Consider the following 57,671-nt stretch of genomic DNA (forward strand, 5'->3'; position numbering starts at 1 on the left):
ACGTTTGAAAACCGGAGATATCAAGTAACAAAATGTTTTTGATGAAGTAAAATGTTTTACAAGTTAAACCGTAATAACCAATAAATCATGACTTAAACGCTGCTCTTTTTTGGTGAAAAACAAAAAATAAATCCAAAAAAATTAAATCCAAAATTTCAAAATCTTTAGTTAATGAAATATTCACCATCCTGGAATTTGGAATTTTAAACAAAATTGGAATTTAACTTATAGGCACAAAAAAAGCCTTGAATTTCTTCAAGGCTTTAAATTTCTGGGTGGCTGACCGGGTTCGAACCGGCGACCCTCGGCACCACAAACCAATACTCTAACCAGCTGAGCTACAACCACCATTTTTCTTTGCGGTTGCAAATATACAACAAAGGTTTACTTCTCCAAAGAAAAAAATGAAAAATTTACACCAAAATTATATCAAATCTTCTAAGCTATTGACTGCCAAACACCTTTCAACAGTAAAACCTTCTGCAAAATCTTTACCAACTAACCTTCCTAAGTCCTGCGCACGATAATTTAGGCTTTCAAAAAAGTTTTTACTTGTAATAGGTGTTACAGGTTCGGTAGAATTTGGATCATAAAACTGGGTCTTATAAGCCATAACAGCTTCTATTTTTTTGTTTTCGAAACCCGTAATATCAACCACAAAGTCCGGAGTAATATTTTTCCACTGAATATAATGGTATACTACTTTTGGTCTCCAGGCTTCCTGACTTTCGCCATCTACAGCTGTTTCAATTTTCATCAATCCTGATAAAAAGCAAGCATCAGAAACTAATTTGCTTCCTTTTCCATGATCAATATGACGATCATCGATTGCATTGCATAATACAATCTCTGGTTTGTATTTTCGAATCATTTTTATGACTTCAAGCTGATGCTTTTCATCGTTTACAAAAAAACCATCTCGTAAACCTAGATTTTCACGAACCAAAACCCCTAAAATCTTTGCTGCATCTTTTGCTTCCTGATCTCTGGTTTCAGCCGTACCGCGCGTTCCTAATTCACCGCGCGTTAAATCAACAATACCTACTTTTTTTCCAAGGGATATTTCTTTTAAAATTGTTCCTGCACATCCCAGTTCTACATCGTCAGGATGTGCGCCAAAGGCTAATATATCTAATTTCATTGTTTTTGTTTTTAGTCGCAGTTTACAGTCGCAGTATTCAGTCACAGCAAACCTGAAAACTGTGACTGCGACTGTAAACTTGTTTTTTTTAAGCTATTCTCAATACTCTCTTCATCGTCATTGATTTATTCACGCTTTCCTCCCATTCTCTTTCAGGAATACTTTCTTTTGTAATTCCGCAGCCCATGTACAAAATGGCCTTATTTTCCTGAATTTGCATGCTACGTAAATTTACAAATAAATCAGAACTAATCTCGTTATTGGCAAAACTGCTGTTTAACTCACCCAGAAAACCGGTATAAAAAGTTCTGTCGTAATTTTCGTTTTCTATGATAAAGGCTTTTGCTTTTTTCTTTGGCAAACCACAAACTGCCGGAGTTGGATGCAAAGTATCTATCACTTCTTCAAGCGTCGAATTGTCATTCAAAACTCCTGAAATATCCGTTTTAATGTGCCATATAGATCCCGCTCTAAGACTGTAAGGTTCTGTAACGTTAACCGAAGCAGCAACTTCCCGCAATCTTTTTACAATAAAATCAGTTACGTATTGTTGCTCGTCTTTTTCTTTTTGCTGCCAGAGAATTTCAGTTTCAGCGGTTGCTTTTTGAGTTCCTGCCAAAGCCGTAGTTGCAAAAACATTTCCGTTAGCTTTTAGTAATTGTTCCGGGGTTGCTCCCATCCAAAATCCAATTTTAGGATGAAAAAAGCAATACGAAAAAGTAGTAGGATACAATTCGATCAAATGCTGAAAAGTGGCTACAAAATCAAATTGTGCCAAATCTACCTTTTCGCTTCTGGACAAAACCACTTTTTTGAATTCTTCGTTTTTAATCGCTTCTATTCCTTTCGAAACTAAATCTTCGTATTGAATTTTAGCGGCTGCACCAAAACCTGAATCTTCAACTTCAACAACTTCAAAAGAAAGTTCTTCTTGCTCTGTTGTTATAACTTCAGATTCATTCTCCGGAATTAAAACCAATTGTTTTTCATCAAAAGAAGCAAAAACAAAACCTTTTTCTTTATAATTAGAGATCGTATGCAAAGCGTCATTTTGCTGTAAAAGTCCAAAAATAGTTCTGGAATTAGGCTTAGAATACATTACAAAAGGCAAGTGCTTTTCGTAATGTTTTTTTATTTTAGAAAAAAAATCATTCATGTTCTATTCTGTTTTCTTTCTTTCTAAAACCATATTTGTCAACTTGCAAAGCGAAATCAGATTCCCGGCTTCATCAGTAATTTTAATTTCCCAAAGATGAATACTTCTACCTTTATGGATGATTCTCGCTGTCCCGAAAACCCAGCCTTCACGGATGCTTTTTAAGTGATTGGCCGAAATTTCGATTCCGCGTACTTCCTGTTCTTTTGGATTGATGAAAAAAAATGATGCTGCACTGCCTACACTTTCTGCCAAAGCTACAGAAGCTCCTCCGTGCAAAAGTCCCATTGGTTGGTGAACGGAAGGATTTACAGGCATTTTCGCCGTCAAAAAATCCTCGCCAGCATCTATATATTCTATTTTTAGCGTTTCCATTAGCGTGTTTTTAGAAAATTCGTTGCAACGCGCTAAAATCTGCTCTTTTGTATAATTCATTAAAATGGAATTTAAAATCGTAAAATTAAAGAAAAGAAGAGATACAAATTCGAAAATCGAATTCTAAATTAAAAATCAACTTCAAACGTGTAAGTTTTTTGTTATTTTTACAAAAATAATCGATATTAATCTTCGGCTAAAAAAGTAATATTTTTTTGCCACAGATTTCACAGATTATCACAGATTAAAAAAAATATAAAATCCTTTTTTAATCTTTTAAATCAGTGGCAAAAAAAAGAAACCAATGCGTCAATACTTTATACTTTTTATTTTTGGAATCCTTATAACTTTCAGTTCTTGTCGCACTGATTTTGACACCGTTGCCAGTTCCGGAAATTTAAAATTTTCAAAAGACACTGTTTATTTAGATACTGTTTTTAAGAATATTGGCTCAGGCACTTACCAACTTAAGGTTTACAATACAAGTAAAGATGATATTTCGATTCCCACCATTCAGCTTAAAAATGGTTTAAATTCTAAATACAGGATGACCGTTGACGGAATGAGCGGAAACAATGGCAAAATTTTTAAAGACGTAACACTTTTAGCGAAAGACAGTTTGTATATTTTTATAGAAACCACCGCAGATATTACAGATGCAAATCCGACTGATTTTTTGTACACAGATCAAATTTTGTTTGACAGCGGTGCCAACCTTCAACAAGTTGCTTTGGTTACCTTAATTCAGGATGCTGTTTTTTTATATCCAAAACAAAATGCTGACGGAACCAAAGAAAAAATCGTAATAGACGGCAAACCTGTTGATGGTTTTTATTTGGATGAAAATGACGCTGCAAACGGAAACGAATTGCTTTTCACCAATCAGAAACCCTATGTTATTTATGGTTTTGCAGGCGTTCCTCAAAATAAAACCGTGACATTTCAAGCTGGTGCAAGAGTCTTTTTTCATGCTAACTCAGGACTTTATGTTGATAACAAAGCATCATTACAAGTAAATGGAGCGGTATCTACTACCAATAAATTAGAACAAGAGGTTATTTTTGAAGGAGATCGATTAGAATCTCTTTACGATGACATTCCCGGGCAATGGAACTCGGTTATTTTAGCTAGTGGAAGTAAAAATCATTCAATCAATCATCTTACTTTAAAAAATGCTATTACAGGTTTAAATATAAAAAGTCCTGATAATAGCACTACAATTGACATCAAAAATACCCAAATATACAATTGTGCCGAATACGGAATCTTAGCTCAAAACGCATACATTAACGGAGAAAACATCGTCATTAATTATGCTGGCTTAGCGAGTTTATCTTGTGTTTATGGCGGAAATTATGTTTTCACGCATTGTACTTTTAATAACAACTGGCAAAACTCATCACATTTTGCTGTTAACCTCAGCAACAATTTGGCTGGATTAACCCCTGCAGCAAATCCTTTAACGCAGGCGACTTTCAATAATTGTATTATTTACGGATCAAGTACAAACGAATTCAATTTGAATAAAAACACAACTGCAGCATTTATCTACCAACTCAATAATTGCCTGTTGAAGTTCAGCAGCTCAAGTACCAATCCTGATTATCAGTTTAAAACCGACACAGAACACTATAATCAGATTATCATAAATGAAAATCCGAAGTTTTATAATGTTTCTCAGAACAAGTTTAATATTGATACTACTTCTCCCGCTTTCGCGAAAGGGAACCAGGCGTATATAATTCCGTTGGATATTCTGGGGAAAACCAGAACTTCTCCGCCCGATTTAGGCGCATATCAGAGTGCTGTTTTTCCTAAATAAGATTTTGCCGCGAAGACACTAAGTTTTTTTTTTAAAAGGTAACTATTTAAACGTACTGTTTGTCATTTCTCGTTCCTAGAAATGACAAACAGTACGTGAAAAACTTTGCGCCTTAGCGTCTTGGTGGCAAGAAAAAAAAAACAACAGTAAGAAAATTTTTCTAAAATTAAAGATCACTTAACGTAGCGTATTTCAAAAAGTAGTAAATTTGATACAATTAATATATTGAGGATATTCAACATCAATTTATTAGCACCAAATCTTAACCACTTTTTATGAAAAAAAACTACTTTTTATTCTTACTGATGTTTACTGCTGTTGGTTTTTCCCAAATTCCAGCCGGTTATTATGATACCGCAACAGGAACAGGCTACACATTAAAAACGCAATTGTATAATATTATAAAAGGCCATACTGATAATGGCTATGGTGGTTTATATACCACTTATGCAACATCGGACATTGATAACTTTTATGAAAATGACGGAACAGTTTTAGACATGTATTCTGAAAATCCTGCCGGAAATGACCCCTACACTTACAGTATTGCTACAACACAAAGATGTGGCAGCTATACAAACGAAGGTGATTGCTACAATAGAGAACATATTATTCCGCAATCTGTATTTGATGAAAAAGCCCCAATGGTTTCTGATGCGCATTTTATTACACCAACTGATGGAAAAGTAAATGGTGTTCGCTCTAATTATCCTCATTCTGTTGTGGTTGCACCAACTGAAACAAGCCTTAATGGAAGCAAATTAGGCCCAAGTACTACCGCTGGTTATTCAGGCCCCGTTTTTGAACCTATTGATGAATTTAAGGGTGATATTGCCCGAATGTATTTTTATTTTGCAACACGATATGAGAATACAGTAGCAGGATATTCGTATCCTATGTTTAACGGAACGGCTAACAAGGTATTCACTCCGGCATTTTTAAGTCAGTTGATTGCGTGGCACAATCAGGATCCAGTAAACGCAAGAGAAATTGCGAGAAACAATGCTATTTATGCGCGCCAAAACAATCGCAATCCATACATTGACCATCCTGAATATGTAGCAGCCGTCTGGACAACCGAAGCAGATGATACTACTCCGCCAAATCCTGCATCAAATTTAACTGTTACAGCAAGCACTTCAAGTACGGTTAGCTTAAGCTGGTCAGCCGCTACAGATAATGTTGGAATTGCCAGCTATGCTGTTTATATAAACAATGTTTTTAAACAAAATGAAACAGGAACAACCGCCACCATTAGCGGCTTAACAGCATCGACAACGTACTCATTTTATGTGATTGCAAAAGATACTTCAAACAATTTATCACTGGCAACTACTCCTGTTGACGGAACTACGACGGCAGCTACAGGCGGCGGACCAATCGCTAATGAAATTTTCTTTTCAGAATATGTTGAAGGATCAGGAAATAATAAATTTTTAGAAATTTCAAATTTTACAGGAAGCACAGTAGATTTAACGCAGTATACAATTAAAAAACAAATTAATGGTGCAGGCGCATGGACTTCTACCGCCGGACTGGCACTTACAGGTACACTTGCGCAGGGAGCTTCGTATGTAATAGCTTACAGTCAGGGGCTAACAACTTGCTTTAATCCGGCAAATGCAAATCTGTCAAGCGGTGCTACAGAATTGCAATTTAACGGAAATGACCCTATTGGATTATTCAAAAATGATGTTTTAATTGACATTATTGGCACACTCGGCAATACAGCGAATTTTTCTATTGATGAAACTTTAAGAAGAAAACCAACTATTTCGTCTCCAAATACTACCTTCAATAAAACTGCTGAATGGGATGTATATCCAAAAGACAAATGTGATGGATTAGGAAGTCATTCACTTGCAAATCTTAGTGTTGGAGATTTTGATTTTAATGATGTTTCTCTTTATCCAAATCCTTCAAATGGTCATTTTACTATTCAGCTAAAAGAATCTAATGAAGCATCCAATATCGAAATTGTCTCCATCTTAGGACAAAAGGTATTTACAAAACAAAACAGTACTGCTTCGCTTGTAACGATAAATAATATTCCAAAAGGAATTTACATTGTTCATATTACACAAGGTTCAAAAACCAGCAGTAAAAAAATTATAATCAACTAATAACGAGTGCTTACTAAAAAGTAAAAAGCGGCAATATTTGCCGCTTTTTTTATTTTTTTACGACAATGACAGCATGTTTACTCCTGCCAAGAAGACACAAAGGCACAAAATCTATTCTCACTTTTGCTATTGGCACAAACAGTACGATTACTCATTACTTTAACTAATTTTTTGTGCCTTTATGTCTTTGTGGCAAAAAGTTCAAAAGACTTTGTTTTCAAATTTGCGCTTGCTATTTATTTACACTAAATTTGCACCTCAATACAACAAACTACACAAAACAATGATCCATTTCTTTGAAAACCAAAGCAAAACTGTTTTTGCCGTACAAGCGCAAAACGAAATTTCGGCTCAAGACATTTCAAAACTAAACTGGCTTTTTGCCAACTCTAATAAGATCGAAAAATCCGCATTGACGGATTTTTTTGTTGGTCCCCGCGCCACTATGATCACACCCTGGAGTACAAATGCTGTAGAAATTACTCAAAACATGGGTATTCCGGGCATCATCAGAATTGAAGAATTTTTTCCTGCAACGGAAGATTTTACTGATTTTGATCCGATGCTTTTTCAAAAATTCAATCAATTAGATCAGGAAATTTTCACTATCAATGTTCAGCCAGAACCGATTTTGGAAATCGATGATATTGCAACTTACAATAAAGTTGAAGGTTTGGCTTTAAGCCAGGAAGAAGTAGATTACTTAGACAATCTTGCTCTAAAATTAGAAAGAAAGCTGACTGATTCTGAGATTTTTGCTTTCTCTCAGGCGAATTCAGAACACTGTCGTCACAAAATTTTCAACGGAACTTTTATAATTGACGGAGAAGAAAAAGAAACTTCTCTTTTTAAATTAATCAAAAAAACATCACAAGAAAATCCTAACGATATTGTGTCTGCTTACAAAGACAACGTTGCTTTTGTAAAAGGACCAAAAGTGCAGCAGTTTGCACCAAAAACAGCTGACAAACCCGATTATTATGAGATAAAAGAATTTGATTCGGTTTTATCTTTAAAAGCAGAAACACACAATTTCCCAACAACAGTCGAGCCTTTTAATGGAGCGGCAACAGGTTCTGGAGGAGAAATTCGTGACCGTTTAGCAGGTGGTCAAGGTTCTTTGCCATTGGCAGGAACTGCGGTTTACATGACTTCATACTCTCGTCTGAAATCCTCCGACTCCGCTCAGGATGACAGGACTTGGGAAAACGCAATGGAAGAAAGAAAATGGCTTTACCAAACGCCAATGGATATTTTAATCAAAGCTTCAAACGGAGCTTCTGATTTCGGAAATAAATTTGGTCAACCGCTTATTACAGGTTCCGTTTTAACTTTCGAACATTCAGAAAACGACCGTAAAATTGGTTACGATAAAGTAATCATGCAAGCGGGTGGAATTGGTTACGGAAAACTAGATCAGGCAATTAAAAAGAAACCACAAGAAGGCGATAAAATTGTAATTCTTGGTGGAGAAAATTATAGAATCGGAATGGGTGGTGCAGCGGTATCCTCTGCAGATACCGGAGCTTTCGGTTCAGGAATCGAATTAAATGCCATTCAGCGTTCAAACCCTGAAATGCAAAAACGTGCTGCTAATGCGATTCGTGGTTTGGTAGAAAGTGATCATAATCCGATCGTTTCTATTCACGATCACGGTGCTGGAGGACACTTAAACTGTCTTTCTGAATTGGTTGAAGAAACTGGTGGTTTAATCGATTTGGATAAATTACCAGTTGGAGATCCAACACTTTCTGCAAAAGAAATTATTGGTAACGAGTCTCAGGAAAGAATGGGATTGGTTATTGGTCAAAAAGATATTGATATTTTGCAACGAATCGCTGACAGAGAGCGTTCGCCAATGTATCAGGTTGGGGATGTAACGGGAGATCACCGTTTTACTTTCGAATCAAAATCAAATGGTTCAAAACCGATGGATTATGCTTTAGAAGATTTCTTCGGAAGTTCTCCAAAAACGGTTATGACAGATAAAACTATCGATAGAAAATATGCTGCTGTTTCTTATGACAACGCAAATTTTGAATCATATTTAAAAGACGTTTTACGTTTAGAAGCTGTTGCATCAAAAGACTGGTTAACAAATAAAGTGGACCGTTGTGTTGGTGGAAAAGTTGCCAAACAACAATGTGCAGGACCTTTGCAATTGCCTTTGAACAATGTTGGTGTTATGGCACTGGATTATTTAGGAAAAGAAGGAATTGCAACTTCTATTGGCCACGCCCCTATCGCTGCTTTGATTGATCCGGTTGCTGGTAGTAGAAATGCTATTGCGGAATCGTTATCAAACATTATTTGGGCTCCAATTAAAGATGGATTGAAAGGAATTTCATTATCTGCAAACTGGATGTGGGCTTGTAAAAACGAAGGTGAAGACGCTCGTTTGTACGCTGCTGTTGAAGGTTGTTCAGAATTTGCAATTGAATTGGGAATCAATATTCCAACAGGAAAAGATTCACTTTCGATGAAACAAAAATATCCAAATGACGAAGTTATTGCACCGGGAACGGTTATTATTTCGGCTGGAGGAAACTGTACAGATATTAGAAAAGTAGTTGAACCTGTTTTACAAAAAGACGGAGATTCAATTTATTATATCAATTTGTCTCAGGATGATTTCAAATTAGGAGGTTCTTCTTTTGCACAAATTAGAAATACAATCGGAAACGAAACGTCTACAATTAAAGATGCTTCTTTCTTCAAAAATGTTTTTAATACGATTCAGGAATTAATCGGCGAAAGCCAAATTTTAGCAGGTCACGATATCGGAAGCGGTGGATTGATTACTACTTTATTAGAATTGTGTTTTGCTGATGTAAACTTGGGAGCTAAAATTGATTTCTCAGCTTTCGCAGAAAAAGATTTATTGAAAATCCTTTTCGCAGAAAATATCGGAATTGTTTTCCAGGCAAAAGAAGATGCAGCTGTTGAAGCTAAATTAAAAGCGAACAATATCGAATTCTTCAAAATTGGTTCAGTTCAAGAAACTGCAGTTTTGGAATTTGGAATTTATAAATTGGATATTCCAACTTACAGAGATGTTTGGTTTGAAACTTCTTATTTATTAGATCAAAAACAATCTAAAAAAGGAACGGCTAAAGCACGTTTTGAAAACTATAAAAATCAAGCTTTAAATTATACTTTCCCAGCGCACTTTACTGGTAAAGCGCCTGTAATTGATGCTTCAAAACCAAGACCAAAAGCGGCTATTATTCGTGAGAAAGGAAGTAATTCTGAACGTGAAATGGCAAATGCAATGTATTTGGCAGGTTTCGATGTAAAAGATGTTCACATGACCGATTTAATTTCTGGCCGTGAAACTTTAGAAGATATTCAGTTTATTGGAGCTGTTGGAGGATTCTCTAACTCTGACGTTTTAGGTTCTGCAAAAGGTTGGGCCGGAGCTTTCTTATACAACGAAAAAGCAAAAACAGCTTTAGATAATTTCTTTAAAAGAGAAGATACATTATCTGTTGGAATCTGTAACGGATGTCAATTGTTTATGGAATTAGAAGTTATTAATCCGGAGCATGAAGTGCACGGAAAAATGCTTCATAATGATAGTAACAAACACGAAAGTATTTTTACTTCTGTAAAAGTTCAGGAAAATAACTCAGTAATGTTATCGACATTGGCTGGGACTACTTTAGGAGTTTGGGTTTCTCACGGAGAAGGTAAATTCAATTTACCAATGGGTGAAGAAAATTATAACATTGTTTCTAAATATGCTTACGAAGGCTATCCTGCAAACCCAAATGGTTCTCATTATGACGTAGCCATGATGTGTGATAAAACAGGAAGACATTTGGTTACTATGCCTCATATTGAGCGTTCGACTTTCCAATGGAACTGGGCACATTATCCAAAAGACAGAAATGACGAGTTTACACCTTGGCATGAAGCTTTTATCAATGCGAGAAAATGGATTGAGAAAAACTAAAATATTTTTTTTACTAAAAACGCTCGAAATTTATCGAGCGTTTTTTTTTCTTTCGCCACAAATTACACAAATTTTCGCAAATTATTAATTTCTAATCTTAAAAAATAGCCACGGATTAAATGATCAAAATGATTTTAAAGTTCTTCATTTGTTTGCCATTAGTACAAAACAATTAAAAAATAATTCGCGGAAATTCGTGAAATTCGTGGTAAAAAAAATGATTAACAAATTCGCGGCAACTGTTCTCCAACCAAAGGATTGACCACTCTTTTACCTCCAAAAGTACTTTCGATAATTATTTTTGATGGGTGTTCATTTGTAACAAAACCAATAGCTGATGCATTTGAATTTACTTTTTGCAAAACAGCAATTACCTCATCTTTAATTTCAGGAGCTGCAACGCAAACAAAGATTCCTTCATTAGCCACATACAAAGGATCTAAACCTAATAATTCGCAGGCACTTTTTACCTGATTTTCTACTTGTATATCTTCCTGAAAAAGTGAAATCCCTAAATTGATCTCAGTTGCTATTTCATGCAAAACAGATGCTAATCCGCCACGGGTTGCGTCTCTCAAAAAATGAATTTTATCTCCAAATTTTTCTATTAAATCTAAAACTATGTAATTGAGATTGGTGGTATCACTCAAAATATCACTTTCAAACTCTAATCCTTCACGTTCAGACATAATCGCCATTCCGTGTGACGCTATTGGTCCGTTGATGATGATAACATCATTTTCCTGAATATTTTGAGTTTTAATGTTGGCCTTTTCATGAACAACACCAATTCCCGAAGTATTGATATAAATTTGATCACCTTTCCCTCTTTCGACAACTTTAGTATCTCCGGTAACAATTTGAACATTAGCTTTATCAGCCGCTTCCCTAATCGACTTGATAATTTGAGTAAACTCCTCTAAACCAAAACCCTCTTCTATAATTAGGGCTAATGAAAGATATTTAGGAATTGCTCCACACATCGAAAGATCATTTACAGTTCCGTTTACTGCAAGTTCACCAATATTACCTCCTTTAAAGAACACTGGAGAAACCACATAACTATCTGTGGAGAAAGCCAAATTTCCCTTCATATTTAAAAACGCACCGTCATGACGTACTTCTAAAATATCATTTTTCAAGATTTTAAAAATTACTTCATTAAGCAATTGAGTCATATGTTCACCACCACTACCGTGATGTAAATGAATCACTTCAGTCTTTTTATTCATGTTTTAAAATTAAATCTCCTCGCCCATTTGTTTTAAAACCTCCATAGTCTTTTTGGCTTCAGCCTCATCAATAATGCCGATGGCTGCACCTACATGAACCAAAAGATAGTCGCCCACTTTGGCTTCAGGAACGAGAGCCAAATTGACTTCTTTTATTATACCTTCAAAAGAAACATTTCCAATTCTGAAAGTTTCATCCAATTCTATTGTCACTTTTTCAAGTCGTCCCGGAATTGCTAAGCACATAAGTTATTGTTTTATAGAGTTTGCCAAATAATCGTACCAGGCTTGTAAACCTTCGCCCGAAGTTGCAGAAACTTCAAAAAAGGTCAAATGCGGATTTACTTTTTTTGCGTATTCTTTTAATTTTTGTAAATCAAACTTTAAATAGGGAAGCAAGTCAATTTTGTTGATAATACAAATTTGCGAACCTGAAAACATATCAGGATATTTGAGCGGTTTGTCTTCACCTTCTGTAACGGATATAATTACAATTCGTTTTAATTCGCCTAAATCAAACATGGCCGGGCAAACCAAATTTCCAACATTTTCAATCATTAAAATCGAATCCGCAACAGGTTTTAGTTCTTTGACAGCACGTGAAATCATTTCGCTGTCCAGATGACATCCTTTTCCGGTATTGATCTGGATTACGGGAACATTTAATTTATGGATTCTGTCGGCATCATTAGTTGTTTGCTGATCTCCTTCGATTACAGAAAAAGCCATCTTATCTTTCAAATCTGCTATTGTTCGTTCTAGTAAAGAGGTTTTTCCAGACCCCGGTGAACTTACTAAATTGACAGAGAAAATATTGAGAGCTTCAAAAAAACCTCTGTTTCTTTCTGCTGTTAATTGATTTTTATACAATATATCTTTCTCTAGCTGTACAATATTTATTTCGTGCGAGTGACTGTGCGAATGATCATTACTATGGTGATGATCGTGGTCATCATGGTCGTGATCGTGATCGTAATGGTGTTCGTGGTGATGATCTTCATGACTATGTTGATCATGATAATGGTAATGACCTGAATGAGAATGAAATTGTTTGTCTCCTATTTTAGTAAATCTTATTTCGTTTTCATCAGAACTACAGCCGCAAGTGGTACACATAACTATCCTTAATTAATGATTATTTTTTTGATTTTTAATTCTTTCCCTGCAATAATTTCTTTAAAAGGACTATCGCAATTGGGGCAGCTGTCAAAACTTTTATCAATATGAAATTCCGTTTCGCATTCTGCACATCTGGCTTTTCCCATAGGTTCTTCAATAAATAATTTAGTATCACTTAGAACGCTTCCCTCAATACATTGTGGCCAGACGAAATAAAAAGAATCCATTTCTACACCGGCTAATTTTCCGATTTCTAAGTAAAGTTCAAGTGCCTTTTTACCATTTATTTTATTTACTTCTTGTTGAACGATCTTCACAATTGAAGTAACTACAGAAAGTTCGTGCATCTTTTTTTTATTTCTAAAAGATTTTTAATCCAGCAAATTACATTTAAATAAACCACGTAAAAACTGACAATTATCACATTTAAATCCTAAACGTTTGAATAGTTTTGTAATCCACGAAATCAAAATTTTGATATACATAATACATTCTTTTTCAAAATAACTTACAGCATTCTTAAAATACAATGAGTATGGAGGATAAAAACAAAGTCTATGAAACCTACTATAACAGTATCGAAAGACAAGGTTATAGCAGAAGGGATTTTTTAAAATTTGTTGCTTACATAGGAGCTTATATGGGGGTTCAAAGTTCGGCAATTGGTCAAATTACTAAAGCTCTCGAAAACACTCCCCGACTGCCCGTTATTTGGGAACACTTTCAGGAATGTACTTGTTGTAGTGAATCATTTATCCGTTCTGACCATCCTATTGTTGCAGATATCATTTTAGACAAGATTTCATTAGATTATACTTTGACACTTATGGCAGCTTCCGGTCATCAGGCCGAAGCGGCTAAAAAAGCCACTATGGAGAAATACAAAGGAGAATATATTCTTTGTGTTGAAGGTTCAATCCCAATGGGCGCTGACGGAAATTATTGTTGTATTGGAGGAAGAAGTGCCATAGATATCCTTAAAGAATCTGCTGCAGGTGCAAAAGCTATAATTGCCTGGGGAAGCTGTGCCACATCTGGTTGCATACAAGCAGCGAAGCCAAATCCTACAGGTGCTGTGCCAATTCATAAAATAATTACAGATAAACCTATTATAAATGTTCCGGGGTGCCCGCCAATAGGCGAAGTTATGGCCGGAATTATTGTGCATATCGTCGCATTCGGAAAATTCCCTGAATTAGATAGTGCAGGTCGTCCAAAAGCCTTTTATTCTAAAAGAGTTCATGACAGCTGTTACAGAAGACCCTATTTTGATGCAGGATTATTTGCAGACAATTTTGATGACGAAAATGCTAAAAAAGGATATTGTTTGTATAAAGTAGGCTGTAAAGGGCCAAGCACATACAATGCCTGTGGCAACATGAAATGGAATGGCGGTGTAAGTTATCCTATTCAGTCCGGACATGGCTGTATTGGCTGTAGTGCCAATGATTTTTGGGACGCAGGAAGTTTTTATTCCAGAGATTCCTCTATAACTCCGGGTAATATCGAAGCAAATGCAGATACGCTGGGTAAAATTGCTCTTGGAGGCGTTGCTGCGGGTATCGGAGTTCATGCCGTTCTATCGAATATCTCTAAAAAAGAAGAACTCAATCACAGAATAAATCAGGGAACTGAAAACGAGAAACATCTGGAAGATTTATAATCCATAAAAAAATAAAATGGCAGAGAGAATAGTTGTTGACCCAATTACCAGAATAGAAGGACATTTAAGAGCCGAAGTAGAAATCTCAGATGGCACTATACAGGAGGCTTTTTTATCTTCTACAATGGTAAGAGGTCTGGAAAATATTGTAAAAGACAGAAATCCTAAAGATGTTTGGGCTTTTGTGCAAAGAACTTGCGGTGTATGTACTTCGACTCACGCTACAGCATCTATCAGAGCTGTAGAAGATGCACTTGGGATTGTTGTGCCACCCAATGCCGAGATTGTTAGAAACATTATGCTTGGTGCTTTATACCTGCACGATCATGTTGTTCATTTTTATCACTTACACGCTTTTGACTGGGTTGATGTTATTAGCGGCTTAAATGCTGATCCGGTAAAAACTTCTCAATTGGCACAATCAATCTCAAATTGGCCAAAAAGTTCACCTGGTTACTTCTCTGATCTTCAAACAAGATTGAAAAAATTTGTTGCCAGTGGGCAATTAGGAATTTTTGCCAATGGTTATTGGGGACATCCACAAATGAAATTGCCGCCTGAAGCGAACTTAATGGCTACAGCTCATTATCTGGAAGCGCTTGAATGGCAAAAAGAAATCGTGAAAGTTCATGCCATTTTTGGAGGCAAAAATCCACATCCTAACTTTTTGGTTGGCGGAATGGCATGCTCTATAAACCTGGACGATGCAAGCGGATTAAATGCAGAAAGACTGGCTTTTGTAAGACAGCTTCTTGAAGATGGAAAAAAATTCGTAGAACAAGTTTATCTTCCGGATGTACTTACAATTGCAGGTTATTACAAAGATTGGGGCGCGATTGGTGGCTTTCATAATTTTATGACTTTTGGGGATTTTCCAACACAGGGATATAATAATACCAACATGAATACCTTCAAATTTCCGTCAGGGGTAATTTTGAATAAAGATTTAACAAAAGTTCATGATCTAGATCTAAGAGATTTAAAAACCGTAGAAGAATATGTTAACAATTCATGGTATGATTATGAAGGAGATGGAAATGCCGGAAAACATCCTTGGAGCGGAGAAACTAAAATAAACTATACAGGACCAAAACCGCCTTATACGCATTTGAATGTTGATGAAAAATACAGTTTCATAAAAACACCAAGATGGAAAGGTCATGCTATGGAAGTTGGCCCGTTGGCAAGAATGCTGGTAGGATATGCATCCGGAAGAGAAGAATTTAAAGAAATCGTTGATGCTGCCTTATCAAAATTACAAGTTCCTGTCGGGGCTTTATTTTCAACCTTAGGCAGAACAGCGGCCAGAGCTCTGGAATCTCAATTGGTTGCCAATTGGAATCTGGAATTTTTCGATAACCTAATTGAAAATATTAAAAAGGGGGATACCAAAATGGCCAATACAGAAAAATGGGAAACCTCAACATGGCCAAAAGAATCTCAGGGAGTTGGTCTTGTTGAAGCACCACGAGGAGCTTTAAGCCACTGGATTGTAATAAAAGATGCCAAAGTAGCGAACTATCAACAAGTCGTTCCTTCGACATGGAATGCTTCTCCAAGAGATCCTAAAGGACAAAGATCGCCTTATGAGAGCAGTTTACTGAATACACCAATCGCGAATCCGGAATTACCATTAGAAATTATCAGAACCATACATTCATTTGATCCTTGTATTGCTTGTGCTGTGCATTTATACGATGAAAAAGGCGATATCATTAAAGAAGTAAACGACATTTCTATTTGCACTATTTAAATTCTCCAGCATGTCTACAAAAACTAATGACTATAAAAGAGCTTATATCTGGCAATTACCCATAAGAATATTTCATTGGGTAAATGCATGGGCGATAACAGGATTGGTTATAACAGGATTTATTATTGGCAATCCGCCGGGAATTATTTCTACGAAGGAAGCAACAGGTCAATTTTGGTTTGGTTACATCCGTGAAATTCATTTTATGTGTGCTTATTTGTTAGTCGCAGTTATGATTTTGAGGGTTTATTTTGCTTTTAAAGGTAATAAATATGCCAATTGGCGTGTATTCTTTCCCTTCAAAAAAGAAGGTTTCAAAAGGATGTGGCACGTCATCAAGTTTGATATTTTTTTACAAAACGAGCATTATAATGGTTCTCCTTCAGGTGCTGTAGGCCATAATAGCGTAGCGGCAGCCTCTTATTTGGCAATGTTCGTTATGGGACTTATTATGATCGGGACAGGATTTGCTATGTACGCTCCTACTTCGACCTGGTTTTTTCCTAAAATGTTTGGTTGGGTGACCAATTTAGCCGGAGGGGATTTTAATGTTAGAACCATTCATCATTTTACAACATGGACTTTTATTTTATTTGCCATAATACATATTTATCTAGTATTCTTTCATGACTGGCTGGAAGGTTTGGGGGAAACATCTGCCATGGTAAGCGGTTATAAATTTGTGAGAACAGAAAGAATTAAAAAAGATGCAGATGCAACAAAAGAACCTGTTACAACAGAAATAGTAAATAAAGATTCAGTTTAAAATAAAAATACAGAGATAAATGCAAGAAGAAATTATGACAAGAAAACTAGATGCTTTTCATTCTGATGGAAATGAAGTTTTAGTACTTGGAATTGGTAATTATTTGATGGGTGATGAAGGTGTTGGCGTACATTTTTTAAACAGAATCGATAAAACCTTATTTCCGGAAGACACCTCTTTTATTGATGGCGGAACAGGCGGTTTCACATTAATCCCCTACATCGAAAATCATAAAAAAGTAATTATTGTTGATGCAACGATGGACAATAAGGAAGAAGGAACCATTACACTTTTGAAACCGCGTTTTTCTGATGACTTCCCTATTTCGTTAAGCGGACATAACTTTGGCTTAAAAGACATGGTTGAGATCTTGTCTATGCTGGATACTATGCCGGAAATTTATTTATACACCATTACCATTTTAAAAATGGAACCCATGTCTATGAAGCTTTCGCCAAAGGTAGATGCTGCCATAGAAAAAGTGACAACACAGATTGTCCAGCAAATAGAAAATTTTAAAATTAATACTTAGTTCCTTGAAACCTTCATTTCAAATAATAATTTCAGGCAGTGTACAAGGTGTTGGCTTTCGGCCTTTTGTATATAATTTGGCCATTAAACTAAATTTAAAAGGTTATGTTTCTAATAATGAATTTGGAGTACTAATAGTACTGCAGGAAAATGAAAAAACTGCAACTGATTTTTTAAACGAAATAAAAAGAAAACATCCAAAAAATGCAAAAATAACCGGTATTCAAATTTCAGAAGTTGTATTACAAGAAAAATTTGATTCCTTTTTTATAAAACCAACAGAGAAAAACATCTGTATTAATTCGCCTTTGACCCCTGATTTTGCTATATGCAAAAATTGCAAAGAAGAAATTTTAGACCCTCAAAACAGCCGCTTCTACTATCCTTTTATCAGTTGCACATCCTGTGGGCCAAGATATGCTATTGCTGAAAAATTTCCTTTTGAAAGGGAAAATACCAGTATGAATGAATTTAAAATGTGTGATTCCTGTCTTGAAGAATACAACAATCCTGCAGACAGACGTTTTCACTCACAAACCAACTCCTGTCCGGATTGTGGGGTTCAGGTTTCATTTACAGATAATACCGGAGCTATTATTTCAGGTTCGAATAAGGAAATTTTCGAAAACATTTCAGAAAAATTAAGTGAAGGAAAAATCATTGCTGTAAAAAACACTTCGGGTTATTTACTGCTTTGTGATGCTACAAATTCCGAAGCTGTTCAGGAATTACGAAACAGAAAAAAACGTTTGACAAAGCCTTTCGCCGTTCTGTTTCCAGATGCAAAACAGATTGAAAATTATTTGTTTTGTCATAAAACAGAGAAGAATTTACTTAAATCTACTCAGGCACCAATTGTAATTTTAACCCTAAAAAAGCAAATCGACTTAGCGATAGATCAAATAGCTCCAAACATGAAAACCATTGGAGTGATGCTTCCCAATTCTGGAGTTTTACATTTAATTTCTAATTTATTTCAAAAACCTCTAATAGCTACCAGTGGAAATTTTAACGGGTCATCTATTTTTTCAGATGAAAACGAGGCTGTAAAAACATTGAATCCTATAGCAGATTATTATTTGCATCATGATCTTGAAATTCAAAATTCTCAGGATGACTCGGTAATTAAATTTTCGCGAAAAAATAAGCAAAAAATTATCCTGCGTCATGCAAGAGGTTTTGCTCCCAATATTGATTTTTCTATTTTACAAAACAATCCTGAACAATTACTTTGTTTAGGTGCAACTTTAAAAAACACCATCACTATTACTACCCATAATCAGGTTTACATGAGTGAGTATATTGGTGATTTACTCAATTTTGACACCTACAATAGATTTGAAAGAAAAATAAAAAATTACGAACATTTTTTTGATTTTTCTCCAAAAAAAGTGGTTTGCGACCAGCATCCTAATTATGAAAATAACAACATAATAACCTCATTTGTAAATAAGGATAAAACTGTAGCCACCATAAAAGTTCAGCATCATGAAGCTCACTTTGCAGCTATTTTGAGCGAAAAAAAACTTTGGAAAAGATCTAAAATATTAGGAGTAGTTTGGGATGGATCCGGATTTGGAAGTGATACGGAAATATTTGGGGGCGAATTTTTTGAATACGATCATAACAGCATAAACAGAATTGGACATTTGGAATATTTTCCCTGGATTTTAGGGGATCAAATGGCTAAAAATCCTAAAATGGCTGCATTGTCTATAAGTAAAAGCAGTAGCTACTTTCAATCTTTTTTTAATAAAAATGAATTAAAAATTTATTCTAAACACATCAAAAACAGCACTATAAAAACGTCCTCAATGGGAAGATTAATTGATGCAGTTGCTTTTACATTGGGATTTAAGAATTCTATTTTATTTGAAGCGGAAGCCGGAATGTATTTAGAAAACTTAGCCCAGCAAGCTTTTAATAAATCAGAATTAAAATTAAAGGATTATTTAAAAGATGAAAAAATAACGAATTTAATTCCTGCAAAAAAACTTCTTTTACAAGTTGCTAAAGAAGTTCAGCATAACAAAGATTTAGAAATAATCGCTTTAAACTTTCATTTTACGTTGGTGAGATGTATCGAAAAAGTCGCCTGTTTTTCAAAATCAAAAGAAATAGCTTTTAGCGGAGGTGTTTTTCAAAACTCAATACTTATCGATTTAATTATTGATCATCTCAAACCTAAATTCAAATTACATTTTCATGAAACACTTTCACCAAACGACGAAAATATTTCTTTTGGACAACTCAATCATTATTTACATTTAAAAAAATAAGCTATGGATATTCTTGAATTATTAGGGAACATTGGTAAAACAGAAGAAAAAGACAAAATTTCGTACTCAGCTGGCGTTGTAATGGCTTTGAGCCTTAAAGATATTGGCTTTGATGAAATTAAATATGAAGATTATACAGACGGAATGAGATCTGTACTTGAGAAATCTACTGAGAAAATTTCGCCTAAACGTTCTATTGAAATTTTTAATAATTACGTAGCGCTTTTACAGGAAGAATTAAAAGTAAAAAATGCAGCAATTGGAAAACCTTTTTTAGAAAAAAACGCAAAAAGAGAAGGCATTGTTACGTTGGCAAGCGGTTTACAATATGAAATTTTAGCAGAAGGAAGAGGACAAATCCCCAAAATTACAGATACTATAGATGTTATTTATGAGGGGTATTTACTCAATAAAGATGTTTTTGATTCTACTAAAGAAACCGGGCCTCAAAAAATGCGCATTTTACAAACTTTAACCGGCTGGAAGGAAGCTCTGCAATTAATGCCTGAAGGTTCCCGCTGGAAAATTTATATTCCGCATGATTTAGCATATGGGCATATTGGAGCACCACCGATGATTCAGCCTAATTCGACTTTAATTTTCATAATTGAACTTTTAAATATAGTCTAAAATGAAATATCTGTCTGAATATCGAAATCCTGAATTGGTCAAACATTATATAAACGAAATTCATAGGATAACGACAAAACCATGGAATATCATGGAAATTTGTGGAGGACAGACACATGCACTAGTCAAAAACGGATTACTGGATTTGCTGCCAAAAAACATCAGAATGATTCATGGTCCTGGCTGTCCGGTTTGTGTTACTCCTATTTCATTAATCAATAAAGCGATTGAGTTAATGCATCAGGGTGTCATCATGTGTTCGTTTGGAGATATGATAAGAGTTCCCGGATCATCAAAAAGTTTGTTGCAGGCAAAGGCAGAAGGCGGAGAATTACGTATTTTATATTCTCCTCTTGAAGCTGTAAATATTGCTGCAAAAAATCCAGACCGTGAAGTTGTATTTTTTGCTGTTGGTTTTGAAACTACCGCCCCGAGCAATGCATTAGCGGTGATGCATGCGCAAAAACTGGGTTTGACGAATTTTAGTTTGTTAGTTTCTCATGTTTTGGTTCCACCTGCAATGGAAGCAATTTTATCTGATGAATTTTGCATCATTAATGCGTTTTTAGGAGCAGGACATGTTTGCACAATTGTTGGCCTTGAAGAATATTATCCTATTGCAGAAAAATACAAAATCCCGATCGTAGTTTCCGGATTTGAACCTGCCGATATCGTTCAGGCTATTTATCATGCCGTACTTCAATTAGAACAAGGAAAATATGAGGTAGAAAATCAATATACACGATTGGTAAAAGAAGAAGGAAATGTAAAAGCCAAAGAAGTTGTAAATACTATTTTTACAATAGGTAATCAGGAATGGCGAGGTATTGGAACAATAGAAAACAGCGGACTGGTTTTAAGAGAAGCCTATAAAATGTATGACGCCAACGTAAAGTTTACCATAAAAACAAGCAATGAAAAAACAGACGGACTTTGTATAGCGGGACAAATTTTAACGGGAAATAAAAAACCCAATCAATGTCCTGAATTCGGTAAAAAATGCAAACCTTCTAATCCTTTGGGAGCGCCAATGGTTTCTTCTGAAGGTGCTTGTGCTGCCTACTTTAATTATCAATAAAACTCATAATGATCGGATTTTTAATTACGGTGTATGCCGGACTCGAACATGCCTTTGAAGCTGATCATTTACTGGCTGTCAATAATCTCGTTACTAACAGAAATAAGATTAAAGATGCGCTAAAAGATGGCATATTTTGGGGAATTGGGCATACCTCAACTATTTTTATGGTTGGTATTATTATGATTGGTTTTAAGATTTCGATCAGCGAAAATATTTTTAGTTATCTTGAAGCAGTAGTGGGATTGATGTTAATTATTTTAGGAACCATTCGTTTATTCAAATTATTATACAAAAAACGACATTCACATACCTATTCTCACAGTCATTCACACATACACAGCAACGGACTTACGCATACGCATATGCACACCCATACTTACTTTCACTCCCATCCTATCGTCTCTTTTCAGCACAAACATTATGACACTTCTAAAAATTATAAAGCTGCCTTTGGTGTAGGTTTGGTTCATGGACTGGCCGGAAGCGGATCTTTAGTGATTCTGGTTATTTCGCAAATGAAAACACCTCTGGAAGGTTTGATGTATATTTTAGTTTTTGGTGTAGGATCTATTCTGGGGATGTTTATCGCATCCGGATTATTTAGTATTCCGTTTACTAGGAGCATTCTTAGATCTCAAAAATTACAATATGCATTAATTATAATTTCTTCTGTAATTTGTATTGTTTTTGGATTTAAAATCATCTACACTAATTTAATTTAGGGCTTAAAACCCTATTCTATCCTAAATCTAAAAGGTTCTAAGACTAATTCAATAATATCTTAGGGTGCCATAAAAAGCTTATTTTTTTAATATTTATATAAAAGAATTGATAGTTAAAGAGCTTAATCGTTACTTTTCCTACTCTTTTTAAATCTGATTTTAAGAAAAACTATTGAAAAATCAGTTTTCGACAGAGTAATATTCTATTTGCTTGATGAGCGTAATAATTAACCTATTGAAAAATGTTAAAGTAAAAAAATACACATTCAAAAACATCTAAAAACAGGTGTTTTTACGCGTTAATTTAAATGCTTTTTTTTAGTACTTTTAGAATCCACAAATACAACTCTGTATGGATTCTAAGAATCAAAGTTATATTGAAAAACAAAAATCTCACTATTTAAATCAATTCACTAAAAGGGAAATTGATATAATCAAATATATCGGAGATGGCTTAAATAATACCGAAATAGGGCAAAAACTCTTTATTAGTACACTTACAGTAAAAAAACATCGCAATAATATCTTGGTAAAATCAAATTGCAAAAACACTGCGCAACTTATCAAACAAACTGTTCTTCAGGGTTTAATATAATTCTTCATTTTTGATAAATACATCTTTTGGAGTATTTCACAGTCTTAAACAAATGTTAAATTTGTAAATATTATTTGATAGAAATTACAATTTACCAGATAGAAATGTTAATAATTTTAATCCCGGTAATCGTTTTAATTTTTTGTGCAAAATCTATAAATAGACCTTAATACAAATCCAAAAACAAATCAATTATGAAAAAACTACTACAATTAATCGTCTTTCTCAGTTTTGCCCCATTTAGCTGGGCACAAATTACAGATCCAGAAAAGAAGTCCTTAGAACAATTATCTGCTGATTTTGCAAAAATTAATATTAGCTATCAAGCTGAGATAGCAAAACTAACTAATTTAAAAAGTTCAATTTCTGAAAATTCTGACCCAACATCTTTATCAAAAACATTATCAGATCAATTAGAAGAAAGTAAAAAATACAAACTCCAATTAGACTCTATCTACGAATTATACCTTAGTTATAAAAAAATTTATTTAAGTAAAGGAATTAAAGAAGATGACATCGATAAAATATTCCCTCAACGATATACTATTTCTAACACTAAAAATTCAGAAAACATTCCTGACACTAAAACATATATTTATTTTGGAAAAGGAAAAGTAATAGAGGAAAAAGATAGTTTATTCAAAAATGAAAATGCCAATATAATTTTTGAAGACATTCTTAATGCAAAAAGCGAATCTTACCTTGGAGACTTTACTATTCCAAAAAATGAACAAAAAGTTCCTTATGAATATGTTACAAGAGAGCGTGGCTTTCTAAAGAAAAAACAAAAAACAAAAGCTCAAAGTTATTTAAAGTTTAAAAGTATTAAAATTCATTTGTATGAAGGAAGTTTATATGATATTAAACTGATTGTAACAGATAACAACAACAAAGAATATCTATTTGAAAACCAACACCCTGTAAGTTTACTAAGATATTCAATAAGAAATTTCAACCGCTTTTTATATTGTAATCCAATTGAAATAGAAAGTCCTTTAGAAAAAGTTACAGACGAAAATAAACTTCTATATTATCAAATTAGGCTTTCTGATGTTCTAGAATATGTTGCAAATCCCGGCAATAATTATGTGCCTGAAGACGAAGTTTTAGAATTTCCATCAATAATAAAAGATGTAGAAACAAATAAAAATCAACCTGTCAAATATAAAATGATAGCTAATACAGCACTACAAAATATTGTTGAATTACGTACTTATACCGATTTTTTAGGACTATTTAGTGATGATACTCCAAATGGAGTTATACAATTAGAAGGTAAGGGTGATTTTTATGTAGCTCCTTTTAATCCAAATAACACAACTTTATATATTTTTAAAAAAATTTCCCCCTTCGTAAATTTTTCCAGAATTGATAAAGACATTAGAAATTTAACACTTGAGGAAGCTCCGGATAATAAGTTTACAATTCAAAATTCTTTACAGATAGTAGAAAAATCATACTTACAAATGGGACTAAATCTAAGTTTTATTTCTTTTAAAATTGCTAAAGAATATCCTTTTGAGATTAATTTTTATGGTACTACAAAATATCAAATATCAGACGTTATGAGTGAAAACAAAGCCGTAAATTATAAATCTTTAGGCATTGGTGGAGGTATTGCTCTCGAATTTAAAAGATATAATAATTTTGGTTTTATCTATTCCGCAGAATTAACAAATTATAATTCAAAAAGCTTTAATGATTTTAAAGATATAATTAACCCTGCATCATTTTTAGTTTTTCAAAATAAGGCAGAAGTATATTTTTTTCCAGGTGAGACTAAACAGCAAGCAATCTTTTTAAGATTTAAAACATTTAATAATTCCGAAAAAGATAATAATGAAGCTTTTTATCAATTACAATTCGGATATAGATTTTCCATAGGAATAGGAAAAATTAAAGATTAATATTTTTTTATTAATATAACAACTAAATCGTTTGATTTGTAAAGAATCAAACGATTTGTTATTTAATAGGAAATCATTATTTATTCGACATCTTTTTTATAATGAAACAAAAACTAAATAAATTCATTCTTGTATTTTGGATTCATTATTCTATAGAAATTTAAAGTATATTCGCCAAAAAAATTATGCCACTGATTTTTTTTGCATCCAAAAACAATTAAACCTACATAGAATGAAATCTTTACATTTATTACTTATTACGTTATTTTTTGTTGCTGCACAATCTCATGCCCAGGTGCATGTAGATCAAATTACATACAATGGTCGTGATCATTATATTACCACTACAATTGGTTATCCTGTTCCCGGAACTTATATTCCTACAGGACAAAAAGCGCCAAGCACAATTTTAAATCCCGACGGTACCGGTGTTATCCAGGCAGACGATTTAAGTAAAACTAAGATCAACTGGGGAATTGAATGTACAGATGAAGGAATTCCGGTTTTTAAGGAAGGTTTCAATAGTGCATCTTACACATTTTGGTACAGAACAAATGATAGCGATGCATGGATTTATTCTCAATTTTCTATTCATTTTGCCAAGAAAAAAATGTTTTTAATGGGAGAAAGAGTAAAAGAATATGTGGATTATAACGTTCAGTAATTTTTCATAAAATTTAGTCCCTGAAATAAACATTTCTTGGTATTTCAAAAAATTACTACAAAAAAGAAAACGTTTTCGTAAATTTTCTATAATACCTATAATTTTTCCCATAAAATTTTATAAAATTAAAAATCATACCTAATTTTTATTTAATTTGCGGTAAAATTCAATATATTAAACATGGTTTCAATCACACGACTTTTTGATTTTCCCTATTATCAACAAGAAACTTACAACCTTCCAGTTGCCTTAGCAACCAAAAAAAACGGCGTCTGGGAAAAAACTTCTAGCCAGGAATATATTGCAAAAGCAAATGCTATTTCGAGAGCATTATTACGTATAGGCGTTCAAAAAGATGATAAAATTGCTTTAATCACTTCAAACAATCGTACCGAATGGAATATCATGGATATTGGTATTTTGCAAACCGGTGCACAAAACGTCCCTATTTATCCCACAATTGCCGAAGAAGATTACGAATATATATTAAATCATAGCGGAAGTATTTACTGTTTTGTATCTGATGAAGAAGTACTTAACAAAGTAAATGCAATAAAAGCAAATGTCCCACAATTAAAAGAGGTTTATTCTTTTAATGAAATTGCAGGATGCAAACACTGGACTGAGTTATTGACACTTGGCGAAGATGAGAGCAATCAGAATGAAGTTGAAGCCAGAAAAGACAGTATTAAAACGGATGATTTAGCTACCATTATTTATACATCAGGAACAACAGGAAGACCTAAAGGTGTAATGCTTTCGCACCAAAATATTGTGTCGAATGTTTTAGACAGTGCGCCAAGAATTCCGTTTGATCCGGGAAAAAGTACTGCTTTGAGTTTCTTGCCTATTTGCCATATTTTTGAAAGAATGATTTTGTATATCTATCAATATTATGGTGTATCTGTCTATTTTGGAGAATCGATTGATAAAATCAGTGATAACTTAAAAGAAGTTCGTCCTACAGTGATTACAGCTGTACCAAGACTTTTAGAGAAAGTGTACGATAAAATTTATGCCAAAGGTGGTGAACTAACCGGTATCAAGAAAAAACTATTTTTCTGGGCCATCGATTTAGGTTTAAGATACGAGCCATACGGAGCCAATGGTTTTTGGTATGAATTTCAGTTGAAAATTGCACGAAAACTTATTTTCAGTAAATGGAAAGAAGGTTTAGGAGGAAATTTAGAATTAATGGTTTCCGGAAGTGCTGCTTTACAACCGCGCTTAACGAGAGTTTTTGCTGCTGCCGAAATTCCGGTTATGGAAGGTTACGGTTTATCTGAAACTTCTCCAGTAATTGCTGTAAACGATCAAAGAAACAAAGGTTTCAAGATTGGAACGGTTGGTAAAGTAATTCGCAATGTTGAAGTAAAAATTGCTCAGGATGGAGAAATTCTTTGTAAAGGACCAAATGTAATGTTAGGTTATTTTAAAGATCCTGAAAAAACTGCCGAAGCTTTGCAGGACGGATATTTTCATACAGGAGATATTGGTGAAATTGACAGCGAAGGTTTCCTTAAAATTACAGATCGTAAAAAAGAAATGTTTAAAACTTCGGGCGGAAAATATATTGCTCCTCAATTGATTGAAAATGCGATGAAACAATCTCGTTTTATTGAACAAATCATGGTAATTGGTGATGGAGAAAAAATGCCTGCCGCTTTTATTCAGCCTAATTTTGATTTCGTAAAAGAATGGGCAAGATTACATAAAGTAACTTTAGGAAGCAGCAATGCAGAAATTAGTTCAAATGCCGATGTCATTAAGCGTATCGACGAAGAAGTAGAGAAAATCAATGAGAAATTTGGTCACTGGGAAAAAATCAAACGTTTTGAGCTTACCCCTGATGTTTGGTCTATCGATGGCGGACAATTGACTCCAACATTAAAATTAAAGCGTAAAATTATTAAAGAAATTTACAAAGATCTTTACGCTAAAATATATGGTCAGAATTCATAATCAAAATAATATAACCAAACGAAAACGGCTGTCTCATAAGACAGCCGTTTTTTATTTCACGAAGATTTCCTTCAGTTGACAAATGAGTATCTAACCACTCGAAAACCGGATTGCTTTTTCCGGATAACTCTTTTGATCTCCTTTTTTAGAGAACAGAGTGGCGAAATTTGAAAAAAGACGTTTTTTTCCAGCATATTCTCCTGACTTTTCATTTTCTGCAAAAGCGGCTATTTTTCTGATCTTTTTCTCTGCTTCAACAGCTGTCTTAGTATTGTAGCTGTTTTCAACTTGTCTTGCATCTTCCATTCTACACGCTTTATTAAAGTTTTTAAACGGACGTGGTTGAAAATCAACCATAACTGCAGTCAGATTTATTGCATCAATATTCGACGGATCTGTTTCTCCTTTCAAGAAGGTTTCAATAGGTCTGAACTTGTCTTTTTGATCCTTAAATTTCTTCTTTTTCGTGTAATCAAAATCTATAGAAAATAAATTTCTAAAAACATTTAAGTCTTCCTGACTTACACCATTCTCGAAAATAAGCCAACAGAAATCACGTAGTTTTCCACGAGATGGACTGTACAAATAATCAAAGTATTCACCTTCTTTTTCGATCTCGTATTTTTTTCTAATCTCTTTTTTGTATCTATCTAATGTATTGTTGTTCATGGTATATTTTTTGTTTTATTTAATTCATTTTTAATTTGCCACTAAGGCACTAATCTTTATTTTTTTAATTGCCACAAAGGATCAAAGACACTAAGTTTTTTTACTTAGTCAATATTTTGTCTGCTCCTCACAAAGACGCCAGATCTTTAATCCAATTCTTTATAAAAAATCTTTGGGCCTTCGTGCCTTCGTGGCAAAACTTTACTTTTTAAGCATAAAAAAAGCACCCGATTAAAGGTGCTTCATGAGATTTGAGTAAGACATATTTATCCTACTGCCATTCATGCACCTGTATTGTAAAACATCCAGAAACGAATCCTGGGGCTTGTAATGCTGCGTTATATGAGTTATATTTAAAATCCATTTTATTTGTTGTATTGTATTTTTAAATCATTGTTGTTTGAAATTTTATCTTCAAATTTCTTCGACAAAGATATAGTTGAAAAGATCAATTATCCAAATCATTTTTAATATTTATTTTACTGATTTTCAATTAGTTAAACCAATAAAAAGCATAGAAATGGCTGTCCGCATACTTGTGCAGATTCTTATTTTTATCAATTGACTGTCTATCATCAAATTACTTTTCAAGAGTATAATTCCTTAATTAGTCGTATCATGTAACATTTCATCTATTATTATTTTAATTTTTTTTAGTTAAAAGTTATTTTTTATCATTTTCTATCCTACTAAGCAATATAAATTATCATCCTGAACGATTCCGACCCTATCGGAAAAGTGTCGCGCTTCGACTTCTCTCAGTGTACAAAAACAAAAAAAGCGCCCCAAAAAGGACGCTTTTATATATTTATGTTGAGTTTGTAACTACAATTTACACTTCAATTCATTAAAATACATATTACATCCTGAACCTTCAGCCGAGATAAATCCGGCTAAACGATCACTATATTGTCTTACTGACAGATTGATATATATGTGTTTTGTTTCCATTTCAGGACCAAATGTACAATATATTTTAACATTTGCATAGTATTCGCACTGAAATATTTATAAGACAGTGATCAATTTTAACCTAAATTTTCCCTTAAAAAAGCCTATAAACCTTAATAATTTTATATTTTTGAGAATATACGCACGCATTATTTTTTATCAAATTCAGTCTTTAAAATACCATGAAAAAATATTTAAAATACATAGACGGAAATTCTGATAAGTTTTGGCAAATTGAAGTTACAGGATTAGAATACACTGTGACTTACGGCAAAAACGGAACATCGGGAACTTCTCAAACCAAATCATTTTCTACAGACGAAGAATGTCTGAAATCAGCAGAAAAAATACTGGCCGAAAAAGTAAAAAAAGGATATTCAGAAACTGGTGATGTTGCTGTAGCTTCAAAACCTAAAACCGCAAAAAGCGCAAAATCTGATGAAGTTCTGGAAGAATATGACGCAATTGTAAAATCTAAAAATATAGATTTGCTATTGCCTTTCCTGAAAGAAAAATCAAAAGGAAATATTGAAGCTCTAAAAAAACTGATCAAGAAAAGTAAACGTTATTTTATGACCTATACTGATCTTACCAAAGATCCGGGTTATGTAAAAAAAGACAAACACGATTATGGTTGGGGAACCCGCGGCGATAAAAAACAAAGTGATATTATTACCCTAAGTGCCATCGCCCTATTTGATAAAGCAGATATCAATTCCTGGGATGAAGCTTTGAGCTTACTGAACGAAATTGATGAAAAGCCTCAGGTGATGGAGGTTTTATTATGGGCAAAACCAAACTGGCTTGATACTTTTATTTTAGACAAAGTAAAAAGGCAAGATTGGGTGGGATTTAATTATCATACGCTGCGCCAACTCGAAGAGCAGCATTTATTAGTATTCAATCCTGAATTATACGCTTTGACACTTGCCGCAACAAATGAATGGCGTGCCAAAATGAAGACCAGAAGGTTCATTAATAATTCATTAAATGATCAACTAACCTGGAAAAGGGATATTCCTGAATTGTTTAATTATGAAACGATTCTGCACAACAGTTTCTTTAGGGAAAACGACAAACAGAAACATGATGAATTCCAGACCTGGGCCGTTATTTACAAATCTTTATTAGACGAAAAAAAGATGGAACGTGCGTTTTTTATCGAAAATGCTATCCAGATTCAAACCAAAGAATGGAACAATAACCTCAAATCTTTCTTTAGAAAAAGAATCGAAGAATTTAATGTTACTGCCGATGAACTTATTCTTTACCAGGAAAATATTTTCTCTTTTCTACACAATCCGTATCCGCCTATAACGAGTTACGGAATTGAACTGATCAAGAAAATTTACGATCATCCAAAATTCAAAACCAAATCATTTCTCGAATGGCTTGAACCGCTTATGATGCGCAGCGATTGTAAAGCAGCTATTAAAAACGTTTTACCAATTCTCGAGAAAATAAATAAATCAAACCCAAAACTAAGCGCCACTATATCATCCATTATTGCCGATGTTTATGTGATTGCTGATCTGGCTTTGCAGGAACGTGCTACCAAAATTATTACCAAAATTGCGAACGTAAAAGATAAAGTGCTAAAAGAGAAATTATCCTCATACGTAACGCTGATGCAGGGAAATATCAAATCAGGATTAACCCAGTTTTTAGACGAAGATGCGCTGGCTGTCGATGATGCTGCTCATGAAGAATATACATTCGAACCTCAACAAGAATTATTGCTTACAGAAGAAGTTCAGTTGCCAAAGGATTGGAACGATGTCGTTTTTCAGTTTGGAAATTTCATCAATTCAGAAGAAACGGTAGATTCAGAAATTCTACTGAACATTTATATCTCGCAACGTGATTTGTTTCCGGCAGATTATAGCGCGCAATTGCAGCCTTATGAAAAACAATTGCAGAAACATTATTTTGAAGCAACTCACAAAAATTTCGTGAAGGCATTTTTACAATCTAAAATCGCCAACATCGATAATAAATTCAATAGTAAAGTCAATCATTATTCAAAGATTATTACCACTTTGTTAATGCAGCCTTTAATGGAAAAAGTACAGCAAAAAATAGATTCCAATTCTACTTTGCCCCTGCTCTCTTTCCCCAGTCATAAACCGTATTGGGTTGCTCCAAAAGTTTTGTTAGAAAGGGTTATTGCGTACCAAAATACAAAGGAAGAAATTGACGCTGTCGATCTGGCTATTGCAATTGCCCGTATGCCCAGAGAAAATGTTGAAGAAGCCATTCCGTTATTGGATAAGATCGAAGGTGAACTCAAACCCTTATTATCGTTTTGTCTGGGCGTAAATGAGAAAGTCGAATTAGACGATACTTCTCTGTTCTCGAAACTATTGGCAACAATGGGAAAAACGACCAAAGAAACCGGAAACCTATCGCTTTGGGCGGTTGCAGCAAGAACATTTTATCCTAACGATACTTTCCCTGAATTTGAGAATACATATCTAAAAGAGATTCCGTTTGTGGTATCTCCTTTTAAACCTAAGGTCGAGTTTAAGGAAAAATGGAACGAATGGACGAATTATCAAACCAAAGAAAAAGAACGAACACCATCCTGGTATGAACTAGGATTTGATTTGCCTAATTATTCTAAAATCCCCAATTATTTGCTGTACAGCCAGGATGTTTACAAGCGATCAAACACTTGGGATTATAATATCAATTATGCCGGAAACACCTATTTCTGGCACAGTCTTACCCCGCAAAACTCCGATGCTCTCGCGTTGACTTTATTGCACAATTGTAATATTGCCGATGGAGCAAAACCGGAATTAAAAGGATTTCTGGACGTTATCAACCGACCAGAGTTTAGATTCTCAGACATTAGCCTGCTTTTATATGCCTGCTGTTTCTTTCAGGAAAAGAAGGATTTACGATTAATGGCTTCAGAAGTTTTGATTCATCTTATCGAAAAACAAACTATTGATATCGAACTTTTTGCTCAGAAAATAGCGTATCTCGCCACCGAAAAATATGGTGTATTTTTAAGATTGGTCGACGGATTAATTGCCATAAAAGATGTTTCGCCATTGCACAATAATGCTTTATTGAAGTTGTTAAACGCTTTCTTTGCCAATCTTGATTTAAAAGATAAATTGCCAACCAACTTCAAGAAAATAATAGAAAACTATCTTGATATTTTAACCAAAACCAATCAGAAACCATCTGCGGAAGCCATTGTTTTCTTCGAAAAATGGAAAGATAATGCATCGCTTAAATCATTGATTAAGCAAATTTTAAAATAAAGAAAAATGACAGATCTCGAATATAATTATAAAGGAATTTCGACTTACAGTAAAACCAAAGGCATCAACAATCTGGTTCTGGCACATCAAACCGAAATTGAGGAAGTCAATAACATTCCGTGTTTTTTCTGGGGAAATCTGACTGATCCTTATGTTACCGCAAAATGCTGGACTACGATTGCCAAAGTGGTTCGTTCCAGTTTTGGACCCGTTCCGCCAAGTCTTCGCGATCCTATTGTTTCAGCAGGATCTGAGCGCTTGCGTTTCGAAGGTTTTTCGTCTTGTAATGGCGTTTATGTACGACTGGATATGAAACCCGAAGCGATCGACGGTGAATTTATTGCCAACGGAACTACGAATGTCGATTTTAATGATCCGATGCTGAATGCTTTGAATGCGATTCAGAAAAACGAAAAAGTAACACTTGCCGTTGGTCAGCAGGATGTTCAGGTCATTACCAGCAAAACAAAAGTAACCGAGAAAAAAGTGACTTTACCTATGCGCTGGATAAAAGGTTTAACGAGCGTGCAATTGTATCTCGCAGATATGGATATTAAGTTTGAACTGAATAAAATTCAGACGATTCAGTTGTTTCAGAGTTTACCAAAAGGAACTGTAAAAGGTGATTTTTTTATTACCAAAAGAGCAGGTAAATTTATGTTTTCGACTTTGGCTACAGCCGATAGTGTTAGAATTGGTGGCGTGCAAAGATTGCGTTTATTAGAAGGAATTCTGGCTATTGTAGACAAAATCTTCATTTACGAATCGACAGACAAACAAACTTGTGCAATAGTCGCCGAATTTGGAAAAATGCAGCTCTTAATGGCTTTTTCTCCTGATTCGTACCGAGGATTTTCAGGCGAAGGAAATGTACTCGAAACCATGACCGAAAATTTACCTATAGAATGGGTTTACGGATTGAACAGTTTACTTAAATCGAATGAAACGTTTGACCCAACAATGCTTTCTATAGAAAATGATATCGATTTTGGCACAATGGACAATCTGACTTCGAATTTATCCTCGATGGGATTATTAGGTTATGATTTAAGCGAAAAAGCGCATTTCTATCGTCGTCTCCCTTTTAAAACCGAACGCATTTTATCGCTTAACCCAAGACTTAAAAATGCCAAAAAACTATTAGCGAACGAAGATATCGAAATCGTCGAACGAAGAGCCGATTATATCGAAGCCAAAGTAAAAGGTTCCGGCGTTGTACACAAAGTCATTATCGACCACAATTCGCAAAGATGTACTTGTGACTGGTTTACGGCTTATCAGGGCAAAAGAGGGATTTGCAAGCATATTTTGGGAGTGAAAATGATGATTTCTTAAATTATATATTTCTTAAATCCTCTTGATAAAGTTATTGAGCTTTATGAGCGTTTGGTTTTGGCTGAAAGGGAGAAGGTTGGGTATTTAGAAAAATTGATGAAATTGAAATAATATTCTTGATAACGAGAATATTTTATATATAAAATGCGCAATAGGAATTGCGCATTTTTTTTGTTTTTATTGGAATTATGGTAACTCTAAAATGCCTTTAACGATTTAAAATCTTTGTTTATTAATACGAATTCCCAAATGATTTAGCTTTTATTTTTATTTATTAAACTTAAGATTTGATAGACATAGTTTTTACCCTAGTAAACTCATTAAAAATATGATCATAATAATTACCAAATAATGTTGATTTATTAATTAGGCATGATTGATATTGTCTGATTAGCTCTACAGACATTCCATTGAAAATGTTTATAAATAATTGAAAAGCATAATTATTTTTATCAGTTATAGATATTAAATTATCGAAATAAATGTATTCAAGAAATTCAATACTTAAAATTATTACATCAGGGTTATTATTTACTGAAAACTGTAAATTTTCTAACACTAAAAGGTAATAATTCTCTTTTCCATTTTTAAAAGCAGAAAACTCATTTTTTAAAGTTTCAAAGTTTATATCAATTCCCAAATAATTCGATTTCAACAAAAACCTATAAAACGAATAATTACAGTTTTCAAAATAATACGTCAATAGATATTTTTCAGGATTTAAAAAATTATTATTCCCTTTATTCGTCTCAAATAAAAAGACAGCAATATCACTACTAACAATCCTATGATTTTCTCTTATAGAAAGATGTAAGGAATCAATCATATTATCTATAATACTATTTTCGATTTCTTCTTTTCGGGTTAATTTTAAAACAACATCTAATTTCTCTGCTACTAAATCAATTTCACAATTATTATCAATCCAATTTATTATTGATTGCAAGAAAACTACTCTCTGATTATTTATATCATCAGGATAAAAATGATTTCTAACTCCCTCAGTTGTTACATTTACACTTAAGGTCGATTCTGGTGAATTGTTTATTAATATAATTTCATTTTGTATTTGACATTTTGTGTTTTGTGAAATAATAAACTTATGCTTGAATTTAAATTTTAATTCAATTTCTAAATAGTAGAAAAGCACTAATGTGCTAAAATCTAATACAAATTTTAAAATCCCCTCTTCTTTTTGTAATTTAGCAGTAAATATATTTGGTATTGTTGTAAATCTAGAATCTTTATTGTTTGTTAAATTCAAATATGCTTCTATAAATTTACCCTTAAAAACAGTATGTACAATTGCAAGAAAACCAATTCGAGAATTATAATAATCATTTAAAAGATTATCTTTTCTAATTTTTTCGGTAGTCCCAATAGAACCAAATTGTTCAACTAAAAATTTTGGAAATTCATTTATATCATCAGGAATTTTTAATGATTGAAGACCTAATTCATTAATAGGATTCTCAGCTTCATTTGCTATATCTCGAAATAAATTTAATGCATCATTGAAAATTTCTTTAATTTCAATTATACTTTCTTTATTTGTCAATACGTTAACATTTATGAATTTATCACCAACCTTTTTACCTAAAAAGTCCTTCTGTATCCCTTCTGCTTTTACGATTTTTCTTTTTTCTATTTTCCCGTCAACAATATGGATGACCCAATGACCTAGCTCAACTGAATTGTAATTTTCAAAATGATCATTAAATAACAAGGAACCAGCAAAATAGTTTTGCCTTGCTTCAGTATTGTTTTGATCTATAGCTAATTTGTATAAAATTTCAAATCCTTTTTTTACATTATTCTTATTTCTTAATAAAACTCCACTAATTGCAATCCCCAATCTTTCATCATCGTAAACAGTAGGAATTGACAGTGAAATCTCTTTAACTTCATTAAAACTAGATTTTCTCTCAAGCACGGTTAGATAGAAATATAAATAACTAAAATTCTCAGGAAAATTGCAATAAAGTAACTTATCTACTTTTTCAAGATTATCTAAATCATTTATTTTGGCATATAAATCATGCTCTATACGTAACAAACTTTCCTCTATATAATTGCTCTCTTCTCTCCAAAATTTTAATAATTTTAATAATTCCTGAGCTTTCCCTTTTGGTGTTTCCTCTTTATTTTGTAGCAAACTTTGAAGAATAAATATGTACAATTTAAGTGATTCGGAAATAACCGTTTTATCAATGTAAGTATCCATTAAATTTAATGAATCAAGAGGTTTTCCAAGTTTATTTAAATTTTCAGCAATTAGATTTTTACAATTATTATCAATTAAGTTACTCTCTTTAATAGAATCTAAAGATGATAAAATTGCTCCTTTGTCGTTATATCCAATACACTTTAATTCAATTGTTGCTTTTAATAATACTTTTAGATCATCAACATCAAATCTTTTTTCTAGAACTTTATTAAATTGCACTATGAATTTATCATTGCCATCAGTATGTTGTTGGACAATATCTAAAATATCTATTAAAATAAATAAGTGCCGATAGTCAATTATACTTATAGAATTTAAATATTTAGTGTAAAGTTTCTCAATCTCTTCATCTTTTGAAAGAAAATGAAGAACAATAAATTTAAAAAGATAGAATTCTAAATGTAATTCCCCTTTTACTCGTTCATATTCAAGTAAATTATATAATGATAATTCGAATTCTTTTTTATGATTTGTCAATTGACAGTAGAAAAGAGTATAAAACCAGTGAGGTTTTGCCAATTCATTATAATGTTGTCCCACCGACTTAAAATACAAATCATCATTTGTACTCAAATATTTTAGATAATTCAAAAAAAACTTTTGATGTTTTGAAGTATTTGAAATTTCTGTTAACTCTAACCTATTTATATAAACTTCAAGTAAATCTATAGCCTTTACCAATTCCGGATCGTCTTGTATTATAAAGTTTTCTCCTGATACGTATTTTTTTGGAAGTCTATTAATAATCGTAGTCATAAGTAGATCAAGACATATTATCCATGCTGGTCTGTTTTCAAAGGTAACTTCGACATATTTATTAAAATCAAATGACAATTTAAGGCCATAATCTTTTAAATTATTATTTTTTTTACCCAGCAGAAAATAAATTATGTTGTGTTGAAAAGTGTAATTATCATGAACAATTTTAGGTACAGATTGCAAAAAAGATTTAATATCATCTGAAGTTACTGATTTTACAAACCAAGCCGTAAGATTGTAATTATCTAATAGTAAAATATTATTTGCTAAATCAATTGCTTTACTTTTTTCAGAAATGTTTAAGTATTCGATACAAGCTCTAATTTTTAATTCCTCATCTTCATTGTTTAAATTATATGCTTTAATAAAATCTAATGCTGATTCTTCTTTTGGAAAACCTTCTAATTCCCTTTTACAAAGGCCTTTAAGAAAATATATTTTGCTAGTTATTTTATTATCACTTTTACTACTATTTTCATTAACCCTTTTTTCTAAATTTATAATTAAATCCAAGGCTGTTTTTGGTTTAAATGCTAAAATTAAGCTGTTAAACTCATCTAATTGTTTTTTATAATCATTAAGTAGAAGTGACAATCCATCAACAATCTTAATAAGAATATTATTATCACCATTAATTACATCTCCGCCTTGTGTCTCAGCAGAACCAATAATATTTTTATTATACTCCATTTAATTAACTATTTGATTATTATCCCCGTTGATAAAACTTCCACCACCAGTATTTACATTTCCTGTAATTACATTTTTAGTACTTGAAATGATATTTGTGTTTTTTGGTAGTTTTTCAATTAGTTCTTTTAAATAAATTGCAAATTCTGGATTATCTTCTATTGAGTTTTCAATTATTGCTTTTACAATATTTTGTTTTTCTTTATTCTCAGGTTGTTCTTGCAGTTCTAATAGTGCTTTCTTTGGTTTTTCGTCTTTAATAAATAAAGATTTTATCCATGTTATTGCTCCTTCAGAAATGCTATTAATCCCTTTTTCTGTAAACTTTTCATATCCTTTTTTACCTAATTCAATTAAAAAAGGTGTAATAACTGCCATTGTAATTGGTTCCATAATATTTTTTTTTCAACTAATTATTACTAATAAATCTTACTTCTTATTCAACTTCTTCCTGTCTTCTAATATACTCTCATTTTTCTAATTAAACTGTGAGTTTGATCATTATTTTGGAAACATTTTAATCAAAGATGAATAAAATTTTAAACCCTTTTTTACGGCTTTCCATAAATATAGCAATTGAATACTTCTCAAATATATATAAACAAAAGCCTTCAAACCAAGTACAAACCCCTGATTTAAAAGCCTACAAAATTAAATCGCTAAATATATACCTAACAGGTTTTGGAAACCTGTTAGGAAACCAAACTAGATGCCAAAAAAACTTTTAGCATTCCTAGTAGTTTCCTCCGCAACCACAATCCCTGAAACTCCTTTAAACTGCGCCACAGTTGCTGCAACAAAAGGCAGAAAAGCAGGTTCGCAACGGCGTTCGTGGTATTTTTTCAGGAGACTATTGGGTACGTTTTTCGGCAGCATGAATGGCGCATCGGTTTCGATCATCATTCTGTCCAGCGGTACGTATTGAATCACTTCTTTTAAATGCTCAAAACGTTTACTGTCGGATATTGCTCAGGTAAAACCAAGATAAAATCCGTTATCGAGATAGGTTTTGGCTTCCTGCAAAGTTCCGGTAAAGCAATGCACAACGGCTTTTGGCAATTGTGGCAAATAGTCTTTTGTAATGTCCATAAACTTTGTAAAAGCGGCTCTTTCGTGCAAAAACAAAGATTTCTGAACTTCAATCGCCAATTCTAACTGGGCTTTGTAACAGGTTTCCTGAACATTTCTGGGCGAAAAGTCACGATCAAAATCGAGTCCGCACTCGCCTACCGAAACTACGTGTTTCTGTTTTAGTAAATTTCGCAGTTTCGAAATACTCTGCGCATCAAAACTCTTCGCATCATGCGGGTGAATTCCGGCTGTAGCATATAATATTCCGGGATATTCTTTTGCTATTCGTGCAGATTCTTCACTGTTTCTTACACTTGTTCCGGTTAGGATCATTTGCGATACGTCGGCATCTAAAGCGTTTTGTACGACATCGTCTATGTCGTTTTGGAATTGTTTATTGGTTAGGTTGATTCCTATGTCTATGTATGTATTCATATTTGTTGTTTTTTGCCACTAAGGCACTAAGACACAAAGTTTTTTTATTTTTTGAGTCTTTGTTAATCTTTATTTATTTTGCCGCTAAGGCGCTAAGTCACAAAGTTTTTACACAAAGTTTATCATTTCGACGAAGGAGAAATCACACTAGTAATTCCATTCAGGAATTTGCTAATCTTTGTCGAGTCTCGAGTGTGATTTCTCCTTCGTCGAAATGACATAAAATGGGTATTACACCAAGTATTTGCAGTGAAAAAACTTTGTCCCTTTGCAACTCTGAACCTTTGAACCTTCTCTATAAATTTTCATAAAGCCATTTTTGGGCCATTACTATAACTTCTTGTTCTATAGTATCCAGACTAACATCTTTATAATACCAATTGACCTGGCCTGCTATCAAATCATCCCAAGCATCATCAAGAACAGACAGATCGATTATGTCTTTGTCTACATCAAAGTCGCAATAGAGATGGAGCATTCTTTTCAGGTTACCTCTCACATCGTCATGTTTCGCTACTTTATTTAGAAAATATCTTATATGACTTTTTTGAGATTCCTCTTTGTTTTTTGTCGTTAGATTCAATTCTGAGAGAACGGCTTCCAGATAAGGCTGAACTTCACCAGAATCAATTGGTTTATAGAAACAAGCCAAGTTATAAATAGCTTCACTCTCATAACCGGAATTGATCAATTCGATGGCCCAGTCTTCGATTAGATCGATATTGAGGTATTTATACGAATGAAAGGTCAGGATGTAATCTGTGAGTATTTCAAAGTCTTTGTTTACTAGTTCCATGTCTGTTTTTTTTTGCCACTAAGGCGCTAGGACGCAAAGTTTTTTATTCTCTTTGTCTGGTTTTTTTTTGCCACTAAGGCACTAAGACGCTAAGTTTTTTGTTCTCTTTGTCTGGATTTAATCTTGCAATCCCGATAGTATCAAGCAGATCCTCAAAGTTTTTTCCCTTAGTATCTTAGCAACTTAGAACCTCAGCACCTTCAAGTTAAAAATCCCCGTAATATACCTGGAAGCATGGCAATTTTAGATCATTTCTCCAAGTGTCGACAACTTGATTTCTGTCGTCCAGAACGAATTCTACAAAGTATTTATCTTTGATAAACTCGTTATAGATTTCGGTTTTTATGATCGAATCTTTTCGGCTGTCTTTGGTTTTACGCATGATCAGGTCGTCGTATTCGATTTCGTGTTTTTCCAGGAATCGCAATGTTGGTTCTTTGTATCGGTCTTCTCTTCCTGAAACCAGCAATATTTCATATCCCAATTTCTTGTAATTTCGCAACACATTCGCCACCGGATTATTGATTTCGTCTTCATCACATTTACTGGCATCAAAAGGATTTCTTCCGTTCATTAAAGCCAGCGTTCCGTCAAGATCGCAAATTATAGCTTTTGGCAGATCAGAGTTTTGAGGGCAGTATTCCGGAGAATCTTTAAAAAATTGTCTGTGCATTTTTCTGATTACTTTTTCTCCAACCGGTTTTTCTCTCAACGCATCTCGTTCTAGACAAACCGCAACATCTGTATTAACTTCCATAACCTCAATTTCAACCTTTTCATTGAATTTTGTGTTATATTCCTGAACCAATTGAGAAACGCGTCTTAGATTTGTTTCAGATAAATTCGTATCATCAATCACAATGCTTTTTCCCTCTTCAAGAGCATTTACTATTAATAAATCACGTACTTTTTTAACGAATTTTTCGTTTTTATCACTAGTATTTCCGTTATCAAACATTGCGCGCAAATCGTCTCTGTTAATTCGTTTGTAGGTCTCAGGGTTTTCTGCAATTATCTTTTTTGCCAAAGTCGATTTTCCGCTTCCCGGCAATCCTTTCATTAAAATTACTTTTCTCATTTTATTCTTCTTCTCTATTAAACGGTTTTTCAAATACCGGGCGAATCATTTTCCAGATAATCTCCGAATAATTTTTGTTATTCAGCATTGCAAACAAAACTCCCGGATATTGACAAGTCATGAAATACAAAGCCGTTTCTTTGCGTGATTCCAAAACTTTAAAATCTGCCTTACATTGAACTTCTATTACCGAATATTTATTCTCTAAATCCCTTTTGGTTTGTTTTACCCAATCGAAAAATTCATCTGGAACGCGTTCCAAAATTTCTTCCATTGATTGATTGGTTTTCAAATATTCCCAAATATTCAAATTCGAAACCTGAGTGATAATTCGGTGTAAACGAAGGTATTCATCGAACTTAATTTTCACTCTGAAATTGTTCGCATACTTAATGATAAAACCTTCTTTATTGGCGATATTCATTTCTTTTAAAGTCAGAATATCTTTGACTCCGTCATATTTTTCAACTACAGGAAAACCAATATCCTCAAGCGGAAATTCTTCTCCGGATTTTGTATGAATAATGGCCAGTAAAACAAGTTCTTCTGCTGCGCCGTAATCTAAAACAATTCGGTTTTCAGGATAAATAATTTCAAACAGATAGGTTTTGTTTTTATCCAAAAGCGGCCATGAATTTCTGTATTTTCCGTGCAGCATTTCATTCGCCTTATCCGACTGATCGCTTGCAAAAGAACCGCGGCTTGCCATAAACGCAACTTCATCAATCCAATACAAAATTCCCATTGAACCATCCATTTTATCGTAAACCTCAAAAGTCGATTCAGGAAGAATTTGATTTTCCAGTTCACCTAAATTAAAAAACTTAGGAAAAGGTCTTGCAACCACGTTTTCATTTTTATCTAAAATCAAACCTCTGCACGCTAAAGTTACCTCATTCCAAATTCTCTCAAATTGAGCATTTTGAGTATAATTATAAATATATAAATCATGTTCAGGATGTTTGTTTACCCGTACATAATTTTTTGAAATCATTTCTTTTAAAAGCGTTGTATTCATTAGTTCTTATCTTTAAACAAAGATTCAAAAGCAACTGCGCAGCTATTTTGCGTAGTTTTAAAAAGGTACAAAGTTGCAGAGGTTCAGAGGGACAAAGGTTTTTACGCAGATTTCGCATTTTATGTCATTTCGACGCAAGGAGAAATGACAAACTGTACGTTTATTACTTTTATAAAAAACTTTGCAAGACGCACAGCAATACATCTCTACAAAAACCTTTGCCCCTTTGCAACTCTGAACCTTTGCCCCTTTTTTTAATCAATTAATAATTGCGTAACTGCCGCAGCATTTATCGCCCATTGTGCATCGTAAACCTCATCGGCATTTTGATCTTGGATGATTGTTAAACCCTGGGCTTCCGCTTTAAGTTGCAACAAGCTACCAATATTCAATTTGCTGCTTAGTTTTGCTAATAATGCCTGAACTCCTTTAAAATCCAAACCTTGTACAACTTGTCCTCCAAAGGTCATTTCTAACCAAATGATTTCTCTTTTGGCTACATCCAAAACTCCAAAAACCAAACCTTTGGCAACATTTTGCGTTACACGAACCTGATGATCTACACAAGACGGATCGTATGCAACTCCGGTTTTCTCAGAGATTTTCATCGGATGTTTACTGTTCATCCAACCCACAACAAGATTTGGCGTTATACTTCCGTTGCTGAACGCATTACAAGTAAAAGTTACAAATTTTGCTTTGGCTTTCGCCAAATCATCAATGTTGATGTTGATATACTCAGCGGTTCCAATTTTAGCCGGAATACTTCTGATATCACCGCTATGTTTACAACCAATAGTTTCCAATCGGTGGTAAGAACAGATATCGGCTTTATCTTCATACGCAATATGACAGCTTAAATCCATATCCATATGTTGCGCTGGCAAACCTGCACCCCATTGCATGAACAATCGCACTTCGTTTCCTTCAATTGGGAAACGTGTTCCCATTAAAGCAACCGGTAAATCCTGAACATTTTCGCTTCTATCACCAATCGAAACTGGCATATTAAACAATTGCGGATCAATATAGATCGTTTTGTTTTTGTTAGCAATTGCTGCAAATCGTTTTTTCATGGCCAAAACACACAATTCTTCGATCTGGTTTTTCATCGCTTCTAATTGATCATCATCGTACAATTTCAATAAACCGTTTGGCGCAATTCGTTTGTTGGTTCCGCCTAAAGGTTTTACGCTTCTTTGCATGTTTTTATCAAAATAATTTTGAGCATACATGTTCAAAGTAAATACCAATCTGGCAGGAACTTTATCTATAATTTCTTCGAAATGAGCAACGGTTTCGTCTGCACCAAACCATAGCATATTCGAGAATAACGAACGTGCAAACAATCCCGGACGTTGTTTTAATAATGCAAATGTTTTATCGGCATCAAATTTTAATCTTGAAGAGTTTACTTTACTTTGCCAAACGTCATATACCTGATTGTAAAACACATCCATTAAAAAAGCTAATTTTTCAAAACCTTTTCTTTTGCTGTACTCCGCCAAACGAAGCGCTCGGATAAAACGAACCCACATTCCTCTTTTTGGGTGCATCATTTCGCACATTGTTTCAACATCCATATCAAGATTATTCAACCAGGATGCAACCATCAAACATTCTTTTCTGGAATATTTAAGTTTCAAATCTTTTTGAGACGCAACTTTCGCCTGCGCACTTGTATCTAAAGGATTATAAAAATGAGTTGCGTTTTTAGATATTCGTTTGATGATGGTTTTTGGCTCAATAATTTGCAACAATCCTGTATTCTTGAACCATAAATATCTTAAGATATCTGTTGGCGATTTAAAATACTGACACGCATTTTCGGCTTTACCTTCTTCAATTAAAACATCGATTACCAACATCAAAGTTTCCTTCATTGCGATATCTACTTTTGGTAATGGCAAGTATTTCAACGCCATTTTTAAACTATCTGCCTGCGTAGCATCTAAAGCGGTTTTAGATTGCAATAATGATTTGTAGAAATCTTCCAATTCCTTTTCTGACCATAAATCCAAAACTTTTAATTTGCTTCCTTGTCCGTAATTTTCGATTTTTCCAAATTCAAACGGAGTTCCGCAAAACGGACAACCATTGTATCTTTCTAAAGGAAAAGTATTGTTTGGGATAATATGTCCGCATTGCAAAGTTGTTCCGTTTTTTGTTTGAAAAAAATTGGCAAAAAAAGTCGCAACGTGATCTATGGCAGATTCTCCGGTTGGAATATTCCATTCTTTAACCAAAGGCGCCCAGTTTTTAGCTGTTCCCAAAACTTCTCTTAGAACTTCTAAAACCTCAACTTTATAATTTGGGTTTACATTGTTTAAAGCATGCAATAATGACTCAGAAAATGTAAATCCGAGTTTTGAAACATTGGCCGCTAAAACTGTTGTTGTTCCTGATAAATTTTTGTCGTCATTCGCAATCATTTCTGATGGAATGAAAATAGCGTTTTGACGTAAACTGATTTTTAATAATTCTTGTGTTTTCATTTTTTTTATTTTTAAAATTTAGATAATGGCGTTTCTGAGTTCTACCTAAAAGATTTTGAAGTAAGAAACACTTGACCTGAAATTGGAGTGTAATTGATGAACTGTTTTATCTGATGGGTTTCCCCGAGAAGTAAGTTCATCTTGACTCTCCTTTTTTATTAATGATGATTTTAAAACTTGTTCGGACTCGAACCGAAAGTTACCAATTGTCTGAAGTAAGTTTTAATTGACCATTAATTGTGAAACAGGTGGGATTCGAACCCACGACCCGGACATTAGAAGTGTACGAAGTAAGTTTTGATTGACCTTTGAAGGATAATTTCAAAACTACCTGCTCTAACCGCTGAGCTACTGCTTCATTTTAAATTGAATAAAAAGGTAATGGTAGAAGTGTGTACATTGGAAAGTGTTTTCGAAGTAACTCAAACTTGACCTGTTTTATTCTTTTTATTTGTATGAACGTTTGTTTTTATTTTCTGAACAAAGATTTCTAAACTCTTGCGCAATTATTCTGCGTAGTAAAATTTTTGTTTCCTTTTAAGAAATACTATTTGTTTTATTTCCTGAACAAAGATTTCAGAACTACTGCGCAATTATTTTGCGCAGTAAAAAAAGAATTTTATATTTGATTAAAAAACAATATGAATTTAGACCGAATTTATTCTGAATTACTCTCAAATATTGGCTTTTCAGCAAATGAAATTCAGAAAAACTGGATGGATTTAGAAAAGGCATATTCCAAAAAATCAAGGCATTATCATAATCTTGCACATATAAAAGATATGATTGCAAGTTTTGATAACTATCATAATCAACTTGATAATCCGAATGAAATATTATTTTCTATTTTTTATCATGATGTTGTTTATTCGGCTTCCAAAAAAAATAACGAACTCAAAAGTGCTGAATATGCTTTGGCTATTTTGCCTGAAAATACAACACTAAATAAACAATTGGTTTTTGATGCCATTTGTGCTACGCAACAACATCAGCATAATGTAATTGAAGATATTAATTGGCTTATCGATTTTGATTTAAAGATTCTCGCCCGAGATTGGGACGATTATCAAATTTACTTTGAACAGATTAGAAAAGAATATAGTATTTATCCTGATTTTCTATACAAACCAGGAAGAGCTAAAGCTTTGAAACATTTTCTGGAGAATGAGTTTATTTTTCAAACCGATGAATTCAGGAAATTGTATGAGGACAAAGCGAGATTTAATATTGAAAAGGAAATTTTGTTGTTGACGTAGATATTACGTTATGTTAAACCCGACAGGTTTTTAAAACCTGTCGGGTTTGCCTTCAAAGACGATGATACCGAACAGCATATTGTAGAGACGCACTGCTGTGCGTCTCTACGATAATAGGAACGAGAAGATTGGAATAGAAAATTTAATAAAATAGCGCAAAATTTTTCTCTCGCAGATTTAGCAGATAAAGCAGATTTTTTATCCCTTCTTATCTTTTAATCCGTGGCATTAAAAAAACTTCGCGTCTTAGCGCCTTCGTGGCAAAAACCTTAAAACTATGTCTCAAAACAAGAACGCCTTAATACGCTACAAAACGATCGACAAATGTCTGCAAAATAAATACCGGCAATGGACTTTAGAAGATTTGATCGAATGCTGTTCTGAAGCTTTGTTTGAATATGAAGGCCGCGAAAACCCGATTAGTAAACGAACGATTCAAATGGATATTCAGCTGATGCGCAGTGAAAAACTGGGTTATAATGCGCCAATTATTGTTTATGATAAAAAATATTATAAATATGAAGACGACGAATTTTCGATAACGGATATTCCGCTGACGGAAACGGATATGAATGTTTTGACCGAAACCGTTTCGATGTTGAAACAGTTTAAAGATTTCTCCTTGTTTAATGATGTATCGGATATTTTACAACGTTTGGAAGATAAAATCTATGCGGAAAAGTCGCATACGAAGCCCGTTATTTATCTGGATAAAAATGACAATTTAAAAGGTCTGCATTATCTGGATGAAGTATATCAGGCCATTATCAAAAAGATTGTTCTGGTGATTACGTACAAATCTTTTAAATCGAGAGAGGAAAATAAATTTCATTTTCATCCTTTTATTTTGAAGGAATTTAATAACAGATGGTTTTTGGTAGGAAAGAAAAAAGGTTCTCAGCCTATTGCCAATTTGGCTTTGGATCGAATTATTTCGATTGATTACGATTTTAATCTTCCTTATTTAGAAGAAGATTTTGATGCCGATTTGTTTTATAAAAATGTAATTGGCGTTACGGTTAATACAGGATCACAACCCAGACGAATTGAACTTTGGATTGATCCAGTAAACGCCCCTTATGTTTTGACAAAACCGTTGCATTCTTCGCAGCGACTGATCAAACAAAATGAGGATCAAAGTATTATTGTACATATATTCCTTACTCCTAACTATGAAATGGAACGCATTCTGTTAGGTTTTGGTGATGGTATCGAAGTAATTAAACCTGAAAATCTACGAAATCGTATGAAAAAGATCCTCGAAAAGGCAATTTCGCGCTATAGTACTGAAGATAAGACTGAATTAAACGCATGATTTTTTACAAAATGTAGAATTAAATCTTAATTTAAAACCATAAAACGATTTTTACAGCATTAAATTTGTTAAAACTTCAAAAAAGAATAGTATATTTCAATTAAAATTAAACCATAAACCACTCTAAATCAGAGTTAATTTTTTACTAACCAAAAATTTATCATAAATTAATATGCATGCATAGTATTTTTTGATTATATTTGAAATCGATATAGTTACATATGAAAGAGAAAACAATAGATTATATTTTGAGAGCTACATGGCAAGCTGTATCAAGAATGTACAACGAAGAAGCTGCAAAATACGATGCCACAATGGCGACCGGGTTTGCACTTTTGAGTATTGACAAAGAAGAAGGAACTCCGTCTACTGCTTTAGGTCCAAGAATGGGAATGGAAGCTACGAGCCTGACCAGAACATTAAAATCGATGGAAGATAAAGGTTTGATTGTTCGAAAGAAAAACCCAACGGATGGCCGCGGTGTTTTGATCTACCTGACGGAATTTGGAAAAGAAAAAAGAGATTTATCTAAAAATACGGTGCTGAAATTTAATGAAACGGTTAGAAAACATGTTTCGGATGAAAAACTAAAGCATTTTATTGAAGTTTCTGAAATTATCAACGAATTGATTCAGGACAAAAATATATTTAATCAAACAGAAAAAATAGAAAATGAATAATACCACTTCATTCATAGTAATGAAAAGGTTTATCCCAAATTCAAAAAACAAAAACAAATTTTAACGACTTATGAAACGCACAATTAAAAAAGTTGCTGTAATTGGATCCGGAATTATGGGTTCAGGTATAGCTTGTCATTTTGCTAATATTGGTGTTGAAGTTTTACTTCTTGACATCGTACCTCGTGAACTGACAGAAGCTGAAGCTAAAAAAGGATTAACACTTGAAAGTAAAGCCGTTCGCAACCGTGTGGTAAACGAACATTTGGCGAATTCATTAAAATCGAAACCTTCTCCTATTTACAGTCAAAAATTTGCTAGCCGAATCACAACTGGAAATACGACTGATGATATGGCAAAAATTGCCAATGTTGACTGGATTATCGAAGTTGTTGTAGAACGTCTAGATATCAAAAAACTAGTTTTTGAACAAATCGAAAAATTCCGTACTCCGGGAACTTTGGTTACCTCAAACACTTCTGGTATTCCGATTCATTTTATGAGCGAAGGTAGAAGCGAAGATTTTCAACAACACTTCTGCGGAACTCACTTTTTTAACCCTGCGCGTTACTTAAAATTATTTGAAATTATTCCTGGTCCAAAAACTTCTACTGAAGTATTGGATTTCTTAAACGAATACGGATCTAAATTTTTAGGAAAAACTTCGGTTGTTGCTAAAGATACTCCGGCGTTTATTGGAAATAGAATTGGTATTTATGGTATTCAGAGTTTGTTCCATTTGGTTAAAGAAATGGGATTAACTATTGAAGAAGTTGATAAATTGACTGGTCCGGTAATTGGTCGTCCAAAATCGGCTACTTTCCGTACCGTTGACGTTGTTGGTTTGGATACTTTAGTACACGTTGCCAACGGTATTTATGAAAACTGCCCAACAGACGAACAGCACGAATTGTTTAAACTTCCTGATTTCGTCAACAAAATGATGGAAAATAAATGGTTAGGAAGCAAAACCGGTCAGGGATTTTATAAAAAAGTAGATAAAGATATTTTGTCTTTAGACTTAGATACATTAGAATACCGCGCTGCTAAAAAAGCAAGTTTTGCTACTCTTGAACTGACAAAAACTATTGATAAACCTATCGATCGTTTTAAAGTTTTAGTAAAAGGAAAAGACAAAGCGGGAGAATTCTACCGTAAGAGTTTCTCAGGAATGTTTGCTTATGTTTCAAACAGAATTCCTGAAATCTCAGACGAATTATACAAAATTGATGATGCGATGAAAGCTGGTTTTGGATGGGAAAATGGTCCATTCGAAATTTGGGATGCGATTGGTGTTGCTAACGGAATCGAAATCATGAAAGCAGAAGGTTTAGAGCCAGCTGCATGGGTTACTGAAATGTTAGCTTCCGGAAGTGACAGTTTTTACACTGTAAAAGAAGGAGCTTCTTATTTCTATAATATTCCAACAAAATCACAAGTTAAAGTTCCTGGACAAGATTCATTTATTATTCTAAACAACATCCGCGAAAGCAAAAAAGTTTGGAGCAATAGTGGCGCAATCATTCAGGATTTAGGAGATGGAATTTTGAACTTAGAATTCCAATCTAAAATGAATACTATTGGTGGCGATGTACTTCAGGCTATCAATAAAGCAATCGACTTATCTGAAAAAGAATACCAAGGTTTAGTTATTGGTAATCAGGCAGCGAATTTCTCTGTTGGAGCTAATATCGGAATGATATTTATGATGGCAGTTGAGCAGGAATATGATGAATTGAACATGGCAATCAAAATGTTTCAGGACACAATGATGCGTGTTCGCTACTCTTCTATTCCGGTTGTAGTAGCTCCTCACGGAATGACTTTTGGTGGTGGATGCGAAATGAGCTTACATGCTGATAAAGTGGTTGCTGCTGCAGAAACATACATGGGATTAGTTGAATTTGGTGTTGGTGTACTTCCTGGTGGTGGTGGATCTAAAGAAATGGCTTTAAGAGCGTCTGATTTATTCCGTAAAAACGATGTGGAATTGAACGTTCTTCAGGAATATTTCTTAACCATCGCAATGGCAAAAGTTTCGACTTCTGGTTACGAAGCTTTTGATACAGGACTTCTTCAACATGGAAAAGATGTTATCGTAGTAAACAAAGATCGTCAGATTGCTGAAGCTAAGAAACATGCTTTGTTAATGGCAGAAGCGGGTTATACACAACCTATCAAAAGAACTGATGTTAAGGTTTTAGGTAAACAAGCATTAGGAATGTTCTTAGTTGGAACTGATCAAATGGAAGCTGGAAAATACATTTCTGAGCACGATAAAAAAATCGCCAACAAACTGGCTTACGTAATGGCTGGTGGTGATTTATCTGAAGCAACTTTAGTATCTGAACAATATTTATTAGATATCGAACGTGAAGCTTTCTTATCTCTTTGTACAGAGCGTAAGACTTTAGAGAGAATTCAGTATATGTTAACTAAAGGAAAACCACTTCGTAATTAGAAAATAGATGCAAGAAACAAGAAGCAAGACTTTAGAAATATCTTGCTTCTTGCCTCTTTCTTCTTTCTTCTAATAAATCTTAAAAAAACAAAACAAATGAAAACAGCATATATCGTAAAAGCTTACCGTACTGCGGTAGGAAAAGCACCAAAAGGGGTTTTTAGATTTAAAAGACCTGATGAATTAGCAGCAGAAACTATTCAGTTTATGATGGATGAACTGCCTGATTTCGACAAAAAACGTATCGATGACGTTATGGTAGGAAATGCCATGCCGGAAGCAGAACAAGGACTTAACGTTGGACGTTTGATCTCTTTGATGGGATTAAAAGTGGAAGATGTTCCTGGTGTTACAGTGAACCGTTATTGCGCTTCTGGATTAGAAACTATCGGAATGGCAACTGCTAAAATCCAATCAGGAATGGCAGATTGTATTATCGCTGGTGGAGCTGAAAGTATGAGTTTTATTCCGATGGGAGGTTACAAACCAACTCCGGATTATAAAGTTGCCGCTGCAGGTCACGAAGATTATTACTGGGGAATGGGTTTAACTGCTGAAGCGGTTGCGAACCAATACAAAATCTCAAGAGAAGATCAGGATGAGTTTGCTTACAACTCTCATATGAAAGCCTTAAAAGCGCAGGCTGAAGGAAAATTCGACAAACAAATCGTTCCGATTACAGTTGATCAGACTTTCATCAATGAAAATGGAAAAAAAGAAACTAAATCATACGTTGTAAAACAAGACGAAGGTCCAAGAGCCGGAACATCTGTTGCTGCTTTAGCGGGATTGAGACCCGTTTTTGCTGCCGACGGAAGCGTTACAGCAGGTAACTCATCACAAATGAGTGATGGTGCTGCTTTTGTTTTAATCATGAGTGAGGACATGGTTAAAGAATTAAACCTTGAGCCAATTGCCAGATTAGTAAATTTTGCTTCATCTGGCGTTGAGCCAAGAATTATGGGTATCGGACCTGTAAAAGCTATTCCGAAAGCGTTGAAACAAGCTGGTTTAGAATTGAAAGATATTGACTTGGTTGAATTAAACGAAGCATTTGCTTCTCAGTCTTTGGCTGTAATTCGCGAGTTAGGTTTAAATCCGGATATCGTAAACGTAAACGGTGGAGCGATCGCTTTAGGTCATCCTCTGGGATGTACAGGAGCTAAACTTTCTGTTCAGTTATTTGATGAGATGAAACGCAGAGGAAATAAGTACGGAATTGTTTCTATGTGTGTGGGAACTGGACAAGGTTCTGCGGGGATTTACGAGGTTCTTTAGAAGAGATAATAGAGCCAAGAAGCAAGAGGAAAGATTTTTTTTTGAGAAGGAATATACAAGAGCAAAGATTTTAAAAAGTAATAAAAAACTTACTTTTAATTTTGTTATTTCTTATCTTGCCTCAAAAAAAATGAGACACAATTTTAAGAATTTGAAAATTTGGATTTTAGCTATGAATATTACAAATGATATTTATAAACTGACTTCAACTTTTCCAAAAGCAGAAACTTATAGTTTATGTAGTCAAATGAATCGATGTTCAGTTTCAATGCCGTCAAATATTGCAGAAGGTTCAAACAGAGGGAATAAACATTTTCAACATTATTTGAATATTAGTTTAGGATCTTCATTTGAACTTCAAACACAATTATTGATAGCATGTCAGAACGACTATTTATCAAAAGAAAAAACAGAAGAAATAGAAAACAAAATAATTGAATTTCAAAAGATGACCACTGGTTTCATAAGTAAGTTAGACAAAAATCTTTCTTCTTGATTCTTTCATCTTTTATCTAAACAAAAACAAAATGGCAGATACAATCGAAAAAAACGTAACCCGTGGTGGTCAGTTTTTAGTTAAGGAAACAAAGTGCGAAGATGTCTTTACACCAGAAGATTTTTCGGAAGAGCAATTAATGATGCGTGACTCTGTGAAGGAGTTTGTAGACAAAGAAATTTGGCCTAACAAAAATCGTTTCGAGAAAAAAGATTACGCTTTTACTGAAGAAAGTATGCGTAAAGCGGGAGAATTGGGACTTCTTGGAGTTGCGGTTCCTGAAGAATACGGCGGATTAGGAATGGGATTCGTTTCTACAATGTTAGTTTGCGATTATATTTCTGGTGCAACTGGATCTTTCTCAACTGCTTTTGGTGCTCATACAGGTATTGGAACTATGCCAATTACACTTTATGGAACTGAAGAACAAAAGAAAAAATACGTTCCTAAATTGGCTACTGGAGAATGGTTTGGCGCTTATTGCTTAACTGAACCAGGCGCTGGATCTGATGCAAACTCAGGAAAAACGAAAGCTGTTTTATCTGAAGATGGAACACATTATAAAATTACAGGACAAAAAATGTGGATTTCGAATGCAGGTTTCTGTAGCGTTTTCATCGTTTTTGCCCGTATTGGAGATGATAAAAATATTACAGGTTTCATCGTAGAAAACGATCCGTCAAACGGAATTTCTATGAATGAAGAAGAGCATAAGTTAGGAATCCGTGCTTCTTCTACTCGTCAGGTTTTCTTTAACGAGACAAAAGTTCCGGTTGAAAACATGTTGTCTGAAAGAGGAAACGGCTTTAAAATTGCTATGAATGCTTTGAATGTTGGCCGTATTAAATTGGCTGCAGCTTGTTTAGATGCTCAAAGAAGAGTTACTTCTGGAGCTGTAAAATATGCTAACGAAAGAATTCAGTTTAACACTGCGATTTCATCTTTTGGCGCTATTCGTTCTAAATTGGCTGAAATGGCAACTAATGCATACGCTGGAGAAAGTGCTTCTTACAGAGCTGCAAAAGATATCGAAGACAGAATTGCTGCTCGTGAAGCAGAAGGAACTTCTCACCAGGAGGCTGAATTGAAAGGTGTTGAAGAATATGCAATCGAATGTTCTATTTTGAAAGTAGCGGTTTCTGAAGATGTTCAAAACTGTGCTGACGAAGGAATTCAGATTTTTGGTGGAATGGGATTCTCAGAAGACACTCCAATGGAAAGTGCGTGGAGAGATGCTCGTATTGCCAGAATCTACGAAGGTACAAACGAAATCAACAGAATGCTTTCTGTAGGTATGTTGATCAAAAAAGCAATGAAAGGCCACGTTGATTTGTTAGGACCGGCAATGAAAGTTTCTGAAGAATTAATGGGAATACCATCTTTTGATACCCCAGATTTCTCTGAATTATTTGCTGAAGAAAAAGGAATTATTGCTAACCTGAAAAAAGTATTTTTAATGGTTGCCGGAAGTGCTGTTCAAAAATATGGTCCGGATTTAGATGCTCACCAACAGTTATTAATGGCTGCTTCTGATATCTTAATCGAAATTTACATGGCTGAAAGTACTATTCTTAGAACGGAGAAATTAGCCAAAAATCAAGGCGAAGATAAAGTTCAGGAGCAAATTGCAATGGCAAAATTATACTTATACAAAGCTGTAGATATTGTTAACTCAAGAGGAAAAGAAGGAATTATTTCTTTTGCTGAAGGTGACGAACAACGTATGATGTTAATGGGATTAAAACGTTTTACAAAATACACAAACAATCCAAATGTTGTAGCCTTGAGAGAGGTTATTACAACTAAATTAGTTGCAGAAAATGAATACTGCTTCTAATACAAAAATAGTTTTTAGCTTTTAATTTGTTTAAACCCGCACTTATCCGAAACAGTGCGGGTTTATTTTTTTGTTTTTTATTTTTTCACCATATAAGTTATATAAGTTCATTTAGAAATAGAGGCACACAGCAGTGCATATAAAAGAGGTCTGCCCACATTTTAACAGATTAAAATAATCTCTAAAATCCTATTTATAAGTCGCAATATTTTTGCAATGATTTGCAAATTTTGATCAAGATTGACTTTATAGCATAAGTAAAATGGTTATATTTAGCATTCAAAAAACTAAAAAAAAACTAAAACATGAAACGAATTAACCTTATCATCCTTTTGTTATTGGGCATTTTTACCACAAATATCTTTGCACAAAAAAACAAAAAAATGGACATCATTGCTTACTACACGGGCGATGATAAACTGATCAACGAATACGAAGTCAATAAACTAAATCAAATTATCTTTAGCTTTTGCCATTTAAAAGATGGAAAACTAAGCGTTGATTCTGCTAAAGATTCAACCACAATTAAGCATCTGGTTTCTCTAAAAGCATCAAATCCTCAACTTAAGATTATTTTATCTCTTGGCGGCTGGGGTGGTTGTGAGCCTTGTTCTGCTGCATTTTCAACTCCCGAAGGAAGATTGACTTTTGCAAAATCAGTAAAAGAAGTGAGCAACTATTTTAAAGTAGATGGTTTAGATTTAGATTGGGAATATCCGGCAATTGAAGGACTGCCTGGTCATTTATTTCAACCTTCTGACAAACCTAACTTTACAGAATTAATCAAAGTTTTGCGTTCTACTTTAGGCAAGAAGTACGAATTAAGCTTTGCTGCAGGAGGATTTCAGAAATTTTTAGATGAATCTATAGACTGGAAAACTGTAGGACCGTTAGTAAATCGTATCAACATTATGAGTTATGATTTAGTAAACGGTTATTCGACTGTTACAGGGCATCATACTCCATTATACAGCACTAATCCTAAAGAGGAATCTACAGACAGAGCAGTTGAATTTCTATTGAAGCAAGGAATTCCAGCAGAAAAATTAGTTATTGGTGGTGCTTTTTATACCAGGACCTGGAAAAATGTGGAAAATATAAATAATGGTCTGTATCAGGCAGGAGAACATATTCAAGGTGTTCCTTTTAAAAGCTTTGCCGATACTTACACAGAAGCAAATGGGTGGAAATACTTTTGGGATGATAAAGCTAAAGCTGCTTATTGGTACAACACAAAAGAAAAAACATTTGCAACCGGAGACAACTTAACTTCTATTAAAGCTAAAGCAGAATATGCAAAAGCGAAAAAATTAGGGGGAATCATGTTTTGGGAACTTCCATTGGATACACCACGAGACGGAATGGTAAATGCCATTTATCAGGTTAAAACAGCTCAATAAATTTATTACCAAACAATAAAAAAACGGCAGTTAACCGAGGTAAGTGCCGTTTTTCTCTTTGTAAAATTAAATCTATTGCAATTTTGACTTATCCAATTCACCAATAAAAGGAATTGATTCCAAAGTCTCAGCTCTTATTATAGTTTGCAAATACACTTCTAACTGAATAAATTTAGCCGCATTTATCGCTCCAACTGCTTTTTTAGCGTGATTATAAGTCTTAGAATATAATTTTTCATAAGACAGATTATTTTTTAAAGTTCCTTTTGCCAACTCATCTGCTTTCTCATCTGTGAGAGTCGCATAATTTGCGGCATAATTATTAATAAGCTGAAACTTTGTTTGCCCCAGTGCTTTACGTTCTGTTTCATAAGTATCATAAATCTTTGTAAAAGCAACACTTTGTGTATCAGACAAGTTCATATACTGCTTTACAAGATCACTTTTTGATTTTCCATAAACACTTTGCAGAACTTCTACATCTTCTTTAAAGGAAGATTGCGCATAAGATGAAAATGTGGCAATTGCCATAATAACAATAAGACTAATTTTTTTCATAGTATTCAATTTTATTTATTTTAAAAATTAACGCACATCAAATATACTGATTTTTAACACATTAAAAATTAAATCATCAAAACATTCTTACAGTTTTAAAAAATGAATATTGATAAGCTAATGACAAAGCTATTGTCCTTCAGCCAAATCTTTTCGAAATTCTAATTTCGAGTTTACAGATATTAATTTGTTTGTCATCATCATATTTCTGTATGGAATAGGAATTCTAATGGAAATTAAAAACAATAACATTAAAAAGAATATCTCAGGGATATTTTGCAAAAGGAGTTTTTAGCATAAATCTTATGCATTCGGGATGCAATACAACTCAAAATTTTTCTTTTTTAATTTCTTGTGTCTTGGGTGCTTTAATTTCGCCAGTATACGAAATTGAAGCTCTGTTATTACTATTAACAGAAAGCGTTGCACCTCCATCCAAAAAGATAGAAAACAGCAAATCATATACATCATCTTTTCCTTTAACGGTAGCTCTTACTAAAAAACTCTTTTTCTTTTTTTCTACTTTTATATTTTCCGGTACGCCTTCAAATACTATTCCGCCATCGCCGCCTCCGTATGGTACGTTAAAAGCACGTCCAAAAAAAGGTAAATCACATGTTGTTTTTTCTGTATTAAATTTTAAAAAATACATATTATAATCCAGATTAATCACTCTTCCTCCTTGTGGATTGACTTTTTGAGCTTCGAAATCAAACTTTTTAGAATCAATAAGCGTTTCGATTTCTTTTTGTTTCTGCAAATCTCTTTCAGCTTTTAATTCTTTCTTTGTTTTTTCCTGCGCAAAAAGAGGAAAACTCAATAAACAGGATAACATTAATAAAATGAATAATTTAGTTTTCATAAAATAAAGTTTTAATAGAGTTAAAAAAAGATCTATTTTTTAGTAAATCGCATCATGGCAATGTCACCAGAAATAAAATTCAAGGTTTTACCATCGGCAGTAATATCATATGATGTGATTTTGGGTAAAGTGCTCATAAAAACCTGCTCTCCTTGTTGCCCATTCATACACATCATTTTGGTAACTGCCATACCTTGTGTAAAATTGATTTTATTATCAGTCAAAATGAGTTTACCTGTAAAAGAGTTACAACTATTATTTCCTGATACACGATTTTCCGCGAGATCGAAATTTATCGTTGGTTTTTTATTGGGATATAAACCTTCAAAAGCTATTCTGGGACCAGTAATATAATTCAGTTCCCATGTTCCTTACAACTGATTAACAGCGCTTTCTTTTATAGTTTTAGAAGCATTACCGGAAATTAAGACAACTCCCAAAAAAACTAACGTTAGAATATTCTTTATCATAATTTTACAGATTAAATTATAAATAATAAATACAGATTTAAAAAAAAAATCAAATCGGAGCTTATACGAAATTACGCAATAATTTTGGGTTGATTGTATATCACAACATTAAATAACAACCAATAGTTTTAGATTTTTTTAACTATTAGCTTCAATCAATGTCGGAATTTTATGTTAAATTTACTTAATCATTAATTTAAATGCCCTTATATATGAAAAAAATTATCGTTTCCTTCGCTATAATTACCGCCTTAATCATTGGCTGTAAGACCAATACAAAATCAAACGATGCCAAAACCCTGACTGTTGCCTTAGAGCCAAAAAGCAGTAGTGCCGTTGCAGGAACTGCTACTTTTACAGAGAAAAACGGCAAAGTTACTTTTGTTGCAAAAATGACTGGTTTAACTCCGGGAGTTCACGCGATACACATTCACGAAAAAGCAGATTGTAGTTCAGCCGACGGAAGTTCAGCCGGAGGACATTGGAATCCAACCTTTAAAAAACACGGAAAATGGGGTGTTGCTGAATACCACAAAGGAGACATCGGAAACTTTACTGCTGATGCAAAAGGTAACGGAACTATCACATTAACCACTGACGAATGGTGTATTGGTTGTGGAGACACCAACAAAGATGTTCTTGGAAAAGGTTTGATTGTACATCAGGGAACTGATGATTTTACAACTCAGCCAACCGGAAATGCAGGCGGAAGAGTTGCTTGTGCCGGAATCATCAAATAAAAAAACAATAACCACTACATTTTCACAAAATCTAGTGGTTATT

Annotated in this window: 43 protein-coding genes, 2 tRNA genes and 2 pseudogenes; 27 read left to right on the top strand and 20 right to left on the bottom strand. The window is 33.7% G+C overall.

Translation table 11 applies throughout. The annotated features are described in order from the left end of the window. Positions 1-274: 274 nt before the first annotated feature. From B0M43_RS22370 to B0M43_RS22385, 4 genes are all read right to left on the bottom strand, one after another. Positions 275-348: transfer RNA gene (locus tag B0M43_RS22370), tRNA-His, on the bottom strand. A gap of 76 nt (positions 349-424) precedes the next feature. Further along, positions 425-1,141 (bottom strand): bacillithiol biosynthesis deacetylase BshB1, encoded by a 717-nt coding sequence (bshB1, locus tag B0M43_RS22375; protein WP_078005461.1) that lies wholly within the window; start codon positions 1,139-1,141, stop codon positions 425-427. An 88-nt stretch (positions 1,142-1,229) separates the two neighbouring features. Next, entirely contained in the window at positions 1,230-2,297 is a 1,068-nt protein-coding gene (locus tag B0M43_RS22380; protein ID WP_078005462.1) for a chorismate-binding protein, read from the bottom strand. 3 nt (positions 2,298-2,300) lie between these two features. Further along, entirely contained in the window at positions 2,301-2,732 is a 432-nt protein-coding gene (locus B0M43_RS22385; RefSeq protein WP_078005463.1) for a PaaI family thioesterase, read from the bottom strand. A gap of 244 nt (positions 2,733-2,976) precedes the next feature. On the opposite strand from B0M43_RS22385, the gene B0M43_RS22390 reads away from it, so the two are divergent. The 3 genes from B0M43_RS22390 to purL all read left to right on the top strand — a co-directional run bounded on the left by B0M43_RS22390 (position 2,977) and on the right by purL (position 10,572). Then, a complete protein-coding gene (locus B0M43_RS22390) occupies positions 2,977-4,494 on the top strand; it encodes a hypothetical protein (RefSeq protein WP_078005464.1) in 1,518 nt (505 codons plus the stop codon). Between the two features lie 275 nt (positions 4,495-4,769). Then, positions 4,770-6,617 (top strand): endonuclease, encoded by a 1,848-nt coding sequence (locus B0M43_RS22395; protein WP_078005465.1) that lies wholly within the window; start codon positions 4,770-4,772, stop codon positions 6,615-6,617. A gap of 283 nt (positions 6,618-6,900) precedes the next feature. Continuing rightward, on the top strand, positions 6,901-10,572 hold the full coding sequence (gene purL / locus B0M43_RS22400) for a phosphoribosylformylglycinamidine synthase (protein WP_078006120.1): 3,672 nt from the start codon (positions 6,901-6,903) through the stop codon (positions 10,570-10,572). Positions 10,573-10,793: 221 nt separating this feature from the next. Here the strand turns inward: purL and hypE are convergent, their stop codons facing one another. From hypE to B0M43_RS22420, 4 genes are read right to left on the bottom strand one after another with little or no spacing between them, the layout of a single operon-like run. Continuing rightward, entirely contained in the window at positions 10,794-11,804 is a 1,011-nt protein-coding gene (gene hypE / locus B0M43_RS22405; RefSeq protein ID WP_078005466.1) for a hydrogenase expression/formation protein HypE, read from the bottom strand. Positions 11,805-11,813: 9 nt separating this feature from the next. Then, positions 11,814-12,050: a HypC/HybG/HupF family hydrogenase formation chaperone gene (locus B0M43_RS22410; protein ID WP_065450516.1), complete on the bottom strand. Its 237-nt coding sequence runs from the start codon at positions 12,048-12,050 to the stop codon at positions 11,814-11,816. 3 nt (positions 12,051-12,053) lie between these two features. Beyond that, positions 12,054-12,920, bottom strand: coding sequence for a hydrogenase nickel incorporation protein HypB (gene hypB, locus B0M43_RS22415; protein WP_078005467.1), 867 nt, complete (start codon positions 12,918-12,920; stop codon positions 12,054-12,056). A gap of 8 nt (positions 12,921-12,928) precedes the next feature. Continuing rightward, on the bottom strand, positions 12,929-13,270 hold the full coding sequence (locus B0M43_RS22420; RefSeq protein WP_078005468.1) for a hydrogenase maturation nickel metallochaperone HypA: 342 nt from the start codon (positions 13,268-13,270) through the stop codon (positions 12,929-12,931). 188 nt (positions 13,271-13,458) lie between these two features. On the opposite strand from B0M43_RS22420, the gene B0M43_RS22425 reads away from it, so the two are divergent. The 12 genes from B0M43_RS22425 (at position 13,459) to B0M43_RS22480 (ending at position 27,476) form a co-directional block, all read left to right on the top strand. Continuing rightward, entirely contained in the window at positions 13,459-14,586 is a 1,128-nt protein-coding gene (locus tag B0M43_RS22425) for a hydrogenase small subunit (RefSeq protein WP_078005469.1), read from the top strand. 16 nt (positions 14,587-14,602) lie between these two features. Next, positions 14,603-16,339, top strand: a complete 1,737-nt coding sequence (locus tag B0M43_RS22430) for a nickel-dependent hydrogenase large subunit (RefSeq protein WP_078005470.1) — start codon at positions 14,603-14,605, stop codon at positions 16,337-16,339. Between the two features lie 10 nt (positions 16,340-16,349). Then, positions 16,350-17,105, top strand: a complete 756-nt coding sequence (gene cybH / locus B0M43_RS22435; protein ID WP_078005471.1) for a Ni/Fe-hydrogenase, b-type cytochrome subunit — start codon at positions 16,350-16,352, stop codon at positions 17,103-17,105. Between the two features lie 19 nt (positions 17,106-17,124). Next, positions 17,125-17,637: a HyaD/HybD family hydrogenase maturation endopeptidase gene (locus B0M43_RS22440; RefSeq protein ID WP_078005472.1), complete on the top strand. Its 513-nt coding sequence runs from the start codon at positions 17,125-17,127 to the stop codon at positions 17,635-17,637. Positions 17,638-17,641: 4 nt separating this feature from the next. Continuing rightward, a complete protein-coding gene (hypF, locus tag B0M43_RS22445) occupies positions 17,642-19,915 on the top strand; it encodes a carbamoyltransferase HypF (RefSeq protein WP_168199979.1) in 2,274 nt (757 codons plus the stop codon). 3 nt (positions 19,916-19,918) lie between these two features. Next, positions 19,919-20,545, top strand: coding sequence for an FKBP-type peptidyl-prolyl cis-trans isomerase (locus B0M43_RS22450; RefSeq protein ID WP_078005474.1), 627 nt, complete (start codon positions 19,919-19,921; stop codon positions 20,543-20,545). A gap of 1 nt (position 20,546) precedes the next feature. Continuing rightward, the gene (gene hypD / locus B0M43_RS22455) at positions 20,547-21,623 is read left to right on the top strand and encodes a hydrogenase formation protein HypD (protein WP_078005475.1); all 1,077 of its coding nucleotides are present in this window, start codon (positions 20,547-20,549) and stop codon (positions 21,621-21,623) included. 8 nt (positions 21,624-21,631) lie between these two features. Beyond that, the gene (locus tag B0M43_RS22460) at positions 21,632-22,348 is read left to right on the top strand and encodes a sulfite exporter TauE/SafE family protein (RefSeq protein ID WP_078005476.1); all 717 of its coding nucleotides are present in this window, start codon (positions 21,632-21,634) and stop codon (positions 22,346-22,348) included. 352 nt (positions 22,349-22,700) lie between these two features. After that, positions 22,701-22,943, top strand: coding sequence for a response regulator transcription factor (locus tag B0M43_RS22465; protein WP_078005477.1), 243 nt, complete (start codon positions 22,701-22,703; stop codon positions 22,941-22,943). A gap of 194 nt (positions 22,944-23,137) precedes the next feature. After that, positions 23,138-24,850, top strand: coding sequence for a hypothetical protein (locus B0M43_RS22470; RefSeq protein ID WP_078005478.1), 1,713 nt, complete (start codon positions 23,138-23,140; stop codon positions 24,848-24,850). Between the two features lie 232 nt (positions 24,851-25,082). Continuing rightward, positions 25,083-25,514 carry a hypothetical protein gene (locus B0M43_RS22475; protein ID WP_078005479.1) on the top strand — a complete coding sequence of 144 codons (432 nt, stop codon included), beginning with the start codon at positions 25,083-25,085 and terminating at the stop codon, positions 25,512-25,514. A 180-nt stretch (positions 25,515-25,694) separates the two neighbouring features. Beyond that, positions 25,695-27,476, top strand: a complete 1,782-nt coding sequence (locus tag B0M43_RS22480; RefSeq protein WP_078005480.1) for a long-chain fatty acid--CoA ligase — start codon at positions 25,695-25,697, stop codon at positions 27,474-27,476. Between the two features lie 90 nt (positions 27,477-27,566). On the opposite strand, the gene B0M43_RS22485 is transcribed toward B0M43_RS22480, so the two are convergent. Next, positions 27,567-28,145, bottom strand: coding sequence for a hypothetical protein (locus B0M43_RS22485; RefSeq protein WP_078005481.1), 579 nt, complete (start codon positions 28,143-28,145; stop codon positions 27,567-27,569). 1,133 nt (positions 28,146-29,278) lie between these two features. Here B0M43_RS22485 and B0M43_RS22490 point away from each other — a divergent pair. From B0M43_RS22490 to B0M43_RS24780, 3 genes and pseudogenes are all read left to right on the top strand, one after another. Further along, on the top strand, positions 29,279-32,371 hold the full coding sequence (locus B0M43_RS22490) for a DUF6493 family protein (RefSeq protein WP_078005482.1): 3,093 nt from the start codon (positions 29,279-29,281) through the stop codon (positions 32,369-32,371). Between the two features lie 6 nt (positions 32,372-32,377). Next, positions 32,378-33,706: a hypothetical protein gene (locus B0M43_RS22495; protein WP_078005483.1), complete on the top strand. Its 1,329-nt coding sequence runs from the start codon at positions 32,378-32,380 to the stop codon at positions 33,704-33,706. A 15-nt stretch (positions 33,707-33,721) separates the two neighbouring features. After that, positions 33,722-33,817: pseudogene (locus B0M43_RS24780) on the top strand (transcriptional regulator); the annotation flags it as partial. A 169-nt stretch (positions 33,818-33,986) separates the two neighbouring features. On the opposite strand, the gene B0M43_RS22505 reads toward B0M43_RS24780, so the two are convergent. The 8 genes and pseudogenes from B0M43_RS22505 to B0M43_RS24545 all read right to left on the bottom strand — a co-directional run bounded on the left by B0M43_RS22505 (position 33,987) and on the right by B0M43_RS24545 (position 44,633). Further along, positions 33,987-37,382: a hypothetical protein gene (locus B0M43_RS22505; RefSeq protein WP_078005484.1), complete on the bottom strand. Its 3,396-nt coding sequence runs from the start codon at positions 37,380-37,382 to the stop codon at positions 33,987-33,989. Further along, positions 37,383-37,775: a hypothetical protein gene (locus B0M43_RS22510; RefSeq protein WP_078005485.1), complete on the bottom strand. Its 393-nt coding sequence runs from the start codon at positions 37,773-37,775 to the stop codon at positions 37,383-37,385. A gap of 312 nt (positions 37,776-38,087) precedes the next feature. Continuing rightward, positions 38,088-38,888: pseudogene (locus B0M43_RS22515) on the bottom strand (TatD family hydrolase). 295 nt (positions 38,889-39,183) lie between these two features. After that, positions 39,184-39,684: a hypothetical protein gene (locus B0M43_RS22520; RefSeq protein WP_078005486.1), complete on the bottom strand. Its 501-nt coding sequence runs from the start codon at positions 39,682-39,684 to the stop codon at positions 39,184-39,186. A gap of 205 nt (positions 39,685-39,889) precedes the next feature. Beyond that, on the bottom strand, positions 39,890-40,762 hold the full coding sequence (locus B0M43_RS22525) for an AAA family ATPase (RefSeq protein ID WP_078005487.1): 873 nt from the start codon (positions 40,760-40,762) through the stop codon (positions 39,890-39,892). A 1-nt stretch (position 40,763) separates the two neighbouring features. Continuing rightward, on the bottom strand, positions 40,764-41,780 hold the full coding sequence (locus tag B0M43_RS22530; RefSeq protein WP_078005488.1) for an RNA ligase: 1,017 nt from the start codon (positions 41,778-41,780) through the stop codon (positions 40,764-40,766). Positions 41,781-42,034: 254 nt separating this feature from the next. Next, on the bottom strand, positions 42,035-44,275 hold the full coding sequence (locus B0M43_RS22535) for a hypothetical protein (RefSeq protein WP_078005489.1): 2,241 nt from the start codon (positions 44,273-44,275) through the stop codon (positions 42,035-42,037). Between the two features lie 240 nt (positions 44,276-44,515). Next, a tRNA-OTHER gene (locus tag B0M43_RS24545) sits at positions 44,516-44,633 on the bottom strand. A 283-nt stretch (positions 44,634-44,916) separates the two neighbouring features. Here B0M43_RS24545 and B0M43_RS22540 point away from each other — a divergent pair. The 8 genes from B0M43_RS22540 to B0M43_RS22575 all read left to right on the top strand — a co-directional run bounded on the left by B0M43_RS22540 (position 44,917) and on the right by B0M43_RS22575 (position 54,998). After that, complete coding sequence (locus B0M43_RS22540) at positions 44,917-45,531, top strand: hypothetical protein (protein WP_078005490.1); 615 nt, start codon at positions 44,917-44,919, stop codon at positions 45,529-45,531. Between the two features lie 277 nt (positions 45,532-45,808). After that, positions 45,809-46,846 (top strand): YafY family protein, encoded by a 1,038-nt coding sequence (locus B0M43_RS22545; RefSeq protein ID WP_078005491.1) that lies wholly within the window; start codon positions 45,809-45,811, stop codon positions 46,844-46,846. Positions 46,847-47,067: 221 nt separating this feature from the next. After that, complete coding sequence (locus B0M43_RS22550) at positions 47,068-47,526, top strand: MarR family winged helix-turn-helix transcriptional regulator (RefSeq protein WP_065450541.1); 459 nt, start codon at positions 47,068-47,070, stop codon at positions 47,524-47,526. A gap of 70 nt (positions 47,527-47,596) precedes the next feature. After that, positions 47,597-49,987, top strand: a complete 2,391-nt coding sequence (locus B0M43_RS22555; protein ID WP_078005492.1) for a 3-hydroxyacyl-CoA dehydrogenase/enoyl-CoA hydratase family protein — start codon at positions 47,597-47,599, stop codon at positions 49,985-49,987. Between the two features lie 96 nt (positions 49,988-50,083). Further along, on the top strand, positions 50,084-51,265 hold the full coding sequence (locus tag B0M43_RS22560; protein WP_073395273.1) for an acetyl-CoA C-acyltransferase: 1,182 nt from the start codon (positions 50,084-50,086) through the stop codon (positions 51,263-51,265). Positions 51,266-51,395: 130 nt separating this feature from the next. Further along, the gene (locus B0M43_RS22565) at positions 51,396-51,761 is read left to right on the top strand and encodes a four helix bundle protein (RefSeq protein ID WP_078005493.1); all 366 of its coding nucleotides are present in this window, start codon (positions 51,396-51,398) and stop codon (positions 51,759-51,761) included. A 31-nt stretch (positions 51,762-51,792) separates the two neighbouring features. Beyond that, complete coding sequence (locus B0M43_RS22570) at positions 51,793-53,598, top strand: acyl-CoA dehydrogenase family protein (protein ID WP_078005494.1); 1,806 nt, start codon at positions 51,793-51,795, stop codon at positions 53,596-53,598. A gap of 305 nt (positions 53,599-53,903) precedes the next feature. Then, positions 53,904-54,998, top strand: coding sequence for a glycoside hydrolase family 18 protein (locus B0M43_RS22575; RefSeq protein ID WP_078005495.1), 1,095 nt, complete (start codon positions 53,904-53,906; stop codon positions 54,996-54,998). Between the two features lie 72 nt (positions 54,999-55,070). On the opposite strand, the gene B0M43_RS22580 is transcribed toward B0M43_RS22575, so the two are convergent. From B0M43_RS22580 to B0M43_RS22590, 3 genes are all read right to left on the bottom strand, one after another. Further along, positions 55,071-55,556 carry a hypothetical protein gene (locus tag B0M43_RS22580; RefSeq protein ID WP_078005496.1) on the bottom strand — a complete coding sequence of 162 codons (486 nt, stop codon included), beginning with the start codon at positions 55,554-55,556 and terminating at the stop codon, positions 55,071-55,073. 328 nt (positions 55,557-55,884) lie between these two features. After that, positions 55,885-56,418 carry a DUF4251 domain-containing protein gene (locus B0M43_RS22585; protein ID WP_078005497.1) on the bottom strand — a complete coding sequence of 178 codons (534 nt, stop codon included), beginning with the start codon at positions 56,416-56,418 and terminating at the stop codon, positions 55,885-55,887. 32 nt (positions 56,419-56,450) lie between these two features. Then, positions 56,451-56,777 carry an META domain-containing protein gene (locus tag B0M43_RS22590; RefSeq protein ID WP_371296056.1) on the bottom strand — a complete coding sequence of 109 codons (327 nt, stop codon included), beginning with the start codon at positions 56,775-56,777 and terminating at the stop codon, positions 56,451-56,453. A 323-nt stretch (positions 56,778-57,100) separates the two neighbouring features. Here B0M43_RS22590 and B0M43_RS22595 point away from each other — a divergent pair, with 323 nt between their 5' ends. Continuing rightward, complete coding sequence (locus tag B0M43_RS22595) at positions 57,101-57,628, top strand: superoxide dismutase family protein (RefSeq protein WP_065450550.1); 528 nt, start codon at positions 57,101-57,103, stop codon at positions 57,626-57,628. Positions 57,629-57,671 lie beyond the last annotated feature (43 nt).

Origin of the sequence: Flavobacterium sp. KBS0721 (assembly GCF_002007065.3) — a bacterium.
GTDB lineage: Bacteria > Bacteroidota > Bacteroidia > Flavobacteriales > Flavobacteriaceae > Flavobacterium > Flavobacterium piscis.

Excerpts from the sequence above, each read along its gene's own strand:
- bshB1 (WP_078005461.1), bottom strand. The coding sequence starts at position 1,141 with ATGAAATTAGATATATTAGCCTTTGGCGCACATCCTGACGATGTAGAA.
- B0M43_RS22380 (WP_078005462.1), bottom strand. The coding sequence starts at position 2,297 with ATGAATGATTTTTTTTCTAAAATAAAAAAACATTACGAAAAGCACTTG.
- B0M43_RS22385 (WP_078005463.1), bottom strand. The coding sequence starts at position 2,732 with ATGAATTATACAAAAGAGCAGATTTTAGCGCGTTGCAACGAATTTTCT.
- B0M43_RS22390 (WP_078005464.1), top strand. The coding sequence starts at position 2,977 with ATGCGTCAATACTTTATACTTTTTATTTTTGGAATCCTTATAACTTTC.
- B0M43_RS22395 (WP_078005465.1), top strand. The coding sequence starts at position 4,770 with ATGAAAAAAAACTACTTTTTATTCTTACTGATGTTTACTGCTGTTGGT.
- purL (WP_078006120.1), top strand. The coding sequence starts at position 6,901 with ATGATCCATTTCTTTGAAAACCAAAGCAAAACTGTTTTTGCCGTACAA.
- hypE (WP_078005466.1), bottom strand. The coding sequence starts at position 11,804 with ATGAATAAAAAGACTGAAGTGATTCATTTACATCACGGTAGTGGTGGT.
- B0M43_RS22410 (WP_065450516.1), bottom strand. The coding sequence starts at position 12,050 with ATGTGCTTAGCAATTCCGGGACGACTTGAAAAAGTGACAATAGAATTG.
- hypB (WP_078005467.1), bottom strand. The coding sequence starts at position 12,920 with ATGTGTACCACTTGCGGCTGTAGTTCTGATGAAAACGAAATAAGATTT.
- B0M43_RS22420 (WP_078005468.1), bottom strand. The coding sequence starts at position 13,270 with ATGCACGAACTTTCTGTAGTTACTTCAATTGTGAAGATCGTTCAACAA.
- B0M43_RS22425 (WP_078005469.1), top strand. The coding sequence starts at position 13,459 with ATGGAGGATAAAAACAAAGTCTATGAAACCTACTATAACAGTATCGAA.
- B0M43_RS22430 (WP_078005470.1), top strand. The coding sequence starts at position 14,603 with ATGGCAGAGAGAATAGTTGTTGACCCAATTACCAGAATAGAAGGACAT.
- cybH (WP_078005471.1), top strand. The coding sequence starts at position 16,350 with ATGTCTACAAAAACTAATGACTATAAAAGAGCTTATATCTGGCAATTA.
- B0M43_RS22440 (WP_078005472.1), top strand. The coding sequence starts at position 17,125 with ATGCAAGAAGAAATTATGACAAGAAAACTAGATGCTTTTCATTCTGAT.
- B0M43_RS22450 (WP_078005474.1), top strand. The coding sequence starts at position 19,919 with ATGGATATTCTTGAATTATTAGGGAACATTGGTAAAACAGAAGAAAAA.
- hypD (WP_078005475.1), top strand. The coding sequence starts at position 20,547 with ATGAAATATCTGTCTGAATATCGAAATCCTGAATTGGTCAAACATTAT.
- B0M43_RS22460 (WP_078005476.1), top strand. The coding sequence starts at position 21,632 with ATGATCGGATTTTTAATTACGGTGTATGCCGGACTCGAACATGCCTTT.
- B0M43_RS22465 (WP_078005477.1), top strand. The coding sequence starts at position 22,701 with ATGGATTCTAAGAATCAAAGTTATATTGAAAAACAAAAATCTCACTAT.
- B0M43_RS22470 (WP_078005478.1), top strand. The coding sequence starts at position 23,138 with ATGAAAAAACTACTACAATTAATCGTCTTTCTCAGTTTTGCCCCATTT.
- B0M43_RS22475 (WP_078005479.1), top strand. The coding sequence starts at position 25,083 with ATGAAATCTTTACATTTATTACTTATTACGTTATTTTTTGTTGCTGCA.
- B0M43_RS22480 (WP_078005480.1), top strand. The coding sequence starts at position 25,695 with ATGGTTTCAATCACACGACTTTTTGATTTTCCCTATTATCAACAAGAA.
- B0M43_RS22485 (WP_078005481.1), bottom strand. The coding sequence starts at position 28,145 with ATGAACAACAATACATTAGATAGATACAAAAAAGAGATTAGAAAAAAA.
- B0M43_RS22490 (WP_078005482.1), top strand. The coding sequence starts at position 29,279 with ATGAAAAAATATTTAAAATACATAGACGGAAATTCTGATAAGTTTTGG.
- B0M43_RS22495 (WP_078005483.1), top strand. The coding sequence starts at position 32,378 with ATGACAGATCTCGAATATAATTATAAAGGAATTTCGACTTACAGTAAA.
- B0M43_RS22505 (WP_078005484.1), bottom strand. The coding sequence starts at position 37,382 with ATGGAGTATAATAAAAATATTATTGGTTCTGCTGAGACACAAGGCGGA.
- B0M43_RS22510 (WP_078005485.1), bottom strand. The coding sequence starts at position 37,775 with ATGGAACCAATTACAATGGCAGTTATTACACCTTTTTTAATTGAATTA.
- B0M43_RS22520 (WP_078005486.1), bottom strand. The coding sequence starts at position 39,684 with ATGGAACTAGTAAACAAAGACTTTGAAATACTCACAGATTACATCCTG.
- B0M43_RS22525 (WP_078005487.1), bottom strand. The coding sequence starts at position 40,762 with ATGAGAAAAGTAATTTTAATGAAAGGATTGCCGGGAAGCGGAAAATCG.
- B0M43_RS22530 (WP_078005488.1), bottom strand. The coding sequence starts at position 41,780 with ATGAATACAACGCTTTTAAAAGAAATGATTTCAAAAAATTATGTACGG.
- B0M43_RS22535 (WP_078005489.1), bottom strand. The coding sequence starts at position 44,275 with ATGAAAACACAAGAATTATTAAAAATCAGTTTACGTCAAAACGCTATT.
- B0M43_RS22540 (WP_078005490.1), top strand. The coding sequence starts at position 44,917 with ATGAATTTAGACCGAATTTATTCTGAATTACTCTCAAATATTGGCTTT.
- B0M43_RS22545 (WP_078005491.1), top strand. The coding sequence starts at position 45,809 with ATGTCTCAAAACAAGAACGCCTTAATACGCTACAAAACGATCGACAAA.
- B0M43_RS22550 (WP_065450541.1), top strand. The coding sequence starts at position 47,068 with ATGAAAGAGAAAACAATAGATTATATTTTGAGAGCTACATGGCAAGCT.
- B0M43_RS22555 (WP_078005492.1), top strand. The coding sequence starts at position 47,597 with ATGAAACGCACAATTAAAAAAGTTGCTGTAATTGGATCCGGAATTATG.
- B0M43_RS22560 (WP_073395273.1), top strand. The coding sequence starts at position 50,084 with ATGAAAACAGCATATATCGTAAAAGCTTACCGTACTGCGGTAGGAAAA.
- B0M43_RS22565 (WP_078005493.1), top strand. The coding sequence starts at position 51,396 with ATGAGACACAATTTTAAGAATTTGAAAATTTGGATTTTAGCTATGAAT.
- B0M43_RS22570 (WP_078005494.1), top strand. The coding sequence starts at position 51,793 with ATGGCAGATACAATCGAAAAAAACGTAACCCGTGGTGGTCAGTTTTTA.
- B0M43_RS22575 (WP_078005495.1), top strand. The coding sequence starts at position 53,904 with ATGAAACGAATTAACCTTATCATCCTTTTGTTATTGGGCATTTTTACC.
- B0M43_RS22580 (WP_078005496.1), bottom strand. The coding sequence starts at position 55,556 with ATGAAAAAAATTAGTCTTATTGTTATTATGGCAATTGCCACATTTTCA.
- B0M43_RS22585 (WP_078005497.1), bottom strand. The coding sequence starts at position 56,418 with ATGAAAACTAAATTATTCATTTTATTAATGTTATCCTGTTTATTGAGT.
- B0M43_RS22595 (WP_065450550.1), top strand. The coding sequence starts at position 57,101 with ATGAAAAAAATTATCGTTTCCTTCGCTATAATTACCGCCTTAATCATT.